The sequence below is a fragment of the Alteraurantiacibacter lauratis genome, from assembly GCF_037154155.1.
Classification (GTDB): Bacteria; Pseudomonadota; Alphaproteobacteria; order Sphingomonadales; family Sphingomonadaceae; genus Alteraurantiacibacter; species Alteraurantiacibacter lauratis.
On sequence record NZ_JBANRN010000006.1, the window covers coordinates 113,697 to 171,004 of the forward strand.

Consider the following 57,308-nt stretch of genomic DNA (forward strand, 5'->3'; position numbering starts at 1 on the left):
AAGTTTGCGCCTCGACATTGCCGGGGTGGACCTGCTGATCCCCGATATCGCCCGGTCGTGGCGCGAGGGCGGCGCAGGCATATGCGAAGTGAACGCGCAACCGCAACTTGGCGGCACGACATCCGCAGCGGTCTATCCGGCCGTGCTGCGCGAATTGATGGGCGGGGGCGACGGGCGCGTGCCGGTGGTGATCGTGGCGGACATGGATGACGGCGGGGCACTGGCAAGCCGCATCGCGGCGGCGCTGGAGGCGCGCGGGCTGGCAACAGGGCTGCACGATGCCGCAGGCCTGCGGCTGAGGGAGGAATGGCTGACCCGCGAGCCGGTGTCGCTGCTGGCAGCCGGAAACATCCTTGCCATGGACCGGCGGACAGAAGCCATGGTGCTCTCGCGCCTCGGCCCCGAATGTCTGGCACGCGGGCTGCCGGTGCAGCGCTTCAACCTGCTGGTGGAAGGGCCGCAGAAATTATCCGATCCAGAGCTCGCCGTAATCCGCCCTGCCCTGACGGGTGCGAGAATTGCCGCAGAAGACCTGTCCTCGCCGCACGCGCTGGAACAGGCCGTCGCGCAGATGGTGGGATAAGCTGCTAGATCTCGCCCGTGCGGGCAAAGCGGTTGATATGATCCGCCGCACGGAAGGCCAGCGCGGCGATCGTTTCGGTCGGCTGGCCGCGGCCCGATGTCACCATGCTCGATCCGTCGCACAGGAACAGGTTGGGCACGTCGTGCGTGCGGTGATATTTGTCGATGACCGAGGTGTTCGGATCATTGCCCATGCGGCAGGTGCCCAGCAGGTGCACCCCGCCATTCGCTTCTTCAATATGGCCCGGAACCACTTCCACCGCGCCGGCGGCCTGCATGATTTCGGTCGCCTTTTCGACCTGGAATTGCGCGTGCTTGATATCGTCCGGATGGTCCTTGTAGGTCACGCGCATCGCCGGGATGCCCCAGGCATCCTTCAGTTCAGGGTCCAGATCGACGCGGTTCGTCTCCTGCGCCAGCGATGTGCCGTGCCCGGCGCAGTTCATCCAGTAGGTGAAGGAGGCAAGATATTCCTTGAACCCCTCGCCCCAGCTCGGTGTTCCTTCGGGCACGCTCTGCCCCCAGGTCAGCGGCGCGGCGGACCGCGCCGTAAACCCGCCCCCACCATAGAAGCCGCGCGCCGGATCGCTGTCGTAAAAATCGTGCAGGATGCGCGTCACCGCCGCGCCCTTGTATTCGTTGAGCGGATGTTCAAACCGGGCCGCCGCGCTGCCGCCCTTGTTGAACATCAGATATTTGCCCACCGTCCCGCTGGAATTGGCCAGCCCATCGGGAAACTGATTGTTCGCTGAATTGAGCAGCAGGCGCGGCGTTTCTGCCCCGTTGGCGCAGACCACCACGGCGCGGGCGTTCTGGAAATGCTCGACCTTGTCCTTGTCGAAATAATGCACGCCCGTTGTGCGCCCGGCGCTGTTCATGCCGATGCGGAAGACATAGCTTTCCGAGCGAACCTCGCAATTGCCGGTCGCCTCGGCTTCGGGGATCACCGTCCAGACCGAGGAGGACTTGGCGCGCACTTCGCAGCCGAAACCGCCGCACAACCCGCATTGGGTGCAGGCGGGACGCCCTCGATAAACCATCGAATTGATCGCCATGGGCGCGGGGAAAGGATGCAGGCCCAACGCCCGTGCGCCGCGTTCGAACAACACGCCCGACGATTTCACCGGCAGCGGCGGCATGGGATAGGGGCGGCTGAAACGCGGATCGAACGGGCTGGAACCTGCCAAGCCCGACACCCCCACTTCCCATTCGACCTTGGTATAATACGGCTCCAGCTCGTCATAGGTGATCGGCCAGTCCCGCAAATCCGCCCCCTCGATCGCGCCCAGCCGGCTGCGTTCGATGAAGTCGATTTCGTGCAGGCGCCAGAAATTGGCGGTGAAGTGGCTGCTGCTGCCGCCCACCACGCGGGCATAGGTGAGCGAATTGCGCCCCATTACGCGGCGCGCGGTTTCGCTTTCGTCGCGGCGGAAACTCTGCGGACTGGCATCGGGGCTGTTGGTGATGCCCGAAAGCTGGCGGTATTTCAGCTCGTCATGCTCGAAATCCCATGGCTCCATGCGCGGGCCTTGTTCCATCAGAACCACGCTGTGCCCCGCCTGCGCCAGTTCGCGCGCCATCACGCCGCCCGCTGCGCCCGAACCTACTACGATGAAATCGACCGTTTCGCTGGTCGGGTAAGTCTTGCGATCCATCTATCAGGCGCTCCGGTCAGGCGGTAAGGGGCTGGGTGCCGGGGTAAGGCTCGAACCCAGGGTAATCGCGGTCGTAATGGCCAAAGGGGGCGGACCAGAAATGCCGGTCCTCCATCTTGATGAGGTTCCAGCCGATATTCTGGAAATTGCCGCCATATTTAGGCAGCGCCAGCATCCCCAGCACGGTCAGCCGCCGCACCGCCGTAAAGAAGGGCGTTTCATCCACCGTATGCAGGAAAGCGATCTGATCCGCATCCGATGCGGCGGAAAACGGTACCGAACCACCGCTGTGCGCGGCATAGGCTGCCATGAAATCGGCCAGCCCTTCACGAAAAGCAGGCAATTGCGCGGCAAAGAAGCTGCCCAGCGCGTTGTCGATGAAATAGACCGAACGCGCATCGCGCGCGCCGGGAGTCTCACCACCCGGCACGATCTGGTTGGCGATGGCATCCACGATGTCCGCTTCGGCGCTGGTCAGCGTGGTGAAGCTGGTATGGCCTGATGCATCGTGGCTGCGGTGATGGTCGTGGCTGTCGGCCTGCGTCGCGGCCTGCGCGATCTGCGGCCAGTGCAGCGTTACCCAACTGGCGCTGGCCAGATTTCCAACAGCCGTCAGGAACTGGCGACGCGAGGGTTTCGGGGTTTGCATTCAGGCACTCCACATCCGGCCGGTTATCGAACGGATAGAGCGCCGCGCGCGAGATTCAGGGAATACGCCAAACGCGCAATTGACCGCGCGCCAAAGCGATCAACCGACGCAATCTGAAGGATTTAGGCGGCGCGTCCTAGACCGCGGTCAGCCGGGCCAGAAAGGCGCGGACGCGGCGCGCATTCACGCCCAGATCGCCCACGCCCACCCGGCTGACCGACCGCATGTCGATACGCGAGGCGCCTTCGCCCGCAGGCGTGATGCGGAACACGATATCGTCGTAGAAACGGATGTAGGATACGCTGGCGGTCGCCTCGACATGGCCGCGCGCCGGATCGCTCACCGCGATCGCCCAACCCTCTTCGTGGGCCAGCCGTTCCACCACCGCGGTTGCCTGTTCCACCGGCATGGGCAGTGTTACCGGGCCAATATCGCCATAGGCGGCTGCGTGGATCTGCTGCCAGTTCTCCACACTGCCCACGCCCGCCAGATTGTCTTCGCGCAAGGTCAATGTTTCGAACTGCGGCGGGTTGGAAATGTCGGTGGTCACATCGTGGATCGGCGGGGCATCTCCGGCCGACATGGGCCGAGTTGCCAGAAAGCCGACGTAAATTGCCGCCACGACCGCCGCGCCAATGGCCCAATTGCGCCGGGGATTGCCGGTGCGCCATCCCACCAGCAGCGCGGCAATCGCCAGCACCAGCGCCCCTGCCGCAACCAATCCGCCGCCCAGAAAGGCGGTGAAACCGGTCATCTTGGGCAGCAGGTCATACCGTGCCAGCGTCAGCCCTGTCCCGGCAATCACCACGGCGGCGGCGCAGACATACAACGCCGCTTTCGACAGGCGCGGCGCCCAGCGCGGCGCGGTTGGGTTGTGCGGGTCGGGGGCGGCGGATTGCGGTGCATTTTCCATGCCCGCAAGTCAGCAGGACTTCGGGACAGAGTCAATGACGGCCATCGGTCCGCAGAAGGCGGCGTGCGGTGATATCAGAGCAATGTTGATACGAAAGGCTGCTTGCCTTCATGCCGCGGCAAGGCCAATCCAGCCTTCATGTCACCACCTCTGATCCTGGCGGGCGGCGGCCATGCGCATCTTTCGGTGCTGGAAGATTGGGCGGCAAACCCCTTGCCGGGCATGGGGCGCGTGCTGATCACGCCGTCGCGCTACACCGCCTATTCGGGAATGTTGCCGGGGTGGATGGCGGGGTTCTACCGGACCGATGATCTGCTGATCGACCTTGAACCGCTGGCACGGGCAGCTTGTGCCAAATTGCGGATCGACCGCGTGACGGGGCTCGATGCCGATGCGCGGCGCGTGCATCTGGCAAGCGGCGCGGCGGTCGATTTCGCGCTCCTGTCGCTCGCCACGGGCGGAGAAGCCGATGTGGATGCGCTGGTCCCGCTTGGCTCGCGCCTGCTGCCGGTGCGTCCGGTTGCCGGCTTTCTTGAGCGCTGGCCTGCGCTGGCGAACGCGGCAAAGCGGGGTGAAATCGGCAGCCTTGCCGTGGTGGGTGGCGGGGCGGCGGGGGTGGAGATCGTGCTTGCGGCACAGGCAGCGCTGCACGGGAATGGCATGGCGATTTCGCTGGTGACGCCGCCCGGTGGCTTTCTGACCGGGCACAATCCACGCGTCCGCGCCTTGGCAAAGGCCGAACTGGCACGGCGCGGCATCGCGCTGCATCTGGCATCGGCGACAGGCATGGCCGGTGGACTTGCGCTGTCCGATGGCACCAACCTGTCCGTTGACCGGGCAATAGCCGCCACCGGCAGCCGGGCACCGGCATGGCTGGCGCAATCCGGCCTCGCGCTGACGCCGCAGGGTTTTGTGGCAGTCGGGCCGGATATGCGCAGCCTGTCGCATAAGGCGATATTTGCAGCAGGCGACATTGCCCAGCGCACCGACCGCGCTTTGCCCCGATCGGGCGTGCACGCCGTGAAAGCAGGCCCGGTGCTCGCCGCCAATCTGCGCGCCGCGCTGACAGGTGCGCCCGATGCCAGCTATGCTCCGCGGCGGCACACGCTCTATCTGCTGGCAACAGGAAACCGGCGCGCCATCGGCTCGTGGGGACCGCTGGCCTTTTCGGGTCGCGCCGCATGGTGGCTCAAGGACTGGATCGACCGACGCTTCGTCGGCCGCTATCGGGGGGCCCAATCCGAACGCAGGGACCCCAATTAATGAAGCGCATCATCCTTGCCCTGCTGCTGGTTTCGGCAATCGCCCTCTGGTTCGCCTTCGATCTGGGCCAGTATCTGACGCTGGACACGCTGAAGGCGCAGCGCGACACGATCCTTGTCTATTATGCGACGCATCCCCTGCTGGTGCTGGCGGTATTCTTCCTTGTCTATGTCGCGGTTACGGCGCTCTCTGTGCCGGGCGCGGCGATCATGACGCTGGCGGCAGGCGCGGTCTTCGGTGTGGCGACGGGCACGCTGCTCGTGTCTTTCGCCAGTTCGATCGGGGCAACATTGGCCTTTCTCGCCAGCCGGTTCCTGCTGCGCGACTGGGTGCAGGCGAAGTTCGGCGCGCGGCTGAAGGGCGTGAACGAAGGCATGGCGCGCGACGGGGCGTTCTACCTGTTCTCGCTGCGTCTGGTGCCGGTATTCCCGTTCTTCGCGGTCAATCTGCTGATGGGGCTGACACCGATCCGCACATGGACATATTACTGGGTAAGCCAGCTGGGAATGCTGCTGGGCACGGTGGTCTATGTGAATGCCGGCACGCAGCTTGCCGGAATCGAAAGTCTTTCGGACATTGCCTCCCCTGCGCTGCTCGGTTCCTTCGCGGCGCTGGCGCTGCTGCCGTGGATCGGCAAATGGATCATGGGGATTATCAAGCGGGGGCGCGTCTATGCGCGGTGGCAAAGGCCCCGCCGGTATGACCGCAACCTGGTGGTGATCGGCGCGGGCGCAGCGGGGCTTGTCACCTCCTACATCGCGGCGACTGTGCGGGCCAAGGTGACGCTGGTGGAAGCAGGCAGGATGGGCGGCGATTGCCTGAACTACGGCTGCGTGCCCAGCAAGGCGCTGATCAAGAGCGCGCGCGTGGCCGCGCAGATGCGCCATGCCGATGCCTATGGGCTGGAGCGGAGCGAGCCACAGTTCAGCTTCAGGGCGGTGATGCAGCGTGTCCACGGCATCATTGCTGCTATCGAGCCGCATGACAGCGTGGCGCGCTACACCGGCCTTGGTGTCGATGTGGTGCAGGGATATGCGCGCATCGTTGATCCGTGGACGGTCGAGATCGCCCTCAATGATGGCGGCACGCAGCGGCTCACCACCCGCTCCATCGTGATCGCTGCCGGGGCCGCGCCGATTGTGCCCGATCTGCCGGGACTGGAGGGTTCCGGCTATGTCACCAGCGATACGCTATGGGAGGAGTTCGCCAAACTGGACGAGATACCCCGCCGCATCGCGGTGCTGGGCGGCGGGCCGATTGGCTGCGAACTGGCGCAGGCCTTTGCCCGGCTGGGTGCGGATGTCACGCAGGTGGACAAGGCCAACCGGCTGCTGGCGCGCGAGGATGCCGAGGTTTCGGCGCTGATTGAGGCCGCGCAACGGGCGGCGGGCGTCACCGTGCTGACCGGGCAGGAAGCGCTGCGGGTGGAAACCGGCGCGGACAAACGCCTGATCCTGCACAAGGATGGCGAGGAACGCGCGGTTCGCTTCGACGCGCTGATCGTGGCGGTGGGACGGCGCGCGCGGCTGACCGGATACGGGCTGGAGGAATTGGGCATCGACACGAATGCCACTGTCGTAACTGATGACTATCTCGCCACGATCTACCCCAATATCTACGCGGCGGGCGATGTCGCCGGTCCCTATCAGTTCACCCATGTCGCCGCGCATCAGGCGTGGTATGCCAGCGTCAACGCGCTGTTCGGGCAATTCCGGCGTTTCAAGGCCGATTACCGCGTGATCCCGCGCGCCACCTTCACCGACCCCGAAGTGGCGCGCGTGGGCCTCAACGAACAGGAAGCGGCAGAGCAAGGCGTGGCGCATGATGTCACTGTGTTCCCGCTGCACGAACTTGACCGCGCGATTGCCGACAGCGCCACGGCGGGCTTCGTCAAACTGCTCACGCAACCGGGCAAGGATCGCATTCTGGGCGTGACCATCGTGGGCGAACACGCGGCGGAATTGCTGGCCGAATATGTGCTGGCGATGAAGCACGGCCTGGGCCTCAACAAGATCCTCGGCACCATCCACACCTATCCCACCATGGCCGAGGCGAACAAATATGCCGCCGGGGAATGGAAAAAGGCGCGCAAGCCCGAAAGCCTGCTGGCCATGGTCGAGCGCTATCACACATGGAGACGCGGATAATGCGGCATTGGTCAGTGGCGGCTGCGGTGGCCGCTCTGGTGGTTCCCTCTGCCGCGCAGGCGCAGCAGGCGGGGCTGCAAATCGCTTTGGTCGATGCCGAAACCGGCGCGCCCGTTGCGGGTGCAGTTGTGCGGGTGGAGAATGCCGCCATCGGCCTGAACCGCGAAGTGCGTTCCGATGCGCAGGGGCTGGTGCGCGTGGAGGGGCTGAGCACGGCGGGAAGCTACACCGTTACTGCCCTGCCCGGCGGTGCCTATGCCGCCAGCTTGCCTGCCACAATCGACCTGCGCGCCAATTTCACGGGGAGCGTTACGCTGCGGCTTGCCTGCGCGGGCGGCGATACCATCGTGGTGACCGGCACCCGCGCCATCACGCGGCTCAATACCGTCAACGCGGAGGTTTCCGCATCTTTGGACCGCGCTGAACTGGCAGTCTTGCCCATCGAAGGCCGCGATGTGCTGGGCGCGCTGGTGCGCTTGCCCAATGTGGTGCCATCGACCGGCTTTTTCCCCGAAGCGCCCGCGATCTCGATCAACGGGTCAAACGGCCTCGACACCAATTACCTGCTCGACGGGCTGGACAATAACGAGAACTTCCTCGGCGGGATCAAGTTTCCCGTGCCGCTGGGCTTTACCCGCGATGTAACCGTGCTCGCCAATTCCTATTCGGTGGAATACGGGCGCACTGCAAACGGCGTGGTCAGTTACACTTCGCCAGCGGGCAGCAATGACCTGTCGGGCGAGGTCTATACGCTGGTGCGCCCCGGCCGCCCGTTCGATGCGCGCAGCCCCTTTCCGCGCCGCGACCTTTCGGGCAATGCGGTGGGCGAGAGTTTCGAGCGGCGGCAGGCGGGGTTTGCCCTTGGCGGTCCGGTGGTGCGCGACCGGACGTTCTTCTACGCCAATCTGGAATATACGCGTGACCGCAATGTCCAGATCGTCGATGCGCCCGCGCTGGGCGTGACCGAGAGTGTAACGGGCAACAACCGCTTCGCGCTCGGCTCCTTGCGGATGGATCACCGCCTGACCGAGGACTGGACGCTGACCCTGCGCGCAAATCATGGCCGCGTGACGATCGAGCGCCCCGGCGGCGGGCTGGGTGGCGGGAATGTGACCTTCCCCAGTGCAGGCTCCGATCAGGATCGCAATTCCAGCCTTGTCGCCGCCAGCGCCAGCTATGCAGGCGATAGCTGGGCCTATGACGGCGCGCTGCAATTCAGCCGGTTCCGCTGGGATTATGGCGAGCCGACCGGCGGGGCCGCGCCGCAAGTCGCCATCCGCGATCCTTCGGGCCTGACCGTGGGCGTGGTGGGGCATCCCGGCTTTGTTTTCGACAGCCGAGAGGAAAGCTGGCAGACCACACACCGCGTGCAGCGCGCGTCAGGCCGCCATCGGCTGATCTTTGGGGTGGACGCGATCCGTTCGGAATTCGCCCTGCTGGGCGGCGGCAATCCCGATGGCAACTTCACCGTCGACCTCACCGCAGCGCAACTGGCCACGCTGGGCAGCAGCGGCGCGGGCCTTGCCCTCACCGCGCAGGACGTGCTGGCGCTGAACCCGGCGGTGGCGAATTACGCCGTCGAACTGCGCCCGGCCAGCTTCGGCACCGCGCAGCAGCAGATCGCGCTCTACCTGGCGGACGAATGGCAAGTGACCCCGCAACTCGCGGCCACGCTGGGGCTGCGCTGGGATTATGACAGCCTGACCGCAAAAGGCGGCGGCAGCGGCGATACGAACAATTTCGCCCCGCGCGCGGCGCTCAACTGGCGGCCCGATGCGCGTTCAGTCGTGCGGCTGGGCGCAGGGCTGTTCTATGGCAAGCTGAGCTATGCGGTTATCTCCGACGCGTTGCAGCGGAACACGACCTCGCCCGCTTTCCTTGGCCAGTTGGCGCAATTGCAGGCGCAGGGCCTGATCCCGGCCACGACCGATCTGGCCGACATCACCTTTGCCGGAAACCTGACCGTCTCGCCCGCCTGCGCCACGGTGGCTGCCTGCCCTTCCCCGGCTGAGGTGCAGGGATTGCGTGACACCGCCCTGATCAACGAGGCGCGCATCCTCAGCCCTACGGGTTATGACAGTCCCTACTCAGTGCAGCTTTCCGCAGGCTATCAATGGCAGGCGAGCGACACGCTCACCCTGTCTGCCGACGCGATCTATTCGCGCAGCCACAATCTCGTGCGCCTGCGCGATTTGAACGCGCCCGCGCGCTTCACCCCGAACCTTGCCAACCTGACCGCGGCCAATATCGCGTTACTGCGCGCCCTGCCCGACAACGCCGCCCGCCTTGCCGCCGCCGAGGCGCTGGGCCTTGTCCGCAGCCAGGCAACCGCCGATGCCAGCCGCCCGGTGCCGCAAGTGCCCGGCGGCGCGCGGCAGATTACCGTGTCCGAAACCGAAGGGCGGGCGACCTACAAGGCGCTGATCCTGCAGGCGGTCAAGGCGCGCGGCGCCGATCCCTACGCCTTCCGGCTGGCCTATACCCTTTCGAGCCTCAAGAACGATACCGACGACATCAATTTCCGCGCGGAGAACAACGATTTCAGCACCGAATGGGGCCCATCCGCGAATGACCGGCGGCATGTGATTTCTGCCGTGGGCTACCTCTATCCAGCGGAAGGCCTGACCTTCAGCGCCGCGGGCCTGTTCCAGAGCGGCCAACCGGTCAATCTGGTGCCCGATGCGCGCATTTTCGGCACGCAGGATCTGAACGGGGACGGGGCCAGTTTTGGCGAGAACTTTGTCGGCAATTCCGACCGTTATCCGGGCGAGGCGCGCAATTCCGAACGGCTGGGCTGGTCGGCCACGGTCGATCTGGGCCTTGCCTATGCCCTGCCCGTTCCCGGCGGCGCGTTGGAATTGCGGGCCGATGTGTTCAATGTGCTGAACACCAATAACGAAAGCGGCTTTGCCAATGCCGCGACAACGTCCAATCAGGTGCAGTTCGGCGGCGGGGCACCTTTCGTGCAGCGCAATGCCGGGCCGCCGCGCCAGATTCAATTCGGCGCGGCTTACAAGTTCTAGGGGGAGCAGGCGAGGATGGCGGCAGTGCAGAACCTGCAAGGGTTGATCGGGCTTGCCGCCATCTTGCTGATCGCGTGGAGCCTGTCCGAAGATCGCCGCGCCCGGCCCGGCTGGCGCTGGATCGCGGGCGCGCTGCTGCTTCAGGTCGCCATCGCGCTGGTGGTCACGCGGGTACCTTTCGTGTGGACGCTGGTCGGCTATGCCAACGAGGCGGTGTTTGCGGTGGAGCGGGCAACGCTGGCGGGATCATCCTACATGTTCGGCTATCTGGGCGGCGCGCCGCTGCCGTTCGAGTTGGCAGAGGGGGCCAGCCCGCCGACCATCATCGCCTTTCAAATCCTGCCGCTGATCATCGTGCTGTCCACCCTGTCTGCCCTGCTGTGGCATTGGGGCGTGCTGAAGGCGGCGGTGCGCGGCCTTGCATGGGCCTTGCGCCGCACGTTGGGCGTCAGCGGCGTGGTGGGCCTTGGCGGCGGGGGCACCATGTTCCTGGGCGTGGTCGAAACCCCGCTGATCCTTCGCGCTTGGTTTGACCGGATGAGCCGGGCGGATCTGTTCGCGGTGATGGTGATGGTGATGGCGACCATATCGGGTGCGATTCTGGTGCTGTATGCCACCACGCTTTCGGCCACCCTGCCCAATGCGGTGGGGCACATGATCGTCGCCTCGCTCATCTCGCTGCCCGCCGCGCTGCTGGTGGCGCGGCTGATGGTGCCGGGGGATGGGACGCAAAGCCCCGAAGCCGACCCTGCCGAGCCTGACCTTGCCTATGACAGCACGATGGACGCCGCCGTGCGGGGCACGATGGACGGGGTGCAGCTGGTGCTGGCGGTGATCGGGGTGATTATCGTGGTGTTCGCGCTGGTGGCGCTGGTCGATCAGGTGCTGGCGCTGCTGCCATTTGTCGATGGCAGCGCGATCACGCTGCGCCGCGTGTTCGGATGGCTGTTCGCGCCGCTGATGTGGGCGATCGGCGTTGCGTGGGAGGACGCGCAGGCGGCAGGCGCGCTGATGGGCACCAAGGCGATACTTAACGAATATGTGGCCTATCTCGACCTCGCCGCGCTGCCGCCGGGAACGCTGTCGTCGCGATCCCTGCTGATTGCGACCTATGCGCTGTCGGGCGTGGCAAACCTTGCCAGCGTGGGTCTGATCGTTACCACCATCGGCTCGCTATGCCCCGCCCGCCGCGCCGATGTGGCGGCGCTGGGGATGAAGAGCTGGCTGGCAGGCAATCTTGCCACGCTGATGACGGGGGCGGTGATCGGCCTCGTCACCTGGAGCTAGCCGAGTGTTCGATGCCCGCCTTCGCCCGCTGATCAACCCGCCGCTGAATGCTGCGGGACGCGCCCTCGCCCGTTCGGGGATCAGCGCCAATACGCTGACGCTGGCGGGGCTGGCGCCTGCTCTGGCAGCAGGCTTTGCCATCGCGCATCAGCATTACCTTGCCGCGCTGGCGCTGATCGCACTCAACCGCCTGATCGACGGGCTGGACGGCGCGGTAGCGCGGGCGAGGGGCGCGACCGATTGGGGCGGTTATCTGGATATTCTGGCGGATTATGTCTTCTACCTCTCCGTGCCGCTGGGCTTTGCCTTTGCCGCGCCGGGCAATGCAATTCCGGCGCTGGTGCTGGTGGCCAGCTTCACGCTTACGGCGGTCAGCTTTCTGGCTTTTGCCGCGCTGGCGGCGAAGCGGGGGCAGACAGACAGCGGGCATGGGCGCAAGAGCTTCCTCTATTCCACCGGCCTTGCCGAAGGTGCCGAAACGATCGCGGTATTCATCGCCATGTGCCTGTGGCCCGCCGCTTTCGCCTGGCTCTGTTGGGGCTTCGCAGCGCTCTGCGGGCTGACGGTGATCCAGCGCAGCGTGAGGGCCCGGCACACTTTCGGGTAAGCTCGCCGCGATCATACCGGCAAAACCGGTTGGGCGCGGGCCAACTCGCTGCTAAGGCGCGCGCCATGCTTACCATTGATGGCCTCACAGTCCGGCTTGGCGGCCGGCCCATACTCGAACGCGCCAGCGCCACGGTGCCGCATGGCGCGCGTGTGGGGCTGATCGGCCGCAACGGCGCGGGCAAGTCGACCTTGATGAAGGCCATCATTGGCGAGATCGAGCCGGACGACGGCGAAATCTCCAAGCCGGCGCGCGCGCGCATTGGCTATATCGCGCAGACCGCGCCCAGCGGATCGATCACCCCTGAACAGATCGTGCTGGCCGCCGATGTCGAGCGCGCGGCCCTGTTGGTGGAGGCCGAGACCTGCACCGATCCCGACCGGCTGGGCGAAGTGCACGAACGCCTGCTCGCCATCGACGCCTACAGCGCGCCTGCGCGCGCGGCCCGCATCCTGAGTGGCCTCGGCTTTGACGAGGAGATGCAGCAGCGCCCGATCGACAGCTTTTCGGGCGGCTGGAAAATGCGTGTGGCGCTGGGCGCGCTGCTGTTTTCCGAACCCGAAATCCTGCTGCTGGACGAGCCTTCCAACCACCTCGATCTGGAAGCGACTCTGTGGCTGGAAAACTTCCTCAAGAGCTATCCCGCGACGCTGCTGATCATCAGCCACGAACGCGATCTGCTGAACAAGGTGGTCGATCACATCCTGCACCTGCAGGGCGGGCAGTTGACGCTCTATCCCGGCGGCTATGACGCGTTTGAAAAACAGCGCGCCGAACGCGCCGCGCAGCTCGCCGCCGCCAAGGCATCGCAGGATGCGCAGCGTGCGCGGCTGCAGGATTACATCGCGCGCAACTCCGCGCGTGCCTCCACCGCCAAGCAGGCGCAATCGCGGGCCAAGATGCTGGCCAAGATGCAGCCCATCGCGGCGCTGATCGAAGACCCCTCGCTCAGCTTCGATTTCCCCGATCCGGGCGAACTGCGATCGCCCATGATCACGCTCGACAACGCGGCGGTGGGGTATGGCGAAGGGCCGCCCGTGCTGCAGCGGCTGAACCTGCGGATCGACGCGGACGACCGGATCGCGCTGCTGGGCCGCAACGGCAATGGCAAGACCACGCTCGCCCGCCTGCTGGCCGCGCAACTGAAACCGCTCGACGGCGGGATGAACGCGCCGGGAAAGCTGAAAGTCGGCTATTTCACGCAGTACCAGGTGGAGGAACTGGCCGCGGACGAGACCCCGCTGGCGCTGATGACGCGCGCGATGCAGGGCAAGACGCCGGGTGCGGTGCGCGCGCAACTGGGCCGTTTCGGCTTTTCCGGCCCGCGTGCCGAAACGCGGGTGGAGAAGCTTTCGGGCGGAGAACGCGCGCGGCTGGCGCTGGCGCTGATCACGCGCGATGCGCCGCATCTGCTGATCCTGGACGAGCCGACCAACCACCTCGACGTCGATGCGCGCGAAGCGCTGGTGCAGGCCCTCAACGGCTATGCCGGCGCGGTGATCCTGATCAGCCACGACCGGCACATGGTGGAGCTGACGGCAGACCGGCTGGTGCTGGTCGATAACGGCACGGCACGCGAATATGCGGGCAGCATGGACGATTACATCGATTTCGTGCTGGGCCGGAACCAGCCGAAAAAGGACGCAAAGCCTGCCACCGCGCAGGCCAAGGTGGCCAAACCGGCGCCCAGTGCCGCGCAATTGCGTTATGTCCAGTCCGAACTCGCCAAGGCCGAGAAGGCGATGGCACGGCTGGCGGCGGAGGTCGAAAGGCTCGATCAGGCGATGATCGATCTGGCGCAAAGCGGCGCAGCGGCGGACGGGCCGAAAATGCGCGACCTGCAAGGCCCGCGCGAGAAAGCCAGCGAAAAGCTGCAACAGGCCGAGGCCGAATGGCTGGCGCTGGGCGAGAGGCTGGAAGAACTCGCTGCGGGCTGACCGATCGTGATGGCAGACTACCCCTCTCCCCCGGTTTGACTTTGCCGCCATGCGAAGCCACACCTGCTTCCAGTTGCGAATTAACTCGCTGGGAAAAGACGCAAAAGCGGGAGGGATAAGTGCCGAAGGAACAGCCGCTTGCCTCGGCCTGTCTCACGCGGCGGCATTTGCTGGGATGGGTGGCCGCCACCGGCGCGGCCATCGGCGCAGGCCTGCCGCGCGTCGCCGTGGCCCAGCCGTCCGGCTTTGCCGATCATGTGTTGTGGTATCGCGGGCCCGCGCGCGAATGGGTCGAAGCTCTGCCCGTGGGAAATGGCCGCATCGGCGCGATGGTGTTCGGCACTGTGGCGCGCGAGCGGCTGCAACTGAACGAGGACACGTTCTGGGCGGGCGGGCCGTATAATCCGGTCAATCCGCTGGCGCGCGAGAACCTCGATAGGGTGCGGCACTTGCTGTTTGCAGGCGAGTATGCCGCGGCAGAGGCGCTGGCCGACGAAACGCTGATGGCGCGCCCGCTGATTCAGGCCCCCTATCAGTGCATCGGCAATCTTCTGATCGACCTGCACGGCGAAGGCGCAATGCCCGAAGCTTATGTGCGCACCCTCGATATCGACAGCGCGCTTGCCAGCGTGGACTACGAACTTGCCGGGGCACGCTGGCGGCGCGAGGTCGTCGCCTGCCCCGAAAGCCAGATCATCGCGGTGCGCCTGTCGACAGACAATCCCGCAGGCCTGACAGCCCGACTCTCCTTTGCCAGCGAGGCTCCGGGGACCGCACTCACCGCTGCCGAAGGGCGCCTCTGCATGACCGGGCGCAACAATGATTTTGCCGGCATAGCAGGCGCGTTGCGCTTCGCGGCTGACATGGCGGTGGAACAGCAAGGCGGTGCGCAAGTGGCTGATGCGGACGGTGTCACCGTGCGCGGCGCGCGCGAAGTGGTGCTGAAAATCGCCATGGCCACCAGTTATCGCGGGCCGCAGGATGTGTCGGGCGATCCGGAGGCGGCCACGCGCGCCACCCTCGACGCGGTGGCGGGGATCGGCTTTGATGCCATTGCCCGGCGCACGGCCGAGGCGCATCAGCGCCTGTTCCGCCGGGTGACGCTGGATCTGGGCCGCACACCCTCGGCCGACCTCCCCACCGATCAACGCATCCGCGAATCCGCCAGCCGCGATGATCCCGCGCTTGCGGCGCTGTATTTCCAGTATGGCCGATACCTTCTGATCTCCTCCTCCCGCCCCGGCACACAGCCCGCCAATCTGCAAGGCATCTGGAACGACAGCAATTCGCCGCCCTGGGGCAGCAAATATACCATCAATATCAATACCGAGATGAATTACTGGCCCGTGCAGCCCACCAATCTGCCCGAATGCGCCGAACCGCTGTTCGCCATGCTGCGCGAATTGGCGCACACCGGCGCGCGGACCGCGCACGAGATGTATGGCGCGCGCGGCTGGGTGGCGCATCACAACACCGATCTGTGGCGGGCCAGCGCGCCCATCGACGGCGCGCAATGGGGCCTGTGGCCGCTGGGCGGGGCATGGCTGAGCCTGTATCTGTGGGAGCATTACGAATATGCGCCCGACCGCGCCTTTCTGGCAGAAGCCTATCCCGTTCTGGCAGGCGCGGCGCAGTTCTTCCTTGATACCTTGCAGCAAGGGCCGGAAGGCTATCTCGTCACCAATCCCTCGCTCTCGCCCGAAAATCCGCACCCCTTTGGCGCCACGCTGGTGTGGGGGCCGGCGATGGATACGCAGATATTGCGCGATCTGTTCACCGCCACGGCGCAGGCCTGCCGCCTGCTGGGCGAGGATGCCGCCTTTGCCGCAGCGCTGGACGCAGCCAAAGCCGCGCTGCCCCCCATGCGCACCGGCGCGCAGGGGCAATTGCAGGAATGGCCGCTGGATTGGGATGCGGATGCGCCCGAACCCGATCACCGCCACGTCTCGCACCTCTATGCGCTCTACCCCTCGCACCAGATCAGCCCGCATCGCACGCCCGAACTGGCGCGCGCGGCGCAGCGATCGCTCGAACTGCGCGGCGATCTGGCGACAGGCTGGGCGATTGCCTGGCGCATCAATCTGTGGGCCCGGCTGCGCGACGGAAACCGGGCACACGCCATTTTGCGGCTGCTCCTCGATCCCTCGCGCACCTATCCCAATATGTTCGACGCGCACCCGCCTTTCCAGATCGACGGCAATTTCGGCGGCACGTCGGGCATTGCCGAAATGCTGTTGCAGGATGAAGGGCTGGCCGATGGCGAGAACGCGTCGCCCGCGCTGCACCTTCTGCCTGCCCTTCCCGATGCCTGGCCCGATGGCCGCGTGACGGGCCTGCGCGTGCGCGGCGGCGGAACGATCGGCCTTGAATGGCGCGGCGGGATGCTGGCGAGCGCCGAATTGCACGCCACGCACGATCTGGCGCGGCGCGTGCGATACCAAGGCGCAGAGGCCGAGATCAGGCTCGCCGCAGGAGGCCGCCTTGTGCTGCGTCCGGAGGATTTCGTGCAGGCGGCGCGATAGAACGGCCCGCTTGGAAACCGGCCATTGATCCTTATGTCTGAAACGGAATGAGCCGCTGCTGTATCCTGCACTCCGCTCCATCATGGCGGGAAGAAAAGCTGCGCGCGGCAGTCTGGCGGCTGATTGCGGCACTGCTGTTGGCGGTGATCGCAATGCAGGCCGTGCCTTCCACGGCATTGCCTATCGACCGGACGCACGGTTCCGCTTTCAGCGCCGGCACGCTCGACGTGTCGCTTGCGCCGCGCCAGCACAGCGGGGCGGAGCAACGGCTGGCGCCCTCGCCCGATCCCGTGCCTCCACCCCTGCCCGCGCTCGTCCCGGAGGCAGAACTGGCGGTTCAGCCGCACGGCATCCCTCGCGCGGCCGTTTTCCTCGACCACCACACCCCCGCCCCGCCCCGGCGATGGCTGCGCGTGACAGCATCCTCGCGCGCGCCGCCTGCGGCCTGAAAATCGTCTGCCTGCCGCACCTGCGGCCTCAACGACTTTCAGGAATTTATCATGGATACCGAAACAGACGGCGCCTCGCGCGCCGAACGACGTGCGCGCGCGGAAGAATTGCTTGCGCGCTATCCGGGCCTTGCGCCCGATGAACTCGCTCACCTCCACCGCTGGTTCAGCCATGAGGCATCCGCGCTGGATGTAGGGCTGATTGCCAGCAACGAGGCAGTGGCGGAGCGCTATCGGCTCTACCGCAGGGACCATATCGACCTCCTCCGGCCCATCGACCTTGTCCATGCGCTGTGGTTCGCCGCGCTGATTTTGGGGATCACCGTGTTTATTGGCTGGTGGGGCACCTAGGCACACGATGGGTGCCCGAAGGCCCGGCCGGGTGCGTATGGTGCGCGCCTGGCCCCCTTGCCAGCGGGTGGCGGCAAACCTAGTCTCCGTCATCAGGGAGAGACACCAAGTGCCAACCACACGCGCGCAGCCACGCCTTGGCCTTGGCATTCCAGAGGCACCCGATAACGGCTTTGCGCTGCTGATTGATGGGCAGCATCGCGCGGCGCAGGGCGATGCAGCCTTTGCCGTGCACGATCCGTTCTTGGAACAGGACTGGGGGCGCGTGGCGCTGGCTTCCCCGGCGGATGTCGACGCCGCCGTGCAGGCCGCGCACCGCGCCTTTGCCGATGGGCGCTGGTCGGGCCTGCTGGCGGGCGAGCGGGCGCGCATCCTGTTGCGGCTGGCCGATCTGATCGAACGCGATGCCGATCTCCTCACGCGGCAGCAGATTTGCGAGAACGGCAAGCTGATCTCCGAAATGGCACCGGGCACCGCCGCGCTGGCGGGTGATTGCCGTTTCTTTGCCGGACTTGCCGAAACGCATGGCGGGATGAGCGTGCCGCCCGCGCGGCCCGGCTTCACCACCTTCATGCTGAAGGAACCGGTGGGCGTGGTGGCTGCAATCACGCCGTGGAACACGCCGCTGGGCCTCTTGGGGTGGAAGCTGTTCCCGGCGCTGGCCGCAGGCAATACCGTGGTGATCAAGCCGTCCGATGTGACGCCCACTTCCACGTTGATGCTGGCGCAATTGTGCCTTGAGGCTGGCGTTCCGGCAGGGGTAGTGAATGTAGTGACAGGCGACGGCGCCACGGGCGCGGCGCTGGTCGAGCATCCGCTGGTCGCCAAGATCGCCTTCACCGGCTCCACCGCGACCGGGCAGGCCATCGCCTCACGCGCGGCACTGCGCAGTGCGCGGGTCACGCTGGAACTGGGCGGCAAATCGCCGCAACTGGTGTTTGCCGATGCCGACATCGACCGCGCGGTGAGCGGGGTGATGGCGGGCATTTTCGCCGCGACCGGGCAAAGCTGCATGGCCGGATCGCGCGTGCTGGTGCAGGATGCGGTGTTCGACCGCTTCTGCGATCAGTTGGCGATGCGTGGCAGCCGCATGATCGCGGGCGACCCGCTCGATCCGCACACGCAGCTTGGCCCGCTGGCTTCGCGGGCGCAGCTCGACAAGGTGCTGGGCTATTTCGCCATCGCGCAGCGAGAGAGGCTGGCCTGCCTCGCGGGCGGGCACCGGCTCGACCGGCATGGCTATTTCGTCGCGCCCACCGTCTACCGCGATGTCCCGCCCACCAGCCGCATCGCGCGCGAGGAGATCTTTGGCCCCGTTGCCGCGGTCACGCGCTTCCGCACCGAGGAGGAGGCTGTCGCGCTGGCCAACGATACGCTGTTCGGCCTTGCCGCCGGAATCTGGACGCAGGATGCCATGCGCGCACATCGCCTGCTGCACCTTGTGCGTGCGGGCACCGTCTGGGTGAACAATTACCGGATCATCGGCCACACCCTGCCCTTTGGCGGCTACGGGCAGAGCGGAACCGGGCGCGAAATGGGCGCGCAGGCGCTTGACGCCTACACCGAAACCAAGAGCGTGTGGATCGATACCGGCAACGATCTGCACTTTGCGACAGGCGGGAGAGATGTCTGATGGACTATGATCTGGTGGTGATCGGCTGCGGCGCGGGCGGTCTTTCCGCAGCTGTCGCCTATGCCGAGGAAGCGGGGCCGGATGCCCGCATTGCCGTGCTCGAACGCGCCCCGCGCGAAGGGCGCGGCGGGGCGACGCGCTGGACGAGCAGCTGGTTCCGCATCACCGCCGACCGTCAGCTTGACCCCGCTTTCCTTGAGACGATGGAACGGGTGAGCAAGGGCAAGGCTGACCTTGAATACTGCCGCACGCTGGCCGCCGAAACGCCCCGCACCTTCGATTTCCTCGACCGGCACAAGGTGCCATGGGTCTATTTCGAACAGCCTTTTGCCAACCGCAACACCGGCGGCGGCCTCGCTATGCCGGTGCCGGGCGGCGTCGCCATCGTGGATACGCTCGCCGCGGTGATCGACGCGCTGCCCCATGCCGCGATTCATTACGAAACCGAAGCGACCGCGCTGTCCACCGCGCCCGATGGCCGCGTCAACGGCGTCCAAGTGCGCGGCCCTGAAGGCGAGGCTCTGCTCAGCGCCCGCGCGGTTGTGATCGCCTGCGGCGGGTTCGAAGGCGCGAGCGACATGCTGGCCGAGCATCTGGGCCCGCGCGGCGCACAATTGCCCGTGATCGCGCCCACGCTGGTCAACAACCGGGGCGACGGCATCCGCCTGACGCAGCCTTTGGGCGGCGATGTGGCGGGCCAGTTCGACATGTTTCATGGCGAGCCGGTGGACACGCGCAGCAGCAAGCCTGACGCGGTGATCTACGGCTATCCTTTCGGCATCCTCGTCAACCGGCACGCCAAGCGCTTTTTCGACGAAGGGCAGGACAGTTTCGACGCCACGTTCGAGCGGCTCGGTTACGAAATCTGGGCCAATCAGGACCAGCAGGCCTGGTTCATCGGGGAAAAGGCCATTTTCGACTGGCCGCATGTGGCCGACATCATGCTGACCGACCAGCCGCCGGTGGAAGCCGAAACGGTGGAGGAACTGGCTGCGATCTTCGGCCTCGATCCGCAGGCGCTGGCGCAGACGGTTGCGGAATACAACGCCGCGATCCAGCCGGGCGAAAGCGACCGGCGCATCCGCGATGGCAAGTGCACGAAAGGCATAGAACCGCCCAAATCGAACTGGGCCACCCCCATCGCGAACGGGCCTTTCATCGGCTATCCGCTGACCACCGCGATCACCTTCACCTTTGGCGGCATCCGCAGTGATGCGCGCGCGCGCGTGCTGCGGCGAGACGGGTCGGCCATTCCCGGCCTCTATGCCGCAGGCGAAGTGACGGGCCTGTATTACGGCGAATATCCGGCGGGCACATCGGTGCTGCGTGCGCTGACCTTCGGGCGGATTGCGGCGCGCGAAGCCGCAGCGGAGCGTTGACGCGATGGATATCGTGCACTGCGCCGAAATGCCCTGGGGAGAAAGCCTGGTCGCCCAGCGCGGCGCGACCGACGGCATGGCCCACAAACGCATCTTCGAAGGCGAAGAAAATAGCCCCGACAATTACATGCTCGTCATGTCGCGCGAGCCCAGCAGCTATTTCTCACCGCGCCACCGCCACCCGTGGGACCAGATCCGCTTTTGCCTTGAAGGCAAGATCCCCATAGCCAAGGGCCTCTATGTCGAAGGCGGCGAGATCGCCTATTTCCCCGAAGGCGCGCATTACGGCCCGCAGGAAGGTGGCACCGACCGGATCGTGCTGCTGCTCCAGTTTGGCGGAGCCAGCGGACAAGGCTTTATCGGCCCCGACCGGCTGAAAGCCGCGCGGCTGGAGCTGGAGAAGGCAGGCTCGTTTGCGCGCGGCGTCTATACCGTGGAAACCCCGCAGGGGCCGCGCAACACCGATGCCTATGAAGCGGTGTGGGCGCATGAAATGGGCGCAGCGCCCACCTATGCCGAGCCGGCCTACAAGACGCCCGTAGTGATGCGCCCCGTGGCGCTGGCCTGGGAACCGGCAGGCGCGGCGGGCCTTTCATGCAAGCGGCTGGGCATATTCCCGCATCGCGGGCTGGATCTGACGCAGTGGCGTTTCGCGGCGGGCAGCCAGCTTGCGCTCGAACCCGGCGCGCAGCTGCGCTTCGTTTTTGTCACCAGTGGCACCGGCACCGCAAACGGCACCGAAATACGCCGCTGGAGCGCGCTGCGTGTCAATGCGGAAGAAGCCGTGGCCTTTGCTGCGGACGGATCGCTCGAACTGCTCGTGATCACCGTGCGGCTGATGGGCTAGCGCACCCCGCTCCAGGGCCGCGCCTTCCCTGTCACGCAGGCCGCGGACTACTCCGCACCCAATCGCGCAGCATACAGCCCCATCCGGTTTCGCACCGGCGCTTCATCGCCCACATTCGCGGGCAGGCCCAGCTTGGGCAGTGTCTCGCGTGCTGCCACGCTGCCCGCCGCCGGATCGGCGGCGATTGCTGCCAGAATTGCCGCGCGTTGATCGGCAGGCAGGCGCGCGCGCAGTTCCGCCGCTACCAAGGCTGGAAGATGGGATTGCAGCGGCTCGGTGTCGTAGAGATCGGGAACCGCGGCGATCAGCAGCAGATTGCGCGCCCGCTGCGCCAGATGGGGGTCGGCCGCGGCGGGCCATTCCGCAATCTGGCGCTGCACACGGTCGATCGCGCTTTGCGTGGCGGCGTCGGGCGGGGCGGATGCCATCGGGGCAATCGGCCCGGAAGGTGCCGCGGCGATAGCCAGATCCGCCTTGGGCATGGGCGGCGCTGGCCGCTGCCAGACGAGCGCGGACAGGCCGATCCAGGCCACGACAACCAGCCAGAGCGGCCAGTTGTGAGGCCAGCCTTGGGGCCAGTTGCGGCTCCACAGCCCCCGCGCCAACAAAGCTGCCGCCCCCGTTCCTGCCAGAGCGAACAGGGAAGAACTGGCAAGCCGTGTGCCCGTTCCGGTCAGTGCGGTCTGGATTGCCATAGAGGCCCAATGCGCGGGCACCAGCGCCAGCAACGCGTCAGGCAGCGTGTCGGGCCATACTGCCACAATCGCCAAAATGCCGGCCATCGTGGCAATTGCAAAGGCGGCTATCCGCCAGCCCATGGCGGGTGCGGCGCGGCCAAGCAAAGCCCCCATCGCGGCAAAGCCGAAACTTGTCACAATCACCGACATCCCGGTGGAAAACGGGTGCGGCAGCGCAGGCATGCCAAGCACCCGCGCGAGCTGGATCAGGCCAACCCCGGCCAGCAACGCAAGAGGAAACCCGATCCAGAACCGCCGCGATGCCGCCCCGGCCGTCAGGCCAGCCGCAATCAACGCCGCCGCCAGTATCGGGCCGCCGACCAGCGCCACCGGAACAGGCGCGGGCGCATCCGCCACCAGCAGCATGACCACAGCCGGAGCCACTATCGCCGCCAGCGCCAGAAACAGCCACGCCGGAACGGGCCAGGACTGCGGATGGTCAGACGCCGGGGATCTCATCGCGCGGATAGTGCGGGAAGTACAGGGCCTTGTCGAGCCGGAGCTTGCGGATCAGCGAGTTGCCGCTTTTTCAGGAAACGGGCGGTGCGAAGGGGCAGACAAAGCCGGGCAAAGCATCTAGTGGCGCGCCCATGCACCGGTTGCGCGACTTGATTCGGGGCCATTGCCACCTTGCCCTGCTGCTCTTGGCCCTCGCGCTAGCAGCCAAGGCGCTGATCCCGGCCGGCTTCATGCTCGCCTCCGCGCCCGACCGGCTGCTGACCGTGACGATCTGCTCCGGCCTTGCCGATGGCCCGAAGCAGATGCAGATCCTGGTGCCGGGCAAGCAAGACGATCGCCGCGATCTTGCCGATACGCAGAAGGCTCAAGCCTGCGCCTTCGCCGGTCTTGGCCATGCCGCGCTCGGCGGGGCCGATCCGCTGCTGCTGGCCGCGGCGCTGACATTCATCCTGCTGATCGGGCTTGCGCCCCGTTCCGCCCGCCTGTCCCGCAAGGACGCCTTTCTGCGCCCGCCGCTGCGCGGGCCGCCTGCCCTTTCCGTCTGACCGTAGAATCCGGCGCGCTGCCGACAGCGGCGGCGCGTGAGGTTCCACCGCTCGCTGATCCGGCACCGCCGGGATGATGGCGCTGGCCCCCTGCTGGCCTGACGCCGACGGAAATCGGGATAGAACATGCCATTCAATACCTTGAAGCGCGCTCTTCTGGGCGCCACCATGCTTGCCACCAGTTTCAGCTTTGCCTATGCCCCCGCCAAGGCCCAGGGCATCGGCCAGCGCCAGGACGAAATCCTCGTCACCGCCAGCCGCGATGGCACCCCTACCGCGCCGACGCCCGAGGCTGCCCGCAAAGAGCTTGAGCGCGTGCCCGGCGCGACCGGCCTGGTCGAGGACGAAGGCTTTGCCGACATCTTCGCCCAGTCGATTGGTGATGTGCTCGAACTCACCCCCGGCGTCTTTGCCGATACCAGCGCCCAGCGCGAAAGCCGCATCTCGATCCGGGGATCAGGCCTCAATTCCAGCTTCGAGCGACGCGGCCTCACCGTGCTGCGCGACGGGGTGCCGATCAGCCGCGCTTCCGGCGCAACCGAGTTTCAGGAGGTCGACCCGCTCACCATCCGCTACTTGGAAGTGTTCAAGGGCGCGAACGGGCTGCACTACGGCGCGGCCTCGCTCGGTGGGGCGGTCAACATCGTCAGCCCCACCGGGCGCACCGCCCGCGCGCCGGTGACGCTGCGGGCCGAGGGCGGCAGCTTCTCCACCTTGCGCGGCAATGCTTCGCTGTCCGGGACCAGCGGCGAGGTTGATTATTGGGGCGGGATCACTGGCCTTTCCAGCAATGGCTACCGCGAACACAGCGAGGTGCGCAGCCTCTATGGACATGCCAATCTCGGCTGGCGAGTGTCGGACAATGTTGAGACGCGCTTCTACCTCACCGCGCTTTCGGACAATTTCGAGCTGGCTGGCAGCCTGCGCCTTGCCGATGCGCTGGCCAATCCGCGCGCGGCGGGCCGTCCGGTGACTGCGGGACCGGTGGTGCTCGATCCCGGCCCGGTAGCCGACGATTGGGACCGCAATCTTGATGTTTACCGCTTGGCAAACCTCACCGCAATCGACCTCGGCGGCGCCGACCTCGAACTGGGTGGTTGGTATGCACGCCGCAATCTCGATCATGCCATCACCCGCTTTGCCGGGATCATCGTGCAGGGCGAGGACGAGGTCGGCCTATCGGCCCGCCTTGCCGGCAATCTTCCCTTCCTTGCCGATCAGAGCCGCTGGCAGGTGGGCGCGATCTATGCCTTTGCCAGCAACGACGCGAAGACCTTCGCCAACAATGCGGGTGCACGCGGGGCGCTGCGCACCGAAGCTGATCAGGATTCGCGGATGCTCACGGTCTACGGCCAGGCCGATCTGGGCCTGACCGACAGCCTGACGCTGGTGGCCGGCGGGCAATATGCCCGCGCGGTGCGCGATGTTACCGCCATTCTCAATGCCGTGACCGGCCGGGAAGCCTATGACCAGTTCAATCCGCGCCTCGGCCTCATCGCCGATGTCGGGCCGGACATGCAGGTCTTCGCCAATGTGAACCGCAGCTTCGAGCCGCCGAGCCTTGCCGACCTCACCAGCGGCGGGGCCTTTCCCTTTGCGCCGCTGAGGCCCCAGCGCGCCACGGTGTTCGAAGTCGGCACGCGCGGACAGGCGGGGATCGTTTCGTGGGACGCTGCGCTCTACCGCGCGGAGCTTCAGAACGAGTTTCTGGACATCGCCGTACCCGGCGCGCGCGGGCTGATCACCGTCACCACCAACGGGGTTCGCACGATCCACCAGGGGCTGGAGCTTGGCATCGATCTGCGCCCCTTCCGGGCGGCGCTGGAGGCGCGCGGTCAGGCCCTGCGGCTGAGCGCGGCCTATACCTTCAACGACTTCACCTTTGATGATGACCCGCTTTATGGCGACAACCAGCTTGCCGGGGTGCCGCGCCACGTGCTGATCGCTGAGGCGCGCTTCGATCAGGTGGACAGGTTCTACCTTTCGGCCACGCTGCGCTGGATCCCGGATGGCCCGTGGGCCGATTATGCCAATACCGAGCGTGCGCCGGGCTACGAGACCGTGCAAATCACCGCCGGGGTGACGCTGACCGAGGGCATCGAGCTGTTCGGATCGGTCGAGAACCTGTTCGACACGGTGTTCATCTCGAACCTTACCACCAACGCCAACCAGCGGCTCACCAACGAGGCGCTCTACACCCCCGGACAGGGCCGCGCCGTCTTCGGCGGCCTGCGCGCCCGGTTCTGACAGGAGGCCGCGATGAGCGCAAAGACCAAGACCGCGCGCTGGTCATATGCCAAGCACCAGTGGCTGGCGCTGCTGGGCGGGATCAGCCTGCTGGTATGGGGCATTTCGGGCCTCGCGCATGTCGCCATGGTGCTGTTTGGCCCGCAGCAGGCGGTGTTCATGCCGCCGCCCGCAGGGGTCGCGCTCGAAGGAGCGCGGCCGGTTGCTGAAACGCTGGCCGATCACGGCATCACCCAGGCGCTGGCGGTCAAGACCGTGCCGGCCCCCGATGGCGGGGTGCTGTGGCAGGTGACCGAGGCGCCGCTGGCCGAGCGGCGTTATTTCCGCCCCGCCGACGGCGCCGAGATCAACGGCGGCGATAGGGCGCAGGCAGAGTTCATCGCCCGGCATTACCTTGCCACCGATCGCGCCATCACTGCGGCCAGCCTGCAAACCCGCTTCGATGCCGATTACCCCTGGGTCAACCGCCTGCTGCCGGTGTGGAAGCTGGCGTTTGCCGGCAACGATGGCCTCACCGCCTATGTCCACACCGAAACCTCCAGCCTCGCGGCGGTCAACAACACCATGAAGGCCCGCCTGCAATCGGTGTTCCGGGCGCTGCACACCTGGGAATGGGTGCCACAGGGGATGGACTGGCTCAGGGTGATCGTGATCGGGCTGATGGTCGCCAGCCTGCTGGCGCTCGCGCTGACCGGCATTGCCATGCTGGTGACGGTGCGGCGGAACAAACGCCCGCCGGGCGCGCACGGCTGGCACCGCATCGCGGGCTATGTTCTGGCGCTGCCGCTGATCATGTTTGCCGCATCAGGGCTCTATCACCTCGTCCAGTCGGCGCTGGTGCCGCCGGCAAGCCAGCTCAGGATGGGCCGGCCCGTCGATGTCGCCAGCGGCAAGTGGCCGATCGAGGCCGATTGGGCGCTGATTGCCCAGGGGCGCGATATCGCCTCGGTGGCGCTGGTCGAAGGGGCGGACGGGCGCGCGCTCTACCGCCTCGGCCTCTCCCCCAAAGCCCCGATGGGCGCAGGCGAGCACAATCACGGCCCGGCGATCACCGGCGCCGATCACGGCATGGCCGGGCACAACCATGCCGCAATGCTGGCGGCGCAGGCGGCGGACGGGGTGCCCACCACCCCAGCCGAGATCCGCGAGGCGCGCTTCGCCGGGATCAGGCCCGATGGCCCGGCGATCTATCTCGATGCCGCCACCGGGACGGTAATGCCAACCAGCGACCGCGACCTTGCCCTTGCCATCGCCCGGCGCTACACCGGCGCCCCCGACAGCGCGGTAAGGGGCGCGGAACTCGTCACCCGCTTTAGCCACGAATACGATTTCCGCAACAAGCGCCTGCCGGTCTGGCGGATCGATTACGGCGCGCCGGTCCATGCCAGCCTTTTCGTCGATACCGGCGCGGGCGTGCTGGTCGACCGGGTGGCCGACCGCGAGAAGCCCGAACGCCTCGTGTTCAGCTTCATCCACAAGTGGAACTTCCTCTACCCGGTCGGACGGCTGGCGCAGAACCTGATCGTGGGGCTGTTCGGCCTCGCCCTGATCGCCTTCACGGCCGTGCTGGGCCTCAAGCTGGAGCTTGCCCGGCGGCAGCGGATGGGCCGGAAAGGCTCGACATAGTGCCCTTTCCGGTGCGCGGCCATGGTAGCCCGGAGCCGCTGCCCTTCAGGCGGGGGACGAGCGCTGCGAAGCCGGGCGAAGGCGCGGTGCGGGCTGGCTGAACACCGATCCGCGCCGTGCCGGGCCTGCGGCAACCGCGCCGATCAACAGGATGACCGGGCCATCACCCATGGCAAGGCGTGCGGCCATAGGCAAAAGGTCGAGGCGCGTGCAGAATTGCCGTTCTTCGGGAAGGCTTGCGCTCTCGATACAGGCAACCGGCGTGTCTCCCGGCAGGCCATGTGCCAATAATTGCGTGGCAACCTCTGGCGCAGCCCCCTTTCCCATATAGACCGCCAGGGTCGTTTGTGCGGCGGCCAGACTTGCCCAGTCCAGATCGAGCTTTTCCCCCTTGCGCACATGGGCCGTCACGAATGTCACCTGCCGCGCCGTCCCGCGCAGAGTCAGCGAGGTGCCAAGGCTGGCTGCCGCGGCAATAGCCGCGGTTATGCCGGGGCAGATGCGCACCGGTATCCCGGCAGCTCGGCAGGCATCGAGCTCCTCCATGGAGCGCCCGAATACCGAAGGATCGCCGCCTTTCAGCCGCACGACCCGCTCCCCCGCCAGTGCGGCCTCGATAATCAACGCGCAAATCGTGCGCTGGTCTTTCGAATGGCGTCCCACGCGCTTGCCGACCGACACCAGCCGCGTCTCCGCCCGCGCCAGCGCCAGCACATCCGGCCCCACGAGAGCATCATAGAACACCACGCTTGCCGCCCGGATCAGCCTTTCAGCCTTGCGCGTCAGCAGGTCAGGATCGCCCGGCCCTGCGCCAACCAGCCACACTTCGCCCGGCGCGATCATTCGGCTGCTTCCTTCTCGGTCTGAAGCGATTGCTCCAACAGCCGCGCAATGATCGGGCGGCACGATCCGCAATTGGTGCCTGCGCAAGTAACCGCGCCCACTTGCGCCACAGTGCCCGCTCCTCCTTTCACAGCAGCCAAAATCGCCGTTTCGCCCACGTCATGGCACACGCACACCAATGCACCGCGATCGGGTTGTGCGGCCGCGGGACGGCCAGCCAGCAATTCCGCAAGTGTGGCAGTTCCGGAATCGAACTGGCGAATTATCCAGTCACGTTCCGGCAACCGGCCCCCGCGGGTGAGGTAGAGCAGCGCCAGCAAGGCACCTTCGCCGTCCGAAACGGCAATCCGCCGCATTCCACGCGCGGCATCGCAAACCTCGCTGCGCAATCCGTCGGGCAGCAAGGCATCAACGGGAATAGCTCCTTCGCCTGCCATTTCGGTTATCCAGCCGCCGGCAATGCGCGAACGGGTCCAATGGGCCACGGGTGCGGCCGATGCCGTGCGGCTGACCAGAAAGCCGCGCCATTCCGGCAGAACGGGAACAAGCCGCGCAGGGACGTTCTTCAATGCCGGCTGGCCGGAATGCGGGTCGGCCAGCGCAGGCACCAGCCTGCCCGTGCGGCCGAGACTGGCATTGGTGTCACTCCAATGCATCGGCACGAACAGCTGGCCCCTCGATTGTCCCTCACTCACCGCCGCCCGGTAAACCGCCTCTCCGACGGGAGTGACCAGACGGGCGAGTGCGCCTTCGGCAAGGGCCAGCGTGGCCGCATCGGCGGGATGGATTTCTACCAGTGGTTCCCGCCGGTGGGCAGCCAATCGCGCGCTCCGCCCCGTGCGGGTCATCGTGTGCCATTGATCGCGGTAACGCCCGGTGTTGAGACGGAAGGGGAAATCCGGGTCCTTTCGGGCGGCAGGCGGTGTCACCGCCACCAGCCGGGCCTTGCCATCAGGGGTGGAAAAGCCACGCGCCAGCGGATGGCGCCCACCCCACTGGAACGGCTCCAGCGCATCGTAGGCGGCATCGGATATGTGGGCAAGCGCGGCAAGATCAAGCCGCTTGCCTGCGCGCCTGGCCAGCCCGGTCATCGCTGCATATTCGCGGAAGATTTCCACCGGCGAGGAATAGGCAAAGGCATGACCATAGCCCAGCCGCACCGCCACATCGCAGATGATCCGCCAATCGGCGCGTGCATTGCCGGGCGACGGCAGGAACGGCCGCTGCCGCGATACCGTCCGCTCCGAATTGGTAACCGTGCCGTCTTTCTCGCCCCAGCCAAGCGATGGCAGGCGAACATGGGCGAAGCGGGCCGTATCGGTATCGCCGAACATGTCTGACACTACGACATGCGGGCACAGGGCCAGCGCTGCGCGGACGGCCCCGGCATCAGGCATCGATACGGCCGGATTGGTGGCCATGATCCAGATGAAGCGGATGCGCCCGTCAGCCACCGCCCGAAACAGATCCACCGCCTTCAACCCCGGCGCCTTGGCCAAGGCAGGTGCCTGCCAGAACCGGGCCACTTCCTCCCTTTCCTCATCGGTGAAGCCCAGATGGCAGGCCAGCGTGGTGGCCAGCCCGCCCACTTCGCGTCCGCCCATGGCATTGGGCTGGCCGGTGATGCTGAAAGGTCCCGCACCAGGAGTGTTGATGCGGCCTGTGGCAAGGTGCAAGTTGATGATTGCATTGCCCTTGTTAGTCCCACTGTCCGACTGGTTCACACCTTGGCTGAACAGCGTGACCATGCGCGGATGGGCTGCGACAAGATCGGCAAGCTCGGCAAATTGCGCGACAGCCGCGGTGCCAAGCCCGTCCCAGAACCCGTCTGGCACCACGCAGTGATTGCGCAGATAATCCTCGTCCACCAAGCCCCGCGCCGCCATTTCGGCCAGCAGCGCGTTGAACAGCGCCACATCCCCATCGGGCGCGACCGCCACGTGCAAGTCTGCGCGTTCAGCGGTTTCTGTCCGGCGGGGATCGATTACTACCAGCTTCGTCCCGCGCGCCTCTCGCGCCGCCTCAATCCGCTGCCAGATCACTGGATGGCACCAGGCAGTGTTGGAACCAACCAGCAGGATCAGGTCGGCATCGTCCAGATCGGCGTAGGAGCACGGCACAACATCCTCGCCGAACGCCCTGTTATGCGCGGCCACGGCGCTGGCCATGCAAAGGCGGCTGTTCGTGTCGATATTGCCGGTGCCGATGAATCCTTTGGCAAGCTTGTTGGCTACATAGTAATCTTCAGTAAGCAGCTGTCCTGAAACATAAAAGGCCACCGCATCAGGGCCGTGCTCCGCCACGGTGGTGCGGAGCCGTTCGGCCACATCGTCTAGCGCCGCGTCCCATCCCACCTCCTGGCCGCCGATCATGGGAGCCAGCAGCCGGCCTTCCAGCCCGATCGTTTCACCCAGATGGGTGCCCTTGGAGCACAGCTTGCCGCGGTTGGCCGGATGTGCGCGATCGCCGGCAATACGGATATCGCCAGAGGCGTCAGCCTCGGCCACGATCCCGCAGCCCACGCCGCAATAGGGGCAAGTGGTGCGCGGCATCTAGGCGACCACCGCCTCGCGCAGAAGGAAGATTCGCCCGCCATCGATCTTCAGCGGGATGGTCGGGGTGCAGCCCTTGTCTTCACCCAGCGCCTCGCCGGTTCGCAGGCTGATGCGCCAATTGTGCAGCGGGCAGGTCACGCTGTCGCCATGAATGATGCCCTGACTCAACGGCCCGGCCTTGTGCGGGCATTTGTTGACCAGGGCATAGAATTCGCCGCGCACGGTGTGGAAAACCGCGATCTCCTCGCCGCCAAACACCGGAAGGGTGCGTGCGGAACCAGGTTCGATCTGGGTCGTGGGGCCGATGTCGAGCCATTTGCCGATCATTGGGCATCCTCCAATTGCATGGGGCGGACTTCAGCCAAATGGGCATGCAGATCACGCCGCTCGCCCGCCACGCGCGCCGCCCAGGGATCATTCTGCGAAAAGCTTTGCGAATAGCGGAAGCGGCGGGCCAGTCTCGTCACCGCATCGGGATCGTCCAGCAATTGCGCCTTGACCCAGTCGAGGCCGCGGCGTGCCACCCAGGGCGCGGTGCGCTCCAGATAATGCGCATCCTCGCGGTAAAGCTGAATAAAGGCGGCGCACATGTCCAGCGCTTCCTTCTCCGTGGCGACCTTGCACAACAGATCGGTAACCCGCACCTTGATGCCGCCATTGCCACCGATATGCAGTTCATAGCCGCTGTCCACGCAAACCACGCCGAAATCCTTGATCGTCGCCTCGGCACAGTTACGCGGACACCCGCTGACCGCGATCTTGAACTTGTGCGGCATCCAGCTTCCCCAGGTCATTTTTTCGATCTTAACCCCCAGGCCGGTCGAATCCTGCGTGCCGAAGCGGCACCAATCGCTGCCCACACAGGTCTTCACCGTGCGCAGCGCCTTGCCATAGGCATGACCGGACACCATCCCGGCAGCATTCAGATCGGCCCAGACGGCGGGCAAATCCTCCTTCCTGATGCCGAAGATGTCGATCCGCTGACCGCCCGTGACCTTGACCATCGGCGCGTTGTATTTTTCGACCACATCGGCAATGGCCCGCAGCTCGCGCGGGTTGGTGATGCCGCCCCACATGCGCGGAACCACCGAATAGGTTCCGTCCTTTTGGATATTGGCGTGCAGCCGCTCGTTCACAAAACGGCTGGCCTGATCGTCCACATATTCGCCCGGCCAGGCACACAGCAGATAGTAGTTCAGCGCCGGCCGGCAGGTCGAACAACCGTCAGGGGTCGACCAGTGCAGTTCCTGCATCACTTGCGGCAGATGCTTGAGCTGCCTTTCCATGATCAGGCGGCGAACATCATCGTGGGTAAAGCTGGTGCATTTGCACAGGGTTTTCGGGCCGCTTTCTACCGCCCCGCCCAGAGTGAGCGCCAGCAAGCTTTCGACAAGTGGGGTGCATGAACCGCAACTGGCCGAAGCCTTGCACCCGGCCCGCACCGCATCCAGACTGTGCGCACCGCTATTGATACAGCCGACGACCTGGCCTTTGGATACGCCGTTGCAACCGCAGATTTCTGCATCGTCGGAAAGGGCAGCAACGGCGGCGTTAGGGTCCGCCAGCGCGCTCCCATTCGCAAAGGCCTGTCCAAAGATCAGCCCGGCACGCAGCGCAGCGACATCCTCCCCCTTCCTGAGAAGTTCGAAATACCAGTTGCCATCCGCGGTATCGCCATACAGGACCGTGCCGATGATGCGGTCATCCTTCAGCACGAGCCGCTTGTATACGCCGCGCGCCGCGTCGCGCATGACGATGTCCTCGCACCCCTCGCCGCTGGCAAAATCCCCGGCTGAAAATAGATCGATGCCCGATACCTTAAGCTTAGTCGAAGTGACCGATCCCTGATAGGGCGCGGGCGAATCGGTCAGATAGCCGGCCAAGGCCCGGCACATGTCCCACAGTGGCGCAACCAGACCATAGCACAGGCCGCGGTGCTGCACGCATTCCCCCACCGCCAGCACCGAGGGATCGCTGGTGACCATGTTGTCATCCACCACGATGCCGCGCTCGCAGGTGATTCCGGCATTGCGCGCCAAGGCAATGGATGGCCGGATCCCCGCTGCCATCACCACGATATCGGCCGGGATCCGGCGCCCGTCCTCCAGCTCCACCGCAGCCACATGGCCGTCGCTTCCCAGAATGGCCCGGGTATTGGCACCGGTCAGGATGGTGTGCCCGCGCCGTTCCAGTTCCTGCCGCAAAAGCCAACCGGCCGCTTCGTCAAGCTGCCGCTCCATCAGCGTGGGCATCAGGTGGACCACAGTCACCGTCATGCCGCGCAGGGCCAATCCGTGCGCCGCCTCCAGGCCCAGCAGGCCGCCGCCGATGACAACGGCATCGCCACCTCGTTCCGCCGCCTTCAGCATCCGGTCGACATCGTCGAGATCGCGAAAGGTGACCACGCCGGCCAGATCATTGCCCGGAACCGGAATGATGAACGGATCGGATCCGGTGGCGAGGATCAGCTTGTCATACGGCTGAAGATGGCCCGAACGGGTTGTCACCCTTTTGCCTGCCCGATCAATGGCAACCACCGGATCGCCGGTAACCAGGGCAATGCCGTTATCCGCATACCAGGCCGTATCGTTGATGACGATATCCTCAAACGTCTTCTCACCCGCCAGCACGGGCGAAAGCATGATGCGGTTGTAATTCACCCGCGGCTCCGCACCCAAAATGGTGACAGAATATCGACCGGCATCGCGCGCAAGAATTTCCTCCACTGCCCGGCATCCGGCCATGCCGTTCCCGACCACCACCAGCTTCTGGCGCGGGTGACGTTCTGCGACATTGATGTCGATCCGGGTCTGGGCATTCATCTCTCGTCGTTCCCTTGGTCAAAACCGCACACAAAAAAGCCGCCAAACCCCGGATGGGACTGGCGGCGTCGTTGCCACGTCTTTATCGATATTGCGTCGGGAAGGGCCGGTTCGTCCAACGTTGGGCGGGCGCACTTCCAGCTTGGGATCAATTACATGATTCGCATGGCCGGCGGCAAGCAATTATTGCACCGCAGCAAGAATCGCCTGCCGCCACTGCCCAGTTCAAAACCCCCATTCAGCCTGAAGCCACAGCTTCTGGGTATTCACGCCGAAGGAATCGGCTCGGTAATTTGCATATTTGGCCAACAGGTTCACCGGACCGACACGAAAGCCGAGCGAGGCGTTCCATTCGCTGCCATAATCCACATTGCCGAAATCGCTTTCAAACTCGTGATAGGCGACAAACGCACTCACATTGCCAAGACCCGGAACCGCGAATTGTCGACGAAGGGTGGCGTAAGTGTCGCGCACCCCATTTGCGGGCGTGGTCAGAAAGACATCAGCCCAACCCTGAAAGGCATGCAGGGTTGCCAGCGGGGTCTGGAAACCGGCGCGGCCGCCGTCGCTGCCCAGTTCCTCGTAATTCAGGCTTAGGGTAAAGCCTGAGAAGGTCAGCCCCAATTCGCCCTGAATATATTGCGCGCGGTAATCCACCGGGTTGCTGCCCGCTTCGGATTGGCTGGCAAAGGTGGCATTGGCTGCCAACGTGACCGCGCTGCCCAGCGGAAAGCCTGCGCTTGCCGACAGGCCGATCGTGTTGCTGGAAAAAGCGTGCCTGGTCTCGTAATCGAGAAGGACGGCAAAGGCGGTGATATCCACAGCTGGCAGGTCGAGCATGGCATTGCCCATGAACAGGTCGCCATCAAACTCGGCATTCGGGCTGTCGCTGCCGAAAATGGTGCGTTGCGAGATGGCGAAGGTAGCATCGGCTGTAAGCGGGCCGATTTTGGCCTGCCCGCGAACGGCATCGAATGTCTGTTCGTTCTGGCGCCAGCCGACACTGCCCACGAAGCGCTGATTGCCGTAATTGATCCGCTGGCGGCCCACGGTGAGGCCGTTGCCGTTCACCACATAGGACAATTGCGCACGGTTCAGCTCGAAATTTTCCGGATCGGCCACGACCGGGTATGGTTCCGCTCCGTTGCCCGGCAGCGTATCATTGTAACGCGTGCCCAGCGCAGCCGTCCCTTCTCCCTCCACCAGCAGCTTGAGCCCGTGCACCGCCAGTTCACCGCCAACGCGCGCCCGGAAGGTCACGGCATCGGCGCTATCGGGCTGATTGGCCTGTTCGGCCATTTCATATCGCAATCGAGTGGCCACCTGCAGATCGAAGTTAATGCCATCGGCAAGCACGATCGGATCACCCGGCGCAGCAAAGGCAGGAGTGGCCAGCGCGATGGCGGAAGCGGCCGCGAACATGGCAGAAATTCTGAGCATGAGGTTGCATCTCCCCTGTCCGGCCCACCGTTAAGGCGAGCCAGACGGTTCCCAACACGGGCACCGTTGCCCGCAGGTCTTGCGATGGAATGTTCTTGCACGCGGGCTACCCCCTTGCAGCCTGCGCGGCCTCTCCCCCGATCAATCAGGCCGCCTTCGCGACCGGGCCGTGATCATATTCGGCCAGAAAATGCAGCACTTCCTGCCGGTATTGGTAGAACCTGGGATGATCGAGCAGCTCCTTGCGGTCGCGTGGGCGGGGCAAGTCCACTGTCAGGATCTTCCCGATCGTGGCGTTGGGTCCGTTCGTCATCATCACCACCCGATCAGCCAGCAGAATTGCCTCGTCCACATCGTGCGTCACCATGATCGCGGTCACTTTCGTGCGGTTCCACACTTCAACCAGAACATCCTGCAAGTCCCAGCGGGTCAGGCTGTCCAGCATCCCGAAAGGTTCATCCAGCAGCAGCAGCCGCGGAGACAGCGCAAAGGCCCGTGCGATGCCGACACGCTGGCGCATACCGTTGGACATCTCCGATGCCAGCTTGTCCTTGGCATCCGCCAGACCCACGCGATCAAGATAATAGTCCACGATGTCACGCCGTTCCGCCCGGCTTGCATGGGGATAGACGCGTTCAACCCCCAGGGCGACATTTTGCCGCGCCGTGAGCCACGGCATGAGGCTCGGCGCCTGAAACACCACCGCCTTGTCAGGCCCCGCGGTCGTGATTTCGCGGTTTTCCAGAACGATGCCCCCGCCGCTTATGTTGTTCAGGCCCGCGGCCATGGTCAGAACGGTGCTTTTGCCGCACCCGGAATGTCCGATCAGGGAAACGAATTCACCCCGATCCATGATGAGGTTGAAGTCGTCCACCACCTTGAGCGGCCCCCTGGGTGTGGGATAAACTTTGTCGAGCTTAAAGAATTCAAGATAGCGCCGCTCGACCGGGCTGCGGGCTGCCTCCTTGTAGGCTTTCGGCAAGGGTGCAAGATCGAGCGGAACCACGTCGGGCAGCGCAACGGGACTGTCTCCGATGGTGCCGCTCTGATCGTTCAATTCTCCCAGGACCGAAATGATTTCACGGCGCAATTGCTGGTAGCGCACATCGGTGTTCACCGCCTCACGGTCGCGCGGGCGGGCAACATCGACATTCCAAGTGCGCTGAATGCGCGCGCGCGGTGCGGGGGTCAGAACGGCCACCCGATCGGCCAGCAACAGCGCCTCGTCCACATCGTTGGTCACCAGCACGATCGTTCGGCCTTCCTCCTTGCGGATCCGCTCGATCTCGTCCTGCAACTTTGCGCGCGTCAGTGCATCCAGCGCCGACAGCGGTTCATCCAGCAGCAGGATTTCCGGTTCCATCGCCAGGGCGCGCGCCACTGCCACACGCTGGCGCATTCCGCCCGAAAGTTGGGACGGCCTGCGATCAAGGGCATGGCCCAGGCCCACCAGTTCGACCTTCTGCCGCACCAGCGCTGCGCGCTCCGCCTTGCTACGATCCTTGTGCACCGCATCCACGGCCAGCGCGACATTGCCCTCAACAGTCAGCCAGGGAAGAAGCGAATAGGACTGAAAAACCAGTCCGCGTTCCTTGTCTGGCCCCTCGATCGGCGCGCCGCGCAGCCGTATCTCGCCGGCATCGGGCTGCACCAGACCGGCAATAGTGTTGATGAGTGTCGTCTTGCCGGCACCCGAAAAGCCCAGGATCGCCACGAATTCGCCTTCGGCGATGTCAAGGTCAATTCCGCCAAGCACTTCGGTCACGCCGCCGGTTTTCCCGGTGTAGGACTTGGTCACGCCTTTCAAGGACAAATAGGGCTCGCGCATCGTCACACCGTCCTGTTTCGTGATACGAAGTTCTGAAGGGCCATCATCACCCGATCCAGCACGAAGCCGATAAAGCCAATGACCACCACCGCAAACATGATGCGGGCAAGCGACTGGCTGGATCCGTTCTGAAACTCATCCCAGACGAACTTGCCCAGGCCGGGGTTCTGGCTAAGCATTTCAGCCGCAATCAGCACCATCCAGCCCACGCCGAGCGACAGGCGCATACCGGTGAAAATATACGGGAGCGCCGCAGGCAGAACGAGCCGTGTCAGCTTGGCGAACCAGCCCAGTTTGAGCACTCGGCCCACATTGAGCAAATCCTTGTCGATGCTGGCGGTGCCAACCGCCGTGTTGATCAACGTTGGCCAAAGCGAGCACAGCATTACTACCAGAGCGGAAATGATGAAGCTCTTGGGCAAGAGCGGATCGGGACTGGTGACCAGGGCGGAAATGACCATGGTGACAATCGGCAGCCAGGCCAGAGGGCTGACCGGCTTCATGATCTGAACCAGCGGATTGATTGCCGCATTGACGGTGCGCGACAGGCCACAAATCAACCCCACCGGCACGGCAATCAGCGAGGCGAGCACAAACCCCATCGCCACTGTCTTTAGGCTGGTGAAGATCTGGTCAGGGAAAGTGGGCGGCCCCGAATAGGCGAATTCCGTGACGCCTGCCGGATTCCCGGCAGCAATCGCGGCCGCGTTGCGGGCGTCTTGTTCGGCGTAGAACTGCGCCTCTACCTGCCGCGCAGCTTGCCATTCGTCGACCAGGGCAATCCCCTGTCCTGCGACTTCGACCGGCCCCGGCAAGGCGCCCAAGGATGTGTTCACCTGCGGCGCCAGGACCGCCCAAAGTCCCAGGAAAAGGACGATCCCCACCAACGGGGCAGCAAGGCCCCGTAGCATTTCCAGATATTTGCCCCTCGAAGTCGAGCGGGGCGCCGACATACGATCCGGAAGGGCTGCCTTCTCCGATGTTTCCGGCACCGCGGCAAGCGGAGCTGCCGATGGGCCTTTGCCCAATTCGGATGGCTTATCGACTTCGGCTGCAAGGCTGGCCATTTTACTACCTTTGCTGAACTGTTGTGAACTCAGGCTCCGGTCACGCCACCGGACGTTACACGCTGACCTTGCTTCAGACCGATCGTGAATTGGGCAAGATAAGCGTTCGGCGCGCGTCCATCGTAAGTCATGCCGTCAATGAAGGCGTCAGTGGGGGCGCGGAAGCCGTCGGTTTCAGGAATGGCCGAGGCAGGAATCGCCCCCGCTTCGACAAGCTTGTTGGCGGCGGCCAGGTAGAGATCGGGCCGGTAGACCTTGCGCGCAGTATCAAAATACCACTCATCCGGATGATCTTCCGCCACCTGTCCCCAGCGGCGCATCTGGGTAAGATACCAGACCGCGTCGGAATAGAACGGATAGCCGGCGTATTGCTCAAAGAAGATATTGAAGCCTTCGGCCGGACGGGTATCGCCCTTTTCGAAGGTGAACCTGCCGGTCATGCTGGCCGCGATAACGGCGGCATCGGCCCCCACATAATTGGGTCGGGCCAGAATTTCGACCGCTTCGGCACGGTTTGCCCCGCCATCGGCATCTAGCCATTGCTGCGCCTTGATGACCGCGCGCAACAGGGCCACGGTGGTGGCCGGATATTGCGCCGCAAAATCCTCGCGCAGCCCCAGAACCTTTTCCGGATTGTTGTTCCAGATCTGGTGATCGGTGACGACCGGAACGCCAATGCCCATGGCCACCGCCTGCTGGTTCCACGGTTCACCGACGCAGTAGCCCTCGATCGTGCCGGCTTCCAGCGTTGCGGGCATTTGCGGGGGCGGCGTTACCGAAAGGTTCACCTCGGCCCCCACCGTGCCCGCCACATCGCCAGGCGTGTAAAAGCCCGGATTCAACCCACCGGCCGCCAGCCAGTAACGCAGCTCGTAATTGTGGGTGGAGACGGGAAACACCATGCCCATGTTAAACGGTTTGCCTTCGGCCTTGAAGCGCTCGACGACAGGCCTGAGATAGGACGCGGAAATCGGGTGCACCGGCTTGCCGCCCTGCTTGGGCAGCGAATCCTTGATCATGTTCCAGACCTTGTTTGACAGGGTGATAGCATTGCCGTTCAGGTCGAGGCTGAGCGGCGCAATCAGTCTGGCCTGCGTGCCATAGCCGATGGTGGCCGCGATCGGCTGGCCGGTCAGCATATGCGCGGCGTCGAGCTGCCCCCCAATCACCCCATCGAGCAGCACCTTCCAATTCGCCTGCGGCTCCAGCGTAACGTTGAGGCCCTCCTCAACAAAGAAGCCCTTTTCCAGCGCAATGGCGAGTGGAGCCATGTCGGTCAGCTTGATGAAGCCAAGCTTGAGGTTCGGCTTTTCCGGCGGCCCGTCAATATTGCCCGCAGTAACCGGGGCCGAGCCTTCGCTCTTGCCGCAGCCCGCAAGCATCGCGGTCGCAGCCAAGCCGGCTCCCATGCCAAGAATGGTGCCCATGGCAGATCTGCGGTTGAGGTCACCCTTGAGGATATTGGTCATCATGTCCGCCCTCGATCAGGTGGACAACGCAAAAAGCCGCCTCGAATTGGTTCAAATGAACCAGTTCGGGCGGCCACGTTGCCACTCAGTTGTAATTCTACGCGAAGCTTGGATTGATACGCCCGACGATGGGCGAAGCTTCGAGTCATTGACAGGCTAGGCGATTCGGGCAGGGTTCGTAAAGAGATTTTTTGCAGTGCAGCAGAAAATTCGCATCACTCACACTGCGCCAGATAATCCTCCAGGCGATCCGGATCGAACGTGCGGCCATCGAAAAACGTGTTTGGAGACAAGGTGATGGCACCTTGCTGCGCGCCCACCTGCATGGGCTGAGCCAAACTCCCCTCGACCTTGGCATTGGCGGCAGGAAGATCATCACCGCTGTGCTTGAGCGCGCTTCGGTAAATGTCGGGGCGGAACACACGCATTGCCCTGGCCAGATCCTCTTCGTTCACCGGAAAGTGATCCCATCGCACCATCTGCGAATACAGCCAGGCCGCCTGGCTGACCCAGGGAAAGTTCGCAGCCTCGGCATACTGGAACATGAAATCGGGAAAATGCACCTCGCCTGCGCCCTTCTCCAGCACCAGACGATCGGAAATGGCCCGCAGGATCAGCGACCTGTCTGCGTTGACATATTCGCTGCGCGCCAGAATCGCGGCGTTGGTGTCCCAGTTTGCGGGGTCCACGAAATGGCGTCCGGCCTTGCGCATCGCGCGAATGAGCGCTTCGGCTTCGGGTCGCAGTTCCGCCAGCCGGGCTTCCCGCATCGCCAGCACCTTTTCAACGCCGCGTCGCCAAATCTGTGCGGTGGCCAACACAATGGTTCCCACGCCGCGCTCCACGCAAACGCTGTTCCACGGCTCCCCCACGCAGGCACCATCAATTTCGCCGCTGGCCAGCGCATCGGCGACAAATGGCGGGGCAATGGTGGTGATCTCCACATCGTCGTCGGGGCGAATACCCGATGCCGCAAGCCAATAGCGCAGCTTGTAATTGTGGCTGGAATAGCGGTGCACCACGCCAAGGCGAAGGCGACGGCCCGCTCGCCTGGCAGCCTCGGCTTCGATCCGCAAGGCGGTTCCGACGCCGCGCGGATCGCCGAATTCGCCCGGCGTTGCAATCTTGCGCGCCAATTCCCTGTTCAAGGTAATCGCATTGCCGTTCAACCCCAGGACAAAGGGCGCAGCCAAGGCATGGGCCTTGCGTCCGCGCCCCAGTGTGGTGGCAATGGCAAGCGGCGCCAGCATGTGCGCGGCATCGGTGTGCCCATACAGCAGCCGATCAAGCACCGTGGCCCAACTGACATCGCGAACGAAGCTGAGATTGAGGCCCTCTTCCTCGGCAAACCCGTGTTCCTGCGCCAGAATCGGAAGGCAAGCATCCACCAGTGGCAGGAACCCAATCACAAGCGTGCGCGTGGCCATGGTCACTCCTCTCCGATCAGGTCATGCGCCGTGACCAGCGCTTCGGCAATGTCGGCGATGCGGCGGCAGGTAGACATCGCCTTCCTGCGCAATTCGGCATAGGCCTGCGGTTCGGTCAGCCCCCGGCTGTCCATCAGGATGCGCTTGGCCCGGTCGATCATCTGGCGTTCGGCAAGCTTTCCCTTGGCTTCTGCCAGATCGGCTTGCAATCGGGCAAAGGCGTTGAACCGCTTCACCGCCAGATCAAGCAGGGGGCGTATCCGGCTCGCCGCCAGACCATCGACGACATAGGCCGATACCCCCGCATCGATCGAAGCGGCAATGGCATCGTCATCGCTCTCGTCCACAAACATCGCAATCGGCCTGGCCAGCGCGCGGCTGACCGCGAAATATTCTTCCAGCACATCGCGCGAGGGATTGCCCAGATCGATCAGAACGACATCGGGATCAATTTCCCGCAACCGGGCAACTAGACCATCGCGTTGGGTCAGGATGAACACCTGCCGATCGTCAAGCGCGGCCAGTCCTTCCTCGATGATCGAGGCGCGAACGGCACTTTCATCAACGATGGCGATCTTCATGCGGATTTCAACTATTTGGATTGTGCGATGCACAATAGCAGGGTGCAAGTGCGCGGTGTCAAGCGCGATCAGCCCGAAGCCGGTGCCGCGCAGGTCGATCGGCACTCGGTCTGCCCCTCGTCGGTGACGAGGCCGCGACAGGGATCCTGCGCATTGCGCCCGCGCAGGGGATCCTGGCCCAGCGCCTGCGCGGCGGACAGGTCGGTCGAGCGGAAGTCGAGGCTGCGCCAGCCGCAGGCGCTGAGCGAGGAGCATTTCCACGCCGCGCCCGACAGCGTGCACTGGGTCCTGCCGCTGCCCGCCAGCCTGTCCGGCGGCCTGCCCGTCGCCAGACTCCGGCCCTGCTGAAAGGGATTATCTTCACCGAAACGGGCACGGCGATGACGCCGACGGCGACGAAGAAGGGCACGCGCCTCTATCGCTACTACGCGTCGATGGACCTGATCCGGAACTGCCCGACCGACGCGAATGGCGGCCCGCTGCGTCTGCCTGCAGGCATGGTCGAGGACGCCGTGGTCGGCGAGATCCGCCGCATGATCCGCGCGCCCGAAGCGGCGGCCCGAACGATCAGGGCCCTGCGCGAAGAGAACCCGACCTTCGATGAGAAGGCGGTGGTCAAAGCGCTCGGCGAGTTCGATCAGCTCTGGGCGGCGCTCTGTCCAGCGGAGCAAACCCGCATCATCCAACTTCTGGTCGCGCGGGTGACCGTCGGCGAAGACGGCATCGCCGTCGACCTGCGCCATGAGGGGCTGGACGCCATGATCCGCGACATGCTCGCGGCCGAACCGGGGCTTGCCGCATGAGCGATCCCGCCACCCTCCGCATCGTCATTCCGCTCACCATCCGCAAGCGCAATGGACGGCCGAAGATCCTGCCGCCAGCCGATCGGGTGCTGGATATGGGCGAGGTGGACCCGCATGTGCTTCGCGCCATCGCACGCGCCTGGCGCTGGCGGCGGATGCTGGAAACGGGTGCTGCTTCCACGATCCACGACATCGCCGAAGCGGAGAAGCTCTCGGATCGGTTCGTGAGCCGCCTGATGCGCCTTGCCTTCCTCTGCCCGCAAGTGCTCGAACGCCTCGTCACCAGACGCGTGCCGCCAGCGCTGTCGCTCGCAGACCTCATCGTCCTCGCCGATCGGCCATGGGATGAGCAGATGGCAGCAGTCTTCGGGTGAGCGATCCTGCCATCGGCAAGGCCGCGCCTCTGCCTTCGCAATCAGGGCTGTGCCCAGCGGCGCAGCAGATTGTGGTAGACGTGGATCAAGCGGTCGATATCGGCATCGTCCTTGCTCCGCCCCACCGCAAGCGCCTGAATCGACTGGTCGAGATCGAACAGTATCGCGCGGGCGGAATGATCGGCCACCGCGCTTTGCATCCACATGATCGCGCAGACCCGTTCGCCGGCGGTCACCGGGGTGACCTGGTGCAGGCTGGAGGACGGGTAGAGCACCATGTCGCCGGCAGGAAGCTTCACCGCCTGTCCGCCGAACTGGCCTTCGATCACCAGCTCGCCGCCCTCGTAATCATCGGGATCGGAGAGGAACAGCGTGGCCGAAAGATCGCTGCGCATGGTGCGACCGAGGTCCGGATGGCGCATCAGCGCGGAATCGACATGGGTGCCGTAGTGTCCACCATTGGCGTAACAGTTAAAGACCGGCGGCCAGATCGTCTCAGCCAGCGAGGCCGAGACGAACAGGGGATGGTGGCCCAGCTTGCGCAGGATGCGGTTGCCCAGATCGACCGCAAGGGGATCGCCGCGATCCAGTTGCAGGTTCTGCTTGACCGCCACCGAGCGAGTCCCGGCCGTTTGCGCGCCGTCGATCCAGCGCGCCGAGGCCAGCGCCTTGCGAAAGTCGCGGACTTCAGCGGCATCCAGAACGCTCTCGATGACGGTCAGCATGGTCAGAACCGCCCGGTCAGGGTGAGCGTCGCGCGGCGCTCGTCCCCCTTGTAGAGGAAATGACCGCTCTGATATCCGGCGAGGTAATAGTCCTCATTGCCGATATTGTTGACATTGAGCCGGGCCGAGAAGGTTTCGTTGAAGCGGTATTCGGCAAAGGCATCGAACAGCCAGTAGGACGGAACCCGGAAACGATAGACACCGAGGTTGAAATCATAGGAGGCCGGGCTGTCGGGCTGGCCCGCATAGATGGCGCTGCGATAGGTGGCAGTGCCGCCGAAGCTGAAGGCCGCGCTCGCCTGGTAGCGCAACTGCCCCGAAAACTGGGTATTGGCGAAGTTCGACAACCGTTTGCCGACCAGGGTCGATCCGGCTGGCGCGGTGGCCGGCGGCTGCTGCGCCGTCCGCAGGATTTCGGAGTCCATGAAGCTCGCGCCGATCTGGCCAGAGAGCCGCTCGGTAATGTTGCCCACCAGCCCAAGCTCGATGCCGCGGATCCGGTGCCTGCCGGTGTTGAGCGAACCGAACTGCGAATAGCTGCCGGCAGAACCGGCCTCGAACACATCGTCCTTGGTCAGCTGGAAGGCCGCCGCCTGGATCAGCAGGCGATTGCCGAACAGATCCCATTTGGTGCCGATCTCGAAATTGGTGGCGCTTTCGGGCGCGCCATCGCCCACATCGTTGACGCCGGTAACGATGCAGATGCCGCCATAGCCGCAATTGCTGCCAAGATCGGATTCACCGCCATTGATCTCCTTGGAGGTGCCCCAAGCGGCATAGATCATTCCGTCATCGCTGGGCTTGAGCACCAGCCCCAGATGGCCGTTCCACAAGGTGTCGTTGTAGCGATAGGGGGTCTGCGCCAGGGTGTTGGTGTTCTGGATGATGTTGCGATAGGTGAAGGCGTCCATCCGCACCCCGCCATGCAGCGTGAGCCAGGGGGCAAGGTCGATCGTGTCCATCAGATAGAAGGACAAGGTCTCCACGCGCCAATCGATGTCCCATGGACCCCTGGTGATCTGCCGGCCCAGAATGTTGTTGATGTCGCCCGCAACCAGCGCGCGTTCGGCGCCGGAAACGGTGAGGCAATAGGCGTTGAACGCCCCGGTGCCGGAGGTGCGGCAATTGAAGGCGCCCGTATTGGTCAGCCGATAGACACCGTTCAGCACCTGGTGATCGGAATATTCCGCTCCCAGGATCAGCGAATGCCGGACACTGCCGGTGCTGAACTCACCGAACATGTTGAGCTGGTTGACGAAATAGTCAACGTCCTGCCACCCCTGGTGGCTGCTCAGCGTCAACGGGGCATAGGTGGCCGTGGTCGGATTGAAGGCCCCGCCGCGCAGGCCGGTGACGACATAGCCGTTCTCGGCCATGCCATAGCGGGTCGAATTGACGATGCGCAAACCCTCGAAGGGTTCGATGAACAGACGCGCGGTGAAGGTGTTCACATCCGATTTCAGGAAATCGCCGCGCTGGGCATAGGCCGGCACCTCGTCCCACGGCCGGTGAATGGTGACATTGCCGGCAGTGCCGGTGGGGGCGGGGAGATAGCCGCCGAGATCGGGCGTGTCGGTGGCGGTGAGGTGGTAGTAATCGAGGAGCAGGCGCACGGCATCGCCCAGCTGGAACGATGCGGAAAGGGCGCCGCCCCAGCGTTCGCGGTCGGAGGGCTGGCGGTTGGGCACCTCCTCGTAAGCGTAAAGCAGGTTGGCCCGCACCGCCACATTGTCCGACAGCCGCCAGTTGGAATCGAGCGTGCCGCGCCAGTAATTGTCGGTGCCGATGCCGAGATCGACGCGGTTAAAATTGTATTCGGTGCTGGCCTGCTTGGTGATGGAATTGACCGCACCGCCGGTGGTGCCGCGCCCGCCGAAGCTGGCCGACGGTCCCTTGGTCACCTCGATCTGCTCGACGGCAAAAGTCTCGCGAATGGTCATGCCGGGATCGCGCAGGCCATCAACGAAGACGTCGGAGCGCACCTCCTGCCCGCGGATGATGTAGCGATCGCCAAAGGCATTGCCGTTCTCGCCGGTGCCCACCGTCACCCCCGGCAGGTTGTCGAGCACGTCGCGCAGATCGGTTTCGCCCTGTTCGGCAATCTGGGTGGCGGTGAGCACCTGAATGGTGGCCGGCGTCTCGGCAAGCGGCACAACCCGGCGCGGATCGCCCGACACGCGCGCCTTGTAGGGAGAGCCCGGCTGGACATAGGGATTGACGTCGGCCGCACTATCTTCGATCTGCAGCGTGTCGAGTTCGACTTCTTCGGGCTCCTGCGACTGGGCCAGCGCTGGCCCGGCTATCAATATTGCCCCAACACCGATGGCAAGGCCGGCCCCTCTGGCGCGCAGGCATATCGGCCGGCGAACGGCATTCGCGGTGTCACTCATGAAAACCCCTTTCTTTCAGTTGGTTCGAAGCGAATAGTCGATGGGCAGCGACAGGGTGATGCTGTCGCGCTGCATGGAGGAAGGCATGGGCGGCAGCGGTGCCACGCGCTGCAGGAGGTCGAGCGTGGCGCTGTCGAGCAGCGCGTGGCCACTCGAACGCCGGATCGAGACATTCGAGACATGCCCTTGCCGGTTGACCGTAAAGCGCACCGTCACCACGCCTTGTTGGCGGGCGCGCCGGGCCTCGGTTGGATAGACCTTGCGCCGGTTGAGGTGCGCGCTGACGAGCGCAAAATAATCGGCCTCCTGCTGCCGGGCGCGCGGATCGGTGCCCGGCAGCGGGCTGGTGCCCGGACCGGTCGCGGCGGCGCTGGTCGCCACCGGCGCGGCCGATGCGGCTTGGGCAGCGGTTTCGGGCGCGGGTGAAGGCGCCGACGCCGGTGCCTCGGCCACGTCGGACCGGGTTGGTGCGGGCGGTGGCAGGATCGCCGGATCAGGGCGAGGCGGCGCCGCAACCGGAGGCATGGCAATGGGCGGGCGGGCCTGCGAGCGAATTGGCTGCGGAGCCGGGCGCGGCGCGCTGGCCAGCGCCGGTGCGGCGGCCCCTAGTGGCGGCAGCTCCACCAGCACCACCGGTTCGGGCTCGTTTGGCGTTGCCGAGCGCGTCCACGACAGGACCAGCCCGGCAACCGCGACATGGGCCGCAAGTGCGAGCAGCGCGGCGATCTGCCAGTGCCGCCACTCCTTGCTGGGCGCGGTCATCGGGCCTGTGCCTCCAGCCCGACCAACGCGACCTGGAGATAGCCCACGGCGCGCAGGCCATTCATGGCCTGCATGATCGCCTCGTAGGGAACCGCCTTGTCGGCGCGCAGGAACACCCGCTGTTCGCGGTTTCCGGCAGTTGCTGTCTCGACGGCTTGGCCCAGAGTTGCCGCGGTCACTTCGCGTTCGCCCACCAGCATGCGGCCGTCGGCTTGGATCGACAGGAACACTGGCTTGTCCGGCTTGGGCGCGGGTCGCGCGGTGGATACCGGCAGATCGACTTTCACATCGACCGTCGCCAGCGGAGCGGCGACCATGAAGATGATGAGCAGCACCAACATCACGTCGATGAAAGGCGTGACGTTGATGTCGTGGTTGAGTGCGAGATCGTCATCGGGATCGGAAAGGTAGATCGCCATGGCCTCACTCCCCGATCCTGACCATGCCGCGGCTGAGATCACGCGATACGAGCCGCAGGATCGCCGCCGCCGTGTCCGCCACCAGTGCGCGATGGGCGGTGATCTGGCGGGTGAAGTGGTTGTAGATCACCACTGCCGGAATGGCCGCAACCAGCCCCAGGGCTGTCGCCAGCAAGGCTTCGGCAATTCCGGGTGCGACGACCGCGAGGTTGGTGGTCTGGCTCTCGGCAATGCCGATGAAACTGTTCATGATGCCCCAGACCGTGCCGAACAGGCCGACGAAGGGTGCTGTTGCGCCGATGGTGGCGAGGATGGCCACGCCGCGCGTCATTCGGCGGGCCTCGCGCGCCTCGTGGCGTTGGAAGCGCGAGGCGATGCGCTCTTTCACTCCCTCGGCATCGGCAAGGGCATTGCCGGACTGTTTCAGCTCCTCTAGCGCCTCCGTGACCAATGCGACGTGGCCAAGCTGCTGTGCCCCGGCCACCTCCTCCAGCGAGCGCAGGCCGGCCACGCGATCATGTACGGCGCGTTCGGCGGCGCTGGCCTTGCGCAGTTCGTATTGTTTGGCGATTGCCACCGTCCAGGTGACGAGCGAAGCGAGCAGCAGACCAATCATCACCGCCTTGACCACCCAGTCGGCGGCCATGAACATGCCGCCAACCGAGAGACCTTCGGGCAAGTCTGGACTGCGCGCTGAGGCAACCTGCGGCACTAGTGCGCCTAACCCACCGCCCAAGAACACGTGAGACATTCTCGTCCACATTCTCATACCGAACCCTTGTCGCTCTTGCGAATCATTCGCAGATAAGTTTGCGGCCTTTGGCGCAACTTTCATCCTAATGCAACTCATTCGCATTAGGAATTGCAGCGAAGGATGGTTCGGCGGGGTTGTGAGCGCGTGGGAGAATTGCGTCAGCTGGCGGGCGACAGCGCCTGGATTTTCAAGGCGAGGGAACCAGGCAAGACGAGCGCCTGCCAACCAGTTCATCTGACTGAGAACGAATGATCATTCCTGGCCGACACGCCGGATCCCAGTCTCGCACGAGGTGCACACCCTCCCCCCGGACGCCCTTGACGACGAGGAAGCCCGCTCACCGTCCGCAAACGCAACAGACGGCCGAAGATCGTGCCGCCAACCAACATGGTGTCGGACGCCGGCGGGGTGGACCCGCATGTGCTGCGCGCCATCGCCCGCGCATGGCGTTGGCGGCGGCAGCTGGAAACGGGTGCAGCTTCCATCATTCAGGATATCGCTGCGGCCGAGAAGGTCTCCGACCGGTTCGTGAGCCGCATGATGCGGCTTGCCTATCTGTCCCCTGAAGTGCTCGAACACCTCGTCATCCGCCGCGTGCCGTCGTCGCTGTCGCTCGCCGACCTCATCGCCGTCGCCGACCGGCCATGGGAAGAGCAGATGGCGAAGTTGGAGGAATGATCTTTTGGAAATGAGCTGATCGCGGGCGGAAGCTATGCGTCAAGACTTCCCTATACATCCGGAGCATTACCGGCAGGACGGGGTGCGCCCCGCCCTGCCGGAATAGCCCTAGTCGGCCTTCACTGCGATGCGCTTGACCTTGGCCTGGGCTTCCTCGGTCTGCGGCAGACGGACAGTGAGCACGCCGTTGCGGAAGCTGGCCTCGGCTTTCTCGCCATCTACGCCGGGGGGCAGTGGGATCGAGCGCCAGATCGCGCCATAGCTGCGTTCGGAGAGATAGTAGCCCTTCTTCTCCTCCTGCCGCTCGACCTTCTTCTCGCCCTTGATGGTGAGCATGTCATTGGCGACACTGACCTCGATATCTTCGAGCCCCATGCCCGGAAGTTCGATCGAGACCTCGACCGCTCCGGCAGTCTGCACCACGTCGGAACGCGCCTCGGCATGCCCCCAAGGCCAGTCGATTTCGCCGAAGCCCTTGCTGAAGCGCTTGAAGAAGCTCTCGAACACCTGGTTCATCTCGCGCTGCAAGGTGGCAATCGGGTTGTCGCGTTGGTCATCCTGAGCCGGATGCGAAATTTGATCCTTGCTGGCCCAGGGAATAAGATCCTTGATCTTCACTTTCGTTCTCCCTTGGTTATCAGGCGGCTTTGACCGTGATGCTCCTGGGCCGGGCTTCGGCCAGGCGCGGCACATGCACGGTCAGCACGCCGTTCTTCAGTTCGGCCTCGATGTGCTCGCCATCCAGATCGTCCGACAGCAGGAAAGCGCGCTCATAGTCGCCGGGCACATATTCGCTGTGCACCGGTTCGAGCTGGTCGCTTTCGACCACCTGCGAGCGGGCGCGGATGGTGAGCTGGCGCTTGTCGAGCGAGACCTCGACATCCTCGGCCGCCACGCCCGGCAGTTCAAGCATCAGCGTGAAGCCGTCAGCGGTTTCGAGAATATCGGCCAGCGGCCGCCACACCGGGCGATCGCGCGCGGGTTCGGCCAGGGTCTGGGCCGAGGTCTGTTCGGAAGCGGGGGTCACATGATTGGTCATTGCTCGGCTCCTTTCCTTACGCCGCCTTGATCGCAATCCGGCGCGGCTTGTCCTCGTCGGGGCGGGCCACGGCGATGCGCAGCACGCCATTGGCAAAGCGCGCCTCGACCTTTTCGGGATCGAGCCGGAAGGGCAGGCGAATGGCCCTGGTGAAGCGACCGAAGGCGCGTTCGCGCCGGTGCCAGCTGGCACCTTCAGGGTGCTCCGGCGCCTTGCGCTCGCCGGACAACGTCAGGATATTGTCCTTCACCTCGATATCGATATCGCCGGGTTCCACCCCGGGCAGTTCGGCGGTGATCGCCGCAGCTTCGCCATTCTGCCAGATATTGACTGGCGGAAAGGGCGAAGTGGCCCGCGCCGTCATGCGATCGAGGCTGTCGGACAGGCGCCGCATCACGGCGAAGGGATCGGCCGGATAAAGTGCGGTTCGGTAAAACATAGTCTCATCCTCCCATCTGGCCCAAGGGAGACCCGAGAAGGACGGACTGAACCGGCGCAGCCATCGCCGCGCGACAAGGCAAGGGACGTTGCCTGCGGGACAAAGCCACTCCGCAAGGCAGACTGCCAAACTGGCCAGACACGTCTCTTCAGGGAACCCCTGTGGGCGTTCCGCAACAAAATAAAGGAAGGATCGGCCGCGGTTTCAAGACCCGGCTAGGCAATTTTTCTGGCGCGATCAGGCCTCGTCACGCACGGTCGCGATGGTCACCTCCACCGCCCCGCCAGCGCGCGCGATCCGGCGCAGGCGCAAGGCCAGCAGCAACTGCACCGTCCCCGAAAGGGCCGCATAAAAAGCAACCACCCAGCCCAGCGAAACCAGGCTGGCGAGCGGATTGGTGAACAACAGCCACACCAGCAACACGCCGAAGATCACCGACAGCGCCCCGGACAGGCCGAGCCAGATTTCCCCGCTGATCTCGCGGCGCAGCCGGATCGCGGCCACCAGTTCGAGCACCCCGGTCACCAGCGCCCAGGCCACCAGGCTCCACCAGAACAACAGCGCAAGGGCAATGGTGGCCAGCAGCGGCCAGATCACCACCACGATCCCGGCGAGCACGCCCATCACCCCGCTGAGCGCCAGCACGCCCCACCGTTCGCCCTCCTGCATCCGCCGCCAGGCGGCAATCAGGCCGAACAGGCCATCCACGAAGGCAAAGGCGCCGAACACGATCGTCAGGGCAAACAGGGCCGAACCCGGCAGGGCCAGCGCCAAAGCGGCAAACACCAGCGCCAGCACGCCGCGCAGGGCAAAGACCCACCAGTTGCGGCTTAGCGAACAGGTTTGAAAGGCAGTTGACATGGTGCGACTTCCTTCGATGAGAACAACTTGCGCAAATTACCTGCGGAAATGATTGGCTGTCGCTTGTCTTTCGACTGTTTTGACTACAAGGCCGGGGGATCGGTTGCAAGCGCAGCCGCGCGGGAACCGTGGATATGCATCAGTTTGTCGTTGATTTTGCGATCCTGCTAACCGCCGCGCTGGCCGCGGTGCTTGTCGCAGTGCGGCTGCACCTTTCACCAACCGTGGGTTATCTCCTGGCCGGAATTATCGCCGGACCGGGTGCCTGGGGCCTTGTCGGGCAAAGTGCTTCCATGGTGCTTCTGGCCGAACTTGGCATTGCCGTGCTGATGTTCTTCATCGGGCTGGAGTTTTCCTGGTCGCGTTTGATGGCGGAGCGGCGCAGCGTGTTCGGCTTTGGCGGGGCACAGGTGGCGCTGACTGCAACTCTGGCAGGCGCGCTGTTGCAGCTTTGGGCCGGGCTCGATCTGCTTGCCAGCCTGATCATCGGCGGAGCGCTGGCGATGTCGTCCACCGCAATCGTGCACAAACATCTGATCGAGCGCGAGGAGAGCGCCACCCGTTTCGGCATCGCCTCGACAGGAGCGTTGGTCTTGCAGGACGTGGCCGCTCTGGCCTTGCTGGGTGCGTTGGCCGTGCTGGCCGGACCGGGCGGGCACGCCGGCGAGGGCGCGGGTGTGAGTCAGTTGGTCGTTGGCTTTGCGGCACTTGCGGCGGTCGCGTTGCTGGCGCGACCGACCCTCGGTCGCCTGCTCGCGCTGGCCGCGCGCACCCGTTCGAACGAAGTCTTTCTCATCACGGCACTGGCCATCCTGCTGGCAGCAGCCTTGGGCGCTGAAAAGGTTGGCCTGTCGCTGCCGCTTGGGGCTTTCGTGGTGGGCGTTATCCTGGCGGAAAGCGACTTTCGCCATCAGCTGGAAGAAGAAATCCGCCCGTTCCGCGATCTGCTGCTGGGGATCTTCTTCATCACCACCGGAATGTCGCTCGATCTGGGCGCAACCCTTTCCCAACCGCTTGTTGTGCTTGCCGGCGCCATCGCGATCGTGTTGGGCAAGTTCGTTCTGGTGTGGCTGATTGCCCTTGCGCAAGGACAAGCGCCGCGTGATCGTGTGCGATCAGCCCTGCTGCTGGCACATTGCGGCGAGCTGAGCCTGCTGCTTCTGGGCCAAGCCACAATCGGCGGCGCCCTTCCTGTTGCCTGGGGCCAGCCGCTCTTAAGCATGGTGGCCCTCAGCATGATCCTGGGCGCGGTCATCGTCCATTTCAGCCCGTACCTGACTGCCATGCTGGCGCGCTCGGCAGGCGAAGAAGTGGATCACACCGGTGAGGCCGATTCGCGGCGGGCAACCAGCGGGTTGACGCGTCATGTCATCCTCGTGGGCTGTGGCACAAAGGGGCGGACGCTGGCCCAGGCCCTGGAGGCCAGCGGCACCCCCTATGTGGCGATCGAACGCGATTACGAATGCTTCAAGCGCGCCCGCAGCGAGGGCCTGAACGTGATATTCGGAGACGGCCAGCGCAAGGCCCTGATCGAGGCTGCCGGCCTTGATCGCGCCAGCGCCCTGGTGCTGTTCGTGCGCCGGCCTGAGGCCGCGGCAAGGTTGCTGCACGATATCGGCCGGGATGAGTCGCGCGGCTGCGCCATTATCGCCAGCTGCCGGGATTCCTCGTCGGTGGAGGCGCTGCTTGCCGCGGGCGCGACCTATGTCTTCCCCGAAAGCCTGGCCGCTAGTCTGGCGCTAGCGCGCGAGGCGATGCGTGCGGCAGGCATGGCCGAAGCAGAGGTGGATGCCTGCATCCGCACCTTGCGGCAGACCTGGATACCTGCCGAAGGATTGCTCGAACATACCCCGGTTCGCATTTAGGATGAGGCCATGACCTTGCCTTCCACTCCCCCAAGTCGTTCCGATCCGCTGCCAAGGTGGCTGTGGACGGTTGGCCTGATTGCCGCACTTCTCGTGCTGATCTGGCAGCTTGCGCCCATCCTGCGCGACCGGCTTGCCGCACCAGCAGATCCGGGCGCTCAAAATGCGCAAAGCCGGGTGGTCGCCGCGCGCGGCGATCTGGCCGAGGACGAAAAGGCCACCATTGCCCTGTTCGAAAAGGCGCGCGATTCGGTGGTGTTCATCTCCACCGCCGAACTGGTGGCCGATCTGTGGACCCGCAATGTCTTCGAGGTGCCGCGCGGCACGGGTTCTGGCTTCATCTGGGATGATGCCGGCCATGTGGTCACCAATTATCATGTCATCGCCGGGGCTTCGCAGGCACGGGTGCGGCTGGCCGACGGGCGCGACTACACGGCAGCGCTCGTGGGCGCGTCGCCCGCGCATGACATTGCAGTGCTGAAGATCGGGATCGATTTCCGCCGCCCGCCCCCGGTGCCGGTCGGCACCAGCGCTGACCTCAAGATCGGGCAGAAGGTCTTTGCCATCGGCAATCCCTTCGGGCTTGACTGGACGTTGACCACCGGGGTCGTCTCCGCGCTCGACCGCAGCCTGCCCAGCGAGGACGGACGCAGCCGCATCGATCACCTGATCCAGACCGACGCAGCCATCAATCCGGGCAATTCGGGTGGGCCGCTGCTCGATTCGGCCGGGCGGCTAATCGGCATCAACACCGCGATCTTCAGCCCATCGGGTGCATCAGCAGGGATCGGCTTTGCCGTGCCGGTCGATACGGTCAACCGGGTGGTGCCGCAGCTGATCCGCCAAGGCCGCTACATTCGCCCCTCGCTCGGCATCCTTGGCGATGAGGCGGCCAATGCGCTGCTCCAGCAGCGCAGCGGGATCGAAGGGGTGTTCGTGCTCGCCGTCGAGCCGGGTTCGCCTGCGGCCAAGGCCGGGATCGTGCCGGCACGGCGCGAGGGCGAGGCCATCGTGCCGGGGGACATCATCACCGCGCTCGATGGCAAGCCGGTGGCGCAGCTCGCGGAGCTTGCCGCCCGGCTCGATGACCGCGCGGTGGGCGAGACGGTGGAACTGACGCTCCAGCGTGGCAGCACGCAGCGCAGGATCATGCTGACGCTCGAACCTGGTGGATAGCCTGAAGCCCGCGCGCCCGTTCCCTTGGCAATAGCTGCGCTGCCAACAGGCGCAACGCGATGCGCAGGAGAGCGGGCGCGGGCGCGCCAGTTGCAGACCGGCCAGTTGCAGACCGGGGGGTCATCCCGTCACCGGTTTACCGGCTGTGGCGGGAACGCCGCACCACGCCGAATATCCTTCTTCTCAATCCCCCGCTGGGCCGCCTCGCCTTCGGTCTGGCTGACACCGGCTGGGGAAGTTGCACGACCCGTTGCCGCATAGCTGGCCGACGCGGCCCCGCCGCCTGCTGGCGGTGCGGCCCGGTTGACCCCCGGCTCGTTCACCCCGATCGGCTCCATCACCGGCGGGCTGCTTTTGGTCTTTATCACGAGGCGGCCGGATGCGGTGTCGGCTTGCGCGGTCTGATCGGGTTGTGCCGCCTCTCCGCCTGGCTGTCCTCCATCCGCGAGCCGGGCAACGCCCCCTTTGCCCACCACATAGCCACGGTTGTTCGGCTGCTCCCTGGCCATCGCTGCTGACCCGACAGCTCCCAGCACCAGCGCTGCGGCCAGGGTCGATGCGACAAGAGATGCGCTACTCATTGCGAATGCCTCCCTTCTCTTCAGCTATCTCTTCGTCGGCATAAGTGCCAGAAACTGGCTGAAGTCGCGATGAACGTCGTCGGAAGCTCCCCTGGGCTACTGGCCGCGACGCCCTGCCTCGACACGCTGCGGGGCGACACGCCCACCGCGGATTGGCTTGCCGCGCGCTTGCGAGGCGAAGGAAACGCGGCAAACTGCGCGCGCGGCCCGGTCCGTCATCGGATTGAAATTGCTTGATACTTTCCAACCGAACCGATTGGCGCGAGGTTCGCTTCACCAGAGACGAAAGGCCATTCAGAGACCGCAGGCGCCCTGAAGCCAGTCTCCAAGGTTCGCTTGGGCCTTACCAAATCCCTTTGAAACAAAAGGAAAATCCGCCCGCTACCAAGGCCCGGTGACGGTTTGCAACAGAGGGATTGGCGGTGGGCGAGAGCCTGCGGACGAACTCTCTCGTCGAAGCCCTGAGAAAGTCCACGTTCCCGAGCGTTGCATCGATGGCTAAATTAGCTAAATCTCTTCGCAGGTCGGGAGATTCGTATGCGCACCTTTACGGCTGCAGAGGCAAAGAACAAATTCGGTGAAATGGTTGATCAGGCGCGATCCGCGCCGGTCGCCATTACGAAGTACGATCGGCCTGTGTTGGTCGTCATGGCGTTCGAGGAATTCGAGCGGTTGCAGGCTCTCGATAGTGCCCCCCGGAGCTCCAAATGAATCCCGTAGAGATCGAAGAAGCCGTATCCAACCTTGCGCTCGAGCCCTTTGACCAGGCCGAGTTCCCTTTCCAGTTCCTGCGTGCCTTCGGCCAGAAGGATACCGCACTGGCACGGCTGCGGGCGGGTAACACCAATCAGTCCGATGTGCCGGGAGCGATTCTCCAGCGCGGGAACATCCATATCGCCACCTGCGATCCCGGCGCAGTGGACGAAACACTGAGGGCCCTGCGCGAAAGCCCCAAGACCACATCGCAGAAGGCCAAGTTCATCCTTGCCACTGATGGTGAGGCGTTCCAGGCCGAGGACATGAACGGCGGCGGCACGGTCAGCCTGGAATGGCGCGGCGGGATGCTGGCGACCGCCGAATTGCACGCCACGCAGGAACTGGCGCGGCGCGTGCGATACCGCAACGCCGAGGCCGAGATCAGGCTCACCACCGGGGGGCGCCTTGTCCTGCGTCCGGAGGATTTCAGCCAAGCGGCAGGCTAGGGCGTAGACTCATTAGCGGCGATCCATAGGCGTGTGCAGAAGAGCTTGATGGCAGCGAGGAAGTTATCGCTTCGTTTGTCGTATCTGGTGGCCAGGCCTCTGGCGTTTTTGAGTTTCCCGAAGAAGCGCTCGACCCGATTACGGTAGCGATACAGGAAGCTGCTGAACGCGAAGCCTTTGCGACGATTGCTCTTGGCTGGGATGTTGGCGAAGCCATCCTGCGCGGTGATCTGACTGCGAATGGCATCGCTGTCATAAGCTTTATCGGCGAGAAAGGTGGTGCCGTTCGGCACGGCGGCCAGCAGCCTCTCGGCCTCACGGCAATCGCTCGCCTGGCCTTCAGACAGATGCAGTTGGATCGGCAGGCCGCGACCATCAACCAGGGCATGGATCTTGGTTGTCAAACCGCCCCGGGAACGTCCCATGCAGCGATTTGGGTCCCCCTTTTTAGGGTCGCACCGTGCTGGTGGACCCGAATGGAAGAGCTGTCGATCATGACCAACTCGCCGTCGAAGGCTTGGCTCACCGCTTCGAGAAGGCGGTCCCACACACCGGCTTTGCGCCAGCGCACGAAACGGTTGTAGCAGGTGGTGTGTGGGCCATAGCGCTCGGGAATATCAGCCCAAGGACTGCCCGTGCGAAAGCGCCACAATATCCCGTTGATGACCCGCCGGTCATCCACACGCGGAACCCCGCGAGGCTTGTTCGGCAACAACGGCTCGATCACCAGCCACTCATCATCGGTCAGTTCAAATCTACGACGCGTCATCCAAAGCTCCTCCCCTAAGCCTTGAATCAAACGCGCCCGCGCCGCGCAAGTCAGTTTATGAGTTTACGGCCTAGGCCGTGAACCCATAAATCCGGGCGATCTAGGATCGCTTTCTTCTATCGTGCAGTCCCGCATTTCCGGCAACGGTCGGCAACGGGTGCAAGCAGGTTGATTCCGGTTAGGTTCCAGCCATCCTTAGATGGCTTAAAGAAATAGCTCACGCCGCAGCTAGGGCACTTCAGCCCGAACATGATCAGTGCGGTGAAGGGCATGGTTAGAGCGATCGAAAGCGCGAAGCCTATCCAGCCACCAATGCCCAAAAAGATCACGGCCAAGGCAGCAAAGCCTGTGAGAAAAAAGCCAAATCTGATGATGCGCGCTGCCTTCATAAGCGAAGTTTGCCGATAAATCCGAGCATTCGCAATCTGTAGCATTCGATGGTGAATTTCATCTCGATGCTGAATCTGATTCATACTCCGCATGAGCCGATATGATCTGACCGACTTCGAGTGGCGTGTGATCGAGCCACTGTTGCCCAACAAACCCCGCGGTGTGCCGCGCGTCGATGATCGGCGTGTACTCAACGGCATCTTCTGGGTGCTGCGATCCGGTGCGCCATAGCGTGATCTGCCCGAGCGCTATGGCCCACGCACAACCTGCTACAACCGCTTCGTGCGATGGCGGAAAGCAGGTGTGTGGGATCGGATGATGGATGCCATCACCACCGCGCATGATGGCGACATCCAGATGATCGACAGCACTTCCATCCGGGCGCACCAACAGGCTGCGACGGCAAAAAGGGGGATCGAGATCATTGTCTCGGTCGATCCCGAGGTGGGCTCACGACCAAAATCCACGCGGTCGTCGATGCGCAAGGCCTCCCGATCCGATTGAGCCTGACCGCCGGGCAAAGTCATGACGGGCAAGCTGCCGACGACCTGCTCGATCATGTTGGCGCCGGAACAATCGTGCTGGCGGACAAGGCATACGATGCCGATCGCATCCGGGCGTCTCTCCGCGAGAAAGGAGCGTTTGCCAACATCCCGCCCAAGGCCAATCGGCGGTCGAAACCCTACTTCAGCACGTGGCTCTACCGCGAACGGAACCTGATCGAGCGCTTCTTCTCCAAGCTAAAACACTTCCGTAGGGTTGCCACCCGTTACGACAAGTTCGCCGAAAACTTCCTCGCCATGGTCCAACTGGCTTCAATGCGCCTCTGGCTCCGCGTTTATGAGTCTACGGCCTAAGGCGTCGCAGGGCGATCAAATGTGCCATTTTCCAAGTATGGTTGGACAAGCGATATTGGGGCATAGGCAGCGTTAAGGCCGTTGCCGCTGTTGGCAACTTTCACATCGATGAAGTCGAGCGGAAAGTTTTCGCAACGCTGAGTGAAGCCGGTGAAACAGCACGGTTCAGAGGATAAAGTTAAGCCTTCTGGTGCTTGTCGCGACCGCCGTGGGAAATACATATTAAGATAAAGAACAAACCACTCCGAGCCAGAAAATGTCACGGCCTCGAATTTGTCGATTGCATTTGCGACTGATCCGATTCGATGAAAGAAAAGTCTCTCACCATTGAGAG

At 64.6% G+C, this 57,308-nt stretch carries 50 protein-coding genes and 2 pseudogenes (2 of these 52 cut by a window edge); 25 read left to right on the plus strand and 27 right to left on the minus strand.

Annotation, left to right across the window (positions count from 1 at the left end; genetic code table 11):
• On the plus strand, nt 1-583 hold the end of the coding sequence (locus WFP39_RS07880; RefSeq protein WP_336918826.1) for an ATP-binding protein. It extends 1,232 nt beyond the left edge of the window; 583 of the gene's 1,815 nt are visible here — the last part of the coding sequence; its start codon lies beyond the left edge, outside the window; its stop codon occupies nt 581-583.
• A 4-nt stretch (nt 584-587) separates the two neighbouring features.
• Here the strand turns inward: WFP39_RS07880 and WFP39_RS07885 are convergent, their stop codons facing one another.
• The 3 genes from WFP39_RS07885 to WFP39_RS07895 all read right to left on the minus strand — a co-directional run bounded on the left by WFP39_RS07885 (nt 588) and on the right by WFP39_RS07895 (nt 3,799).
• Entirely contained in the window at nt 588-2,237 is a 1,650-nt protein-coding gene (locus WFP39_RS07885) for a GMC family oxidoreductase (RefSeq protein ID WP_336918827.1), read from the minus strand.
• A gap of 16 nt (nt 2,238-2,253) precedes the next feature.
• Nucleotides 2,254-2,886, minus strand: coding sequence for a gluconate 2-dehydrogenase subunit 3 family protein (locus tag WFP39_RS07890; protein WP_336918828.1), 633 nt, complete (start codon nt 2,884-2,886; stop codon nt 2,254-2,256).
• 136 nt (nt 2,887-3,022) lie between these two features.
• Nucleotides 3,023-3,799: a DUF1499 domain-containing protein gene (locus tag WFP39_RS07895; RefSeq protein WP_336918829.1), complete on the minus strand. Its 777-nt coding sequence runs from the start codon at nt 3,797-3,799 to the stop codon at nt 3,023-3,025.
• A 138-nt stretch (nt 3,800-3,937) separates the two neighbouring features.
• Here WFP39_RS07895 and WFP39_RS07900 point away from each other — a divergent pair, with 138 nt between their 5' ends.
• The 12 genes from WFP39_RS07900 to WFP39_RS07955 all read left to right on the plus strand — a co-directional run bounded on the left by WFP39_RS07900 (nt 3,938) and on the right by WFP39_RS07955 (nt 21,244).
• A complete protein-coding gene (locus tag WFP39_RS07900) occupies nt 3,938-5,062 on the plus strand; it encodes an FAD-dependent oxidoreductase (protein ID WP_336918830.1) in 1,125 nt (374 codons plus the stop codon).
• Nucleotides 5,062-7,209, plus strand: coding sequence for an FAD-dependent oxidoreductase (locus WFP39_RS07905; RefSeq protein WP_336918831.1), 2,148 nt, complete (start codon nt 5,062-5,064; stop codon nt 7,207-7,209). Before WFP39_RS07900 ends, WFP39_RS07905 begins: the two co-directional genes overlap by 1 nt.
• Nucleotides 7,209-10,232 (plus strand): TonB-dependent receptor, encoded by a 3,024-nt coding sequence (locus WFP39_RS07910; protein ID WP_336918832.1) that lies wholly within the window; start codon nt 7,209-7,211, stop codon nt 10,230-10,232. Before WFP39_RS07905 ends, WFP39_RS07910 begins: the two co-directional genes overlap by 1 nt.
• Nucleotides 10,233-10,247: 15 nt before the next feature.
• Entirely contained in the window at nt 10,248-11,519 is a 1,272-nt protein-coding gene (locus tag WFP39_RS07915) for a NupC/NupG family nucleoside CNT transporter (protein WP_336918833.1), read from the plus strand.
• 4 nt (nt 11,520-11,523) lie between these two features.
• Nucleotides 11,524-12,126 carry a CDP-alcohol phosphatidyltransferase family protein gene (locus WFP39_RS07920; RefSeq protein ID WP_336918834.1) on the plus strand — a complete coding sequence of 201 codons (603 nt, stop codon included), beginning with the start codon at nt 11,524-11,526 and terminating at the stop codon, nt 12,124-12,126.
• Nucleotides 12,127-12,191: 65 nt separating this feature from the next.
• Nucleotides 12,192-14,063: an ABC-F family ATP-binding cassette domain-containing protein gene (locus tag WFP39_RS07925; protein WP_336918836.1), complete on the plus strand. Its 1,872-nt coding sequence runs from the start codon at nt 12,192-12,194 to the stop codon at nt 14,061-14,063.
• A 119-nt stretch (nt 14,064-14,182) separates the two neighbouring features.
• Nucleotides 14,183-16,585: a glycoside hydrolase family 95 protein gene (locus WFP39_RS07930; protein WP_336918838.1), complete on the plus strand. Its 2,403-nt coding sequence runs from the start codon at nt 14,183-14,185 to the stop codon at nt 16,583-16,585.
• Between the two features lie 47 nt (nt 16,586-16,632).
• Nucleotides 16,633-17,034 carry a hypothetical protein gene (locus tag WFP39_RS07935; RefSeq protein ID WP_336918840.1) on the plus strand — a complete coding sequence of 134 codons (402 nt, stop codon included), beginning with the start codon at nt 16,633-16,635 and terminating at the stop codon, nt 17,032-17,034.
• Nucleotides 17,035-17,085: 51 nt separating this feature from the next.
• Entirely contained in the window at nt 17,086-17,385 is a 300-nt protein-coding gene (locus tag WFP39_RS07940; RefSeq protein WP_336918842.1) for a hypothetical protein, read from the plus strand.
• 109 nt (nt 17,386-17,494) lie between these two features.
• Nucleotides 17,495-19,018 (plus strand): aldehyde dehydrogenase family protein, encoded by a 1,524-nt coding sequence (locus WFP39_RS07945; RefSeq protein ID WP_336918844.1) that lies wholly within the window; start codon nt 17,495-17,497, stop codon nt 19,016-19,018.
• Entirely contained in the window at nt 19,018-20,397 is a 1,380-nt protein-coding gene (locus tag WFP39_RS07950) for an FAD-dependent oxidoreductase (RefSeq protein WP_336918845.1), read from the plus strand. The genes WFP39_RS07945 and WFP39_RS07950 overlap by 1 nt, the downstream gene beginning before the upstream one ends.
• A 4-nt stretch (nt 20,398-20,401) precedes the next feature.
• Nucleotides 20,402-21,244: a hypothetical protein gene (locus WFP39_RS07955; protein WP_336918847.1), complete on the plus strand. Its 843-nt coding sequence runs from the start codon at nt 20,402-20,404 to the stop codon at nt 21,242-21,244.
• A gap of 47 nt (nt 21,245-21,291) precedes the next feature.
• On the opposite strand, the gene WFP39_RS07960 is transcribed toward WFP39_RS07955, so the two are convergent.
• Nucleotides 21,292-22,440: a hypothetical protein gene (locus WFP39_RS07960; protein ID WP_336918849.1), complete on the minus strand. Its 1,149-nt coding sequence runs from the start codon at nt 22,438-22,440 to the stop codon at nt 21,292-21,294.
• Nucleotides 22,441-22,625: 185 nt separating this feature from the next.
• Here WFP39_RS07960 and WFP39_RS07965 point away from each other — a divergent pair, with 185 nt between their 5' ends.
• From WFP39_RS07965 to WFP39_RS07975, 3 genes are all read left to right on the plus strand, one after another.
• Entirely contained in the window at nt 22,626-22,985 is a 360-nt protein-coding gene (locus tag WFP39_RS07965; RefSeq protein ID WP_336918850.1) for a DUF2946 family protein, read from the plus strand.
• Nucleotides 22,986-23,111: 126 nt separating this feature from the next.
• Nucleotides 23,112-25,232, plus strand: a complete 2,121-nt coding sequence (locus tag WFP39_RS07970; RefSeq protein ID WP_336918852.1) for a TonB-dependent receptor family protein — start codon at nt 23,112-23,114, stop codon at nt 25,230-25,232.
• 12 nt (nt 25,233-25,244) lie between these two features.
• Nucleotides 25,245-26,858, plus strand: a complete 1,614-nt coding sequence (locus tag WFP39_RS07975; RefSeq protein ID WP_336918853.1) for a PepSY-associated TM helix domain-containing protein — start codon at nt 25,245-25,247, stop codon at nt 26,856-26,858.
• 45 nt (nt 26,859-26,903) lie between these two features.
• Here WFP39_RS07975 and cobA read toward each other — a convergent pair whose 3' ends face one another.
• The 10 genes from cobA to WFP39_RS08025 all read right to left on the minus strand — a co-directional run bounded on the left by cobA (nt 26,904) and on the right by WFP39_RS08025 (nt 40,890).
• Nucleotides 26,904-27,701 carry a uroporphyrinogen-III C-methyltransferase gene (cobA, locus tag WFP39_RS07980; RefSeq protein ID WP_336918854.1) on the minus strand — a complete coding sequence of 266 codons (798 nt, stop codon included), beginning with the start codon at nt 27,699-27,701 and terminating at the stop codon, nt 26,904-26,906.
• Nucleotides 27,698-30,253: a nitrate reductase gene (locus WFP39_RS07985; protein ID WP_336918855.1), complete on the minus strand. Its 2,556-nt coding sequence runs from the start codon at nt 30,251-30,253 to the stop codon at nt 27,698-27,700. The genes cobA and WFP39_RS07985 overlap by 4 nt, the downstream gene beginning before the upstream one ends.
• Nucleotides 30,254-30,583, minus strand: a complete 330-nt coding sequence (gene nirD, locus WFP39_RS07990; RefSeq protein ID WP_336918857.1) for a nitrite reductase small subunit NirD — start codon at nt 30,581-30,583, stop codon at nt 30,254-30,256.
• Nucleotides 30,580-33,078, minus strand: coding sequence for a nitrite reductase large subunit NirB (nirB, locus tag WFP39_RS07995; RefSeq protein WP_336918858.1), 2,499 nt, complete (start codon nt 33,076-33,078; stop codon nt 30,580-30,582). The genes nirD and nirB overlap by 4 nt, the downstream gene beginning before the upstream one ends.
• Before the next feature lie 225 nt (nt 33,079-33,303).
• A complete protein-coding gene (locus WFP39_RS08000; RefSeq protein WP_336918860.1) occupies nt 33,304-34,518 on the minus strand; it encodes an alginate export family protein in 1,215 nt (404 codons plus the stop codon).
• A gap of 145 nt (nt 34,519-34,663) precedes the next feature.
• Nucleotides 34,664-36,346 carry an ABC transporter ATP-binding protein gene (locus WFP39_RS08005; protein ID WP_336918862.1) on the minus strand — a complete coding sequence of 561 codons (1,683 nt, stop codon included), beginning with the start codon at nt 36,344-36,346 and terminating at the stop codon, nt 34,664-34,666.
• Between the two features lie 2 nt (nt 36,347-36,348).
• Nucleotides 36,349-37,182: an ABC transporter permease gene (locus WFP39_RS08010; RefSeq protein ID WP_336918864.1), complete on the minus strand. Its 834-nt coding sequence runs from the start codon at nt 37,180-37,182 to the stop codon at nt 36,349-36,351.
• A 260-nt stretch (nt 37,183-37,442) separates the two neighbouring features.
• A complete protein-coding gene (locus tag WFP39_RS08015; protein WP_336918865.1) occupies nt 37,443-38,885 on the minus strand; it encodes a CmpA/NrtA family ABC transporter substrate-binding protein in 1,443 nt (480 codons plus the stop codon).
• Between the two features lie 212 nt (nt 38,886-39,097).
• The gene (locus WFP39_RS08020; RefSeq protein WP_336918866.1) at nt 39,098-40,309 is read right to left on the minus strand and encodes an ABC transporter substrate-binding protein; all 1,212 of its coding nucleotides are present in this window, start codon (nt 40,307-40,309) and stop codon (nt 39,098-39,100) included.
• Between the two features lie 2 nt (nt 40,310-40,311).
• Nucleotides 40,312-40,890, minus strand: a complete 579-nt coding sequence (locus WFP39_RS08025) for an ANTAR domain-containing response regulator (RefSeq protein ID WP_336918868.1) — start codon at nt 40,888-40,890, stop codon at nt 40,312-40,314.
• A gap of 153 nt (nt 40,891-41,043) precedes the next feature.
• Here WFP39_RS08025 and WFP39_RS08030 point away from each other — a divergent pair, with 153 nt between their 5' ends.
• From WFP39_RS08030 to WFP39_RS08040, 3 genes are read left to right on the plus strand one after another with little or no spacing between them, the layout of a single operon-like run.
• Nucleotides 41,044-41,238, plus strand: coding sequence for a hypothetical protein (locus WFP39_RS08030; protein WP_336918869.1), 195 nt, complete (start codon nt 41,044-41,046; stop codon nt 41,236-41,238).
• Nucleotides 41,239-41,270: 32 nt separating this feature from the next.
• A complete protein-coding gene (locus tag WFP39_RS08035; protein ID WP_336918870.1) occupies nt 41,271-41,693 on the plus strand; it encodes an HMG-box domain-containing protein in 423 nt (140 codons plus the stop codon).
• Nucleotides 41,690-42,067 (plus strand): hypothetical protein, encoded by a 378-nt coding sequence (locus WFP39_RS08040; RefSeq protein ID WP_336918871.1) that lies wholly within the window; start codon nt 41,690-41,692, stop codon nt 42,065-42,067. The genes WFP39_RS08035 and WFP39_RS08040 overlap by 4 nt, the downstream gene beginning before the upstream one ends.
• Before the next feature lie 41 nt (nt 42,068-42,108).
• On the opposite strand, the gene WFP39_RS08045 is transcribed toward WFP39_RS08040, so the two are convergent.
• Genes WFP39_RS08045 through exbB form a run of 5 tightly spaced genes read right to left on the minus strand, consistent with a single transcriptional unit; the run spans nt 42,109 to nt 47,015 of the window.
• Nucleotides 42,109-42,792: a Fe2+-dependent dioxygenase gene (locus WFP39_RS08045; RefSeq protein WP_336918872.1), complete on the minus strand. Its 684-nt coding sequence runs from the start codon at nt 42,790-42,792 to the stop codon at nt 42,109-42,111.
• Nucleotides 42,793-42,794: 2 nt separating this feature from the next.
• Entirely contained in the window at nt 42,795-45,182 is a 2,388-nt protein-coding gene (locus WFP39_RS08050; protein WP_336918873.1) for a TonB-dependent receptor, read from the minus strand.
• Nucleotides 45,183-45,197: 15 nt separating this feature from the next.
• Nucleotides 45,198-45,944 carry an energy transducer TonB gene (locus WFP39_RS08055; RefSeq protein ID WP_336918874.1) on the minus strand — a complete coding sequence of 249 codons (747 nt, stop codon included), beginning with the start codon at nt 45,942-45,944 and terminating at the stop codon, nt 45,198-45,200.
• The gene (gene exbD, locus WFP39_RS08060; protein ID WP_336918875.1) at nt 45,941-46,363 is read right to left on the minus strand and encodes a TonB system transport protein ExbD; all 423 of its coding nucleotides are present in this window, start codon (nt 46,361-46,363) and stop codon (nt 45,941-45,943) included. The genes WFP39_RS08055 and exbD overlap by 4 nt, the downstream gene beginning before the upstream one ends.
• Before the next feature lie 4 nt (nt 46,364-46,367).
• A complete protein-coding gene (gene exbB / locus WFP39_RS08065) occupies nt 46,368-47,015 on the minus strand; it encodes a tonB-system energizer ExbB (RefSeq protein ID WP_336918876.1) in 648 nt (215 codons plus the stop codon).
• Between the two features lie 489 nt (nt 47,016-47,504).
• Here exbB and WFP39_RS08070 point away from each other — a divergent pair, with 489 nt between their 5' ends.
• Nucleotides 47,505-47,795 (plus strand): hypothetical protein, encoded by a 291-nt coding sequence (locus WFP39_RS08070; protein WP_336918877.1) that lies wholly within the window; start codon nt 47,505-47,507, stop codon nt 47,793-47,795.
• Between the two features lie 108 nt (nt 47,796-47,903).
• Here the strand turns inward: WFP39_RS08070 and WFP39_RS08075 are convergent, their stop codons facing one another.
• The 4 genes from WFP39_RS08075 to WFP39_RS08090 all read right to left on the minus strand — a co-directional run bounded on the left by WFP39_RS08075 (nt 47,904) and on the right by WFP39_RS08090 (nt 50,134).
• Nucleotides 47,904-48,413 (minus strand): Hsp20/alpha crystallin family protein, encoded by a 510-nt coding sequence (locus WFP39_RS08075; RefSeq protein WP_336918879.1) that lies wholly within the window; start codon nt 48,411-48,413, stop codon nt 47,904-47,906.
• A 19-nt stretch (nt 48,414-48,432) separates the two neighbouring features.
• On the minus strand, nt 48,433-48,834 hold the full coding sequence (locus tag WFP39_RS08080) for an Hsp20/alpha crystallin family protein (RefSeq protein WP_336918880.1): 402 nt from the start codon (nt 48,832-48,834) through the stop codon (nt 48,433-48,435).
• Between the two features lie 16 nt (nt 48,835-48,850).
• Nucleotides 48,851-49,273, minus strand: coding sequence for an Hsp20/alpha crystallin family protein (locus WFP39_RS08085; protein WP_336918882.1), 423 nt, complete (start codon nt 49,271-49,273; stop codon nt 48,851-48,853).
• 237 nt (nt 49,274-49,510) lie between these two features.
• A complete protein-coding gene (locus WFP39_RS08090) occupies nt 49,511-50,134 on the minus strand; it encodes an HdeD family acid-resistance protein (RefSeq protein WP_336918884.1) in 624 nt (207 codons plus the stop codon).
• 134 nt (nt 50,135-50,268) lie between these two features.
• Between WFP39_RS08090 and WFP39_RS08095 the strand changes: the two genes are divergently transcribed.
• The gene (locus tag WFP39_RS08095) at nt 50,269-51,999 is read left to right on the plus strand and encodes a cation:proton antiporter domain-containing protein (protein ID WP_336918885.1); all 1,731 of its coding nucleotides are present in this window, start codon (nt 50,269-50,271) and stop codon (nt 51,997-51,999) included.
• Between the two features lie 9 nt (nt 52,000-52,008).
• On the plus strand, nt 52,009-53,175 hold the full coding sequence (locus tag WFP39_RS08100) for a S1C family serine protease (protein ID WP_336918886.1): 1,167 nt from the start codon (nt 52,009-52,011) through the stop codon (nt 53,173-53,175).
• A gap of 128 nt (nt 53,176-53,303) precedes the next feature.
• Here WFP39_RS08100 and WFP39_RS08105 read toward each other — a convergent pair whose 3' ends face one another.
• Nucleotides 53,304-53,756 carry a hypothetical protein gene (locus WFP39_RS08105; RefSeq protein ID WP_336918888.1) on the minus strand — a complete coding sequence of 151 codons (453 nt, stop codon included), beginning with the start codon at nt 53,754-53,756 and terminating at the stop codon, nt 53,304-53,306.
• A 537-nt stretch (nt 53,757-54,293) separates the two neighbouring features.
• Between WFP39_RS08105 and WFP39_RS08110 the strand changes: the two genes are divergently transcribed.
• Together WFP39_RS08110 and WFP39_RS08115 are read left to right on the plus strand one after the other, a co-directional pair.
• Nucleotides 54,294-54,467, plus strand: coding sequence for a type II toxin-antitoxin system Phd/YefM family antitoxin (locus tag WFP39_RS08110; protein ID WP_145071959.1), 174 nt, complete (start codon nt 54,294-54,296; stop codon nt 54,465-54,467).
• Nucleotides 54,464-54,808: pseudogene (locus WFP39_RS08115) on the plus strand (type IIL restriction-modification enzyme MmeI); the annotation flags it as partial. The gene WFP39_RS08110 and the pseudogene WFP39_RS08115, both read left to right, overlap by 4 nt.
• A 146-nt stretch (nt 54,809-54,954) precedes the next feature.
• Here WFP39_RS08115 and WFP39_RS08120 read toward each other — a convergent pair.
• A protein-coding gene (locus tag WFP39_RS08120) for an IS5 family transposase (protein ID WP_336918891.1) occupies nt 54,955-55,727 on the minus strand; the annotation gives its coding sequence in 2 pieces (ribosomal slippage) (nt 54,955-55,409 and nt 55,409-55,727; 774 coding nt in all).
• 116 nt (nt 55,728-55,843) lie between these two features.
• On the minus strand, nt 55,844-56,116 hold the full coding sequence (locus WFP39_RS08125) for a hypothetical protein (RefSeq protein ID WP_336918892.1): 273 nt from the start codon (nt 56,114-56,116) through the stop codon (nt 55,844-55,846).
• A gap of 91 nt (nt 56,117-56,207) precedes the next feature.
• On the opposite strand from WFP39_RS08125, the pseudogene WFP39_RS08130 reads away from it, so the two are divergent.
• A pseudogene (locus WFP39_RS08130) lies at nt 56,208-56,974 on the plus strand (IS5 family transposase).
• Here the strand turns inward: WFP39_RS08130 and WFP39_RS08135 are convergent.
• Nucleotides 56,971-57,308, minus strand: the 3' portion of a protein-coding gene (locus WFP39_RS08135; protein ID WP_336918893.1) for a hypothetical protein. 256 nt of this gene lie beyond the right edge of the window; only the last 338 of its 594 coding nucleotides appear in the window; the start codon falls outside the window, past its right edge; it ends in the stop codon at nt 56,971-56,973. The pseudogene WFP39_RS08130 and the gene WFP39_RS08135 sit on opposite strands and share 4 nt — an antisense overlap.

Coding starts and splice junctions, on each gene's coding strand:
- WFP39_RS08110 (WP_145071959.1), top strand. CDS start 54,294: ATGCGCACCTTTACGGCTGCAGAGGCAAAGAACAAATTCGGTGAAATG.
- WFP39_RS07985 (WP_336918855.1), bottom strand. CDS start 30,253: ATGCCGCGCACCACTTGCCCCTATTGCGGCGTGGGCTGCGGGATCGTG.
- WFP39_RS07915 (WP_336918833.1), top strand. CDS start 10,248: ATGGCGGCAGTGCAGAACCTGCAAGGGTTGATCGGGCTTGCCGCCATC.
- WFP39_RS08080 (WP_336918880.1), bottom strand. CDS start 48,834: ATGACCAATCATGTGACCCCCGCTTCCGAACAGACCTCGGCCCAGACC.
- WFP39_RS08085 (WP_336918882.1), bottom strand. CDS start 49,273: ATGTTTTACCGAACCGCACTTTATCCGGCCGATCCCTTCGCCGTGATG.
- WFP39_RS08095 (WP_336918885.1), top strand. CDS start 50,269: ATGCATCAGTTTGTCGTTGATTTTGCGATCCTGCTAACCGCCGCGCTG.
- WFP39_RS07955 (WP_336918847.1), top strand. CDS start 20,402: ATGGATATCGTGCACTGCGCCGAAATGCCCTGGGGAGAAAGCCTGGTC.
- WFP39_RS07900 (WP_336918830.1), top strand. CDS start 3,938: ATGTCACCACCTCTGATCCTGGCGGGCGGCGGCCATGCGCATCTTTCG.
- WFP39_RS07950 (WP_336918845.1), top strand. CDS start 19,018: ATGGACTATGATCTGGTGGTGATCGGCTGCGGCGCGGGCGGTCTTTCC.
- WFP39_RS07925 (WP_336918836.1), top strand. CDS start 12,192: ATGCTTACCATTGATGGCCTCACAGTCCGGCTTGGCGGCCGGCCCATA.
- exbB (WP_336918876.1), bottom strand. CDS start 47,015: ATGTTCATGGCCGCCGACTGGGTGGTCAAGGCGGTGATGATTGGTCTG.
- WFP39_RS07885 (WP_336918827.1), bottom strand. CDS start 2,237: ATGGATCGCAAGACTTACCCGACCAGCGAAACGGTCGATTTCATCGTA.
- WFP39_RS08000 (WP_336918860.1), bottom strand. CDS start 34,518: ATGCTCAGAATTTCTGCCATGTTCGCGGCCGCTTCCGCCATCGCGCTG.
- WFP39_RS07905 (WP_336918831.1), top strand. CDS start 5,062: ATGAAGCGCATCATCCTTGCCCTGCTGCTGGTTTCGGCAATCGCCCTC.
- WFP39_RS07970 (WP_336918852.1), top strand. CDS start 23,112: ATGCCATTCAATACCTTGAAGCGCGCTCTTCTGGGCGCCACCATGCTT.
- WFP39_RS08070 (WP_336918877.1), top strand. CDS start 47,505: ATGGTGTCGGACGCCGGCGGGGTGGACCCGCATGTGCTGCGCGCCATC.
- WFP39_RS08040 (WP_336918871.1), top strand. CDS start 41,690: ATGAGCGATCCCGCCACCCTCCGCATCGTCATTCCGCTCACCATCCGC.
- cobA (WP_336918854.1), bottom strand. CDS start 27,701: ATGATCGCGCCGGGCGAAGTGTGGCTGGTTGGCGCAGGGCCGGGCGAT.
- nirB (WP_336918858.1), bottom strand. CDS start 33,078: ATGAATGCCCAGACCCGGATCGACATCAATGTCGCAGAACGTCACCCG.
- WFP39_RS08105 (WP_336918888.1), bottom strand. CDS start 53,756: ATGAGTAGCGCATCTCTTGTCGCATCGACCCTGGCCGCAGCGCTGGTG.
- WFP39_RS08020 (WP_336918866.1), bottom strand. CDS start 40,309: ATGGCCACGCGCACGCTTGTGATTGGGTTCCTGCCACTGGTGGATGCT.
- WFP39_RS08125 (WP_336918892.1), bottom strand. CDS start 56,116: ATGAAGGCAGCGCGCATCATCAGATTTGGCTTTTTTCTCACAGGCTTT.
- WFP39_RS07890 (WP_336918828.1), bottom strand. CDS start 2,886: ATGCAAACCCCGAAACCCTCGCGTCGCCAGTTCCTGACGGCTGTTGGA.
- exbD (WP_336918875.1), bottom strand. CDS start 46,363: ATGGCGATCTACCTTTCCGATCCCGATGACGATCTCGCACTCAACCAC.
- WFP39_RS08025 (WP_336918868.1), bottom strand. CDS start 40,890: ATGAAGATCGCCATCGTTGATGAAAGTGCCGTTCGCGCCTCGATCATC.
- WFP39_RS07960 (WP_336918849.1), bottom strand. CDS start 22,440: ATGAGATCCCCGGCGTCTGACCATCCGCAGTCCTGGCCCGTTCCGGCG.
- WFP39_RS08005 (WP_336918862.1), bottom strand. CDS start 36,346: ATGCGCGAGCCCTATTTGTCCTTGAAAGGCGTGACCAAGTCCTACACC.
- WFP39_RS07975 (WP_336918853.1), top strand. CDS start 25,245: ATGAGCGCAAAGACCAAGACCGCGCGCTGGTCATATGCCAAGCACCAG.
- WFP39_RS08035 (WP_336918870.1), top strand. CDS start 41,271: ATGACGCCGACGGCGACGAAGAAGGGCACGCGCCTCTATCGCTACTAC.
- nirD (WP_336918857.1), bottom strand. CDS start 30,583: ATGATCGGCAAATGGCTCGACATCGGCCCCACGACCCAGATCGAACCT.
- WFP39_RS08050 (WP_336918873.1), bottom strand. CDS start 45,182: ATGAGTGACACCGCGAATGCCGTTCGCCGGCCGATATGCCTGCGCGCC.
- WFP39_RS07935 (WP_336918840.1), top strand. CDS start 16,633: ATGAGCCGCTGCTGTATCCTGCACTCCGCTCCATCATGGCGGGAAGAA.
- WFP39_RS08015 (WP_336918865.1), bottom strand. CDS start 38,885: ATGATGACCAATATCCTCAAGGGTGACCTCAACCGCAGATCTGCCATG.
- WFP39_RS08055 (WP_336918874.1), bottom strand. CDS start 45,944: ATGACCGCGCCCAGCAAGGAGTGGCGGCACTGGCAGATCGCCGCGCTG.
- WFP39_RS07910 (WP_336918832.1), top strand. CDS start 7,209: ATGCGGCATTGGTCAGTGGCGGCTGCGGTGGCCGCTCTGGTGGTTCCC.
- WFP39_RS08045 (WP_336918872.1), bottom strand. CDS start 42,792: ATGCTGACCGTCATCGAGAGCGTTCTGGATGCCGCTGAAGTCCGCGAC.
- WFP39_RS08100 (WP_336918886.1), top strand. CDS start 52,009: ATGACCTTGCCTTCCACTCCCCCAAGTCGTTCCGATCCGCTGCCAAGG.
- WFP39_RS07895 (WP_336918829.1), bottom strand. CDS start 3,799: ATGGAAAATGCACCGCAATCCGCCGCCCCCGACCCGCACAACCCAACC.
- WFP39_RS08090 (WP_336918884.1), bottom strand. CDS start 50,134: ATGTCAACTGCCTTTCAAACCTGTTCGCTAAGCCGCAACTGGTGGGTC.
- WFP39_RS07940 (WP_336918842.1), top strand. CDS start 17,086: ATGGATACCGAAACAGACGGCGCCTCGCGCGCCGAACGACGTGCGCGC.